General features: G+C 59.5%; 42 protein-coding genes, 5 tRNA genes, 3 rRNA genes and 3 pseudogenes (2 of these 53 running past the window's edge). 27 read left to right on the plus strand and 26 right to left on the minus strand.

Features of this window, described 5'->3' with window-relative positions; translation table 11 throughout:
• Nucleotides 1-69 carry the beginning of a dihydrofolate reductase gene (locus tag V5B59_RS05595; protein WP_034919837.1) on the minus strand. 480 nt of this gene lie to the left of the window's left edge, so only the first 69 of its 549 coding nucleotides appear in the window; it begins with the start codon at nucleotides 67-69; its stop codon lies beyond the left edge, outside the window.
• Nucleotides 70-81: 12 nt separating this feature from the next.
• Complete coding sequence (locus tag V5B59_RS05600) at nucleotides 82-903, minus strand: thymidylate synthase (protein WP_034919835.1); 822 nt, start codon at nucleotides 901-903, stop codon at nucleotides 82-84.
• Nucleotides 904-1,061: 158 nt separating this feature from the next.
• Here V5B59_RS05600 and V5B59_RS05605 point away from each other — a divergent pair, with 158 nt between their 5' ends.
• A complete protein-coding gene (locus tag V5B59_RS05605) occupies nucleotides 1,062-2,585 on the plus strand; it encodes a hypothetical protein (RefSeq protein WP_034919833.1) in 1,524 nt (507 codons plus the stop codon).
• A gap of 46 nt (nucleotides 2,586-2,631) precedes the next feature.
• Nucleotides 2,632-4,737, plus strand: coding sequence for a methionine--tRNA ligase (metG, locus tag V5B59_RS05610; RefSeq protein WP_034919831.1), 2,106 nt, complete (start codon nucleotides 2,632-2,634; stop codon nucleotides 4,735-4,737).
• 265 nt (nucleotides 4,738-5,002) lie between these two features.
• Here the strand turns inward: metG and V5B59_RS05620 are convergent, their stop codons facing one another.
• Together V5B59_RS05620 and V5B59_RS05625 are read right to left on the minus strand one after the other, a co-directional pair.
• Entirely contained in the window at nucleotides 5,003-5,956 is a 954-nt protein-coding gene (locus V5B59_RS05620) for an ISAzo13 family transposase (RefSeq protein WP_332352159.1), read from the minus strand.
• Nucleotides 5,953-6,174 carry a hypothetical protein gene (locus tag V5B59_RS05625; RefSeq protein WP_248594609.1) on the minus strand — a complete coding sequence of 74 codons (222 nt, stop codon included), beginning with the start codon at nucleotides 6,172-6,174 and terminating at the stop codon, nucleotides 5,953-5,955. Before V5B59_RS05625 ends, V5B59_RS05620 begins: the two co-directional genes overlap by 4 nt.
• Nucleotides 6,175-6,300: 126 nt before the next feature.
• Here V5B59_RS05625 and tpx point away from each other — a divergent pair.
• From tpx to V5B59_RS05680, 10 genes and pseudogenes are all read left to right on the plus strand, one after another.
• Nucleotides 6,301-6,687: pseudogene (gene tpx, locus V5B59_RS05630) on the plus strand (thiol peroxidase); the annotation flags it as partial.
• Between the two features lie 16 nt (nucleotides 6,688-6,703).
• Nucleotides 6,704-7,534 (plus strand): IclR family transcriptional regulator, encoded by an 831-nt coding sequence (locus V5B59_RS05635; RefSeq protein WP_288131073.1) that lies wholly within the window; start codon nucleotides 6,704-6,706, stop codon nucleotides 7,532-7,534.
• 264 nt (nucleotides 7,535-7,798) lie between these two features.
• Entirely contained in the window at nucleotides 7,799-9,037 is a 1,239-nt protein-coding gene (locus tag V5B59_RS05645) for a caspase family protein (RefSeq protein WP_288131092.1), read from the plus strand.
• Between the two features lie 67 nt (nucleotides 9,038-9,104).
• A complete protein-coding gene (locus tag V5B59_RS05650; RefSeq protein WP_332351682.1) occupies nucleotides 9,105-9,929 on the plus strand; it encodes an undecaprenyl-diphosphate phosphatase in 825 nt (274 codons plus the stop codon).
• A 1-nt stretch (nucleotide 9,930) separates the two neighbouring features.
• The gene (locus V5B59_RS05655; RefSeq protein ID WP_034919824.1) at nucleotides 9,931-10,503 is read left to right on the plus strand and encodes a YqiA/YcfP family alpha/beta fold hydrolase; all 573 of its coding nucleotides are present in this window, start codon (nucleotides 9,931-9,933) and stop codon (nucleotides 10,501-10,503) included.
• Nucleotides 10,504-10,511: 8 nt separating this feature from the next.
• The gene (locus V5B59_RS05660; protein ID WP_332351683.1) at nucleotides 10,512-12,434 is read left to right on the plus strand and encodes a ribonuclease catalytic domain-containing protein; all 1,923 of its coding nucleotides are present in this window, start codon (nucleotides 10,512-10,514) and stop codon (nucleotides 12,432-12,434) included.
• Nucleotides 12,435-12,456: 22 nt separating this feature from the next.
• Complete coding sequence (locus V5B59_RS05665) at nucleotides 12,457-13,326, plus strand: energy transducer TonB (RefSeq protein WP_332351684.1); 870 nt, start codon at nucleotides 12,457-12,459, stop codon at nucleotides 13,324-13,326.
• Nucleotides 13,323-14,162 (plus strand): shikimate dehydrogenase, encoded by an 840-nt coding sequence (aroE, locus tag V5B59_RS05670; protein WP_034919819.1) that lies wholly within the window; start codon nucleotides 13,323-13,325, stop codon nucleotides 14,160-14,162. Before V5B59_RS05665 ends, aroE begins: the two co-directional genes overlap by 4 nt.
• Nucleotides 14,159-14,851 (plus strand): monofunctional biosynthetic peptidoglycan transglycosylase, encoded by a 693-nt coding sequence (mtgA, locus tag V5B59_RS05675; RefSeq protein ID WP_034919817.1) that lies wholly within the window; start codon nucleotides 14,159-14,161, stop codon nucleotides 14,849-14,851. The genes aroE and mtgA overlap by 4 nt, the downstream gene beginning before the upstream one ends.
• A 132-nt stretch (nucleotides 14,852-14,983) precedes the next feature.
• Entirely contained in the window at nucleotides 14,984-15,496 is a 513-nt protein-coding gene (locus V5B59_RS05680) for a hypothetical protein (protein WP_034919815.1), read from the plus strand.
• A gap of 136 nt (nucleotides 15,497-15,632) precedes the next feature.
• On the opposite strand, the gene rrf is transcribed toward V5B59_RS05680, so the two are convergent.
• From rrf to V5B59_RS05715, 7 genes are all read right to left on the minus strand, one after another.
• A 5S ribosomal RNA gene (rrf, locus tag V5B59_RS05685) occupies nucleotides 15,633-15,746 on the minus strand.
• Nucleotides 15,747-15,836: 90 nt separating this feature from the next.
• Nucleotides 15,837-18,720, minus strand: a 23S ribosomal RNA gene (locus V5B59_RS05690).
• A gap of 226 nt (nucleotides 18,721-18,946) precedes the next feature.
• Nucleotides 18,947-19,022, minus strand: a tRNA-Ala gene (locus tag V5B59_RS05695).
• Nucleotides 19,023-19,109: 87 nt separating this feature from the next.
• A tRNA-Ile gene (locus V5B59_RS05700) sits at nucleotides 19,110-19,186 on the minus strand.
• A gap of 62 nt (nucleotides 19,187-19,248) precedes the next feature.
• Nucleotides 19,249-20,790, minus strand: a 16S ribosomal RNA gene (locus V5B59_RS05705).
• Together the 16S, 23S and 5S rRNA genes with 3 tRNA genes alongside form the textbook arrangement of a ribosomal RNA operon.
• A gap of 163 nt (nucleotides 20,791-20,953) precedes the next feature.
• Nucleotides 20,954-21,030 (minus strand) — tRNA-Met (locus tag V5B59_RS05710).
• A 262-nt stretch (nucleotides 21,031-21,292) separates the two neighbouring features.
• On the minus strand, nucleotides 21,293-21,898 hold the full coding sequence (locus tag V5B59_RS05715; RefSeq protein WP_034910162.1) for a DUF4337 domain-containing protein: 606 nt from the start codon (nucleotides 21,896-21,898) through the stop codon (nucleotides 21,293-21,295).
• A 299-nt stretch (nucleotides 21,899-22,197) separates the two neighbouring features.
• Between V5B59_RS05715 and groES the strand changes: the two genes are divergently transcribed.
• Both groES and groL read left to right on the plus strand, forming a co-directional pair.
• On the plus strand, nucleotides 22,198-22,488 hold the full coding sequence (gene groES, locus V5B59_RS05720) for a co-chaperone GroES (protein WP_169070151.1): 291 nt from the start codon (nucleotides 22,198-22,200) through the stop codon (nucleotides 22,486-22,488).
• Nucleotides 22,489-22,578: 90 nt separating this feature from the next.
• A complete protein-coding gene (gene groL / locus V5B59_RS05725; protein ID WP_169070150.1) occupies nucleotides 22,579-24,231 on the plus strand; it encodes a chaperonin GroEL in 1,653 nt (550 codons plus the stop codon).
• A 70-nt stretch (nucleotides 24,232-24,301) separates the two neighbouring features.
• Here the strand turns inward: groL and V5B59_RS05730 are convergent, their stop codons facing one another.
• From V5B59_RS05730 to tig, 7 genes are all read right to left on the minus strand, one after another.
• Nucleotides 24,302-26,212, minus strand: coding sequence for a SurA N-terminal domain-containing protein (locus tag V5B59_RS05730; RefSeq protein ID WP_034910825.1), 1,911 nt, complete (start codon nucleotides 26,210-26,212; stop codon nucleotides 24,302-24,304).
• A gap of 72 nt (nucleotides 26,213-26,284) precedes the next feature.
• A tRNA-Asp gene (locus V5B59_RS05735) sits at nucleotides 26,285-26,361 on the minus strand.
• Between the two features lie 26 nt (nucleotides 26,362-26,387).
• Nucleotides 26,388-26,463 (minus strand) — tRNA-Val (locus V5B59_RS05740).
• Nucleotides 26,464-26,598: 135 nt separating this feature from the next.
• On the minus strand, nucleotides 26,599-29,013 hold the full coding sequence (gene lon, locus V5B59_RS05745) for an endopeptidase La (RefSeq protein WP_169070149.1): 2,415 nt from the start codon (nucleotides 29,011-29,013) through the stop codon (nucleotides 26,599-26,601).
• Nucleotides 29,014-29,098: 85 nt separating this feature from the next.
• On the minus strand, nucleotides 29,099-30,370 hold the full coding sequence (gene clpX, locus V5B59_RS05750) for an ATP-dependent Clp protease ATP-binding subunit ClpX (protein WP_169070148.1): 1,272 nt from the start codon (nucleotides 30,368-30,370) through the stop codon (nucleotides 29,099-29,101).
• A gap of 49 nt (nucleotides 30,371-30,419) precedes the next feature.
• Nucleotides 30,420-31,052, minus strand: a complete 633-nt coding sequence (clpP, locus tag V5B59_RS05755) for an ATP-dependent Clp endopeptidase proteolytic subunit ClpP (RefSeq protein ID WP_034913801.1) — start codon at nucleotides 31,050-31,052, stop codon at nucleotides 30,420-30,422.
• 46 nt (nucleotides 31,053-31,098) lie between these two features.
• Nucleotides 31,099-32,418, minus strand: coding sequence for a trigger factor (tig, locus tag V5B59_RS05760; RefSeq protein WP_169070147.1), 1,320 nt, complete (start codon nucleotides 32,416-32,418; stop codon nucleotides 31,099-31,101).
• A gap of 388 nt (nucleotides 32,419-32,806) precedes the next feature.
• On the opposite strand from tig, the gene V5B59_RS05765 reads away from it, so the two are divergent.
• From V5B59_RS05765 to V5B59_RS05775, 3 genes are all read left to right on the plus strand, one after another.
• Complete coding sequence (locus tag V5B59_RS05765) at nucleotides 32,807-32,962, plus strand: hypothetical protein (protein WP_169070146.1); 156 nt, start codon at nucleotides 32,807-32,809, stop codon at nucleotides 32,960-32,962.
• Nucleotides 32,963-33,097: 135 nt separating this feature from the next.
• Entirely contained in the window at nucleotides 33,098-34,096 is a 999-nt protein-coding gene (gene arsS, locus V5B59_RS05770; protein ID WP_034913804.1) for an arsenosugar biosynthesis radical SAM (seleno)protein ArsS, read from the plus strand.
• A 73-nt stretch (nucleotides 34,097-34,169) separates the two neighbouring features.
• The gene (locus V5B59_RS05775; protein ID WP_034913807.1) at nucleotides 34,170-34,868 is read left to right on the plus strand and encodes a haloacid dehalogenase type II; all 699 of its coding nucleotides are present in this window, start codon (nucleotides 34,170-34,172) and stop codon (nucleotides 34,866-34,868) included.
• 338 nt (nucleotides 34,869-35,206) lie between these two features.
• Here V5B59_RS05775 and V5B59_RS05780 read toward each other — a convergent pair whose 3' ends face one another.
• A complete protein-coding gene (locus V5B59_RS05780; protein WP_034913813.1) occupies nucleotides 35,207-35,431 on the minus strand; it encodes a hypothetical protein in 225 nt (74 codons plus the stop codon).
• Between the two features lie 1,007 nt (nucleotides 35,432-36,438).
• On the opposite strand from V5B59_RS05780, the gene V5B59_RS05785 reads away from it, so the two are divergent.
• Together V5B59_RS05785 and V5B59_RS05790 are read left to right on the plus strand one after the other, a co-directional pair.
• The gene (locus V5B59_RS05785) at nucleotides 36,439-37,062 is read left to right on the plus strand and encodes a hypothetical protein (RefSeq protein WP_169070145.1); all 624 of its coding nucleotides are present in this window, start codon (nucleotides 36,439-36,441) and stop codon (nucleotides 37,060-37,062) included.
• Entirely contained in the window at nucleotides 37,059-40,184 is a 3,126-nt protein-coding gene (locus tag V5B59_RS05790) for a S8 family serine peptidase (RefSeq protein ID WP_332351685.1), read from the plus strand. Before V5B59_RS05785 ends, V5B59_RS05790 begins: the two co-directional genes overlap by 4 nt.
• On the opposite strand, the pseudogene V5B59_RS05795 reads toward V5B59_RS05790, so the two are convergent.
• The 5 genes and pseudogenes from V5B59_RS05795 to V5B59_RS05815 all read right to left on the minus strand — a co-directional run bounded on the left by V5B59_RS05795 (nucleotide 40,139) and on the right by V5B59_RS05815 (nucleotide 47,260).
• Nucleotides 40,139-41,208, minus strand: a pseudogene (locus V5B59_RS05795) (GDP-L-fucose synthase family protein). The gene V5B59_RS05790 and the pseudogene V5B59_RS05795 overlap by 46 nt on opposite strands.
• Nucleotides 41,209-41,215: 7 nt before the next feature.
• Nucleotides 41,216-42,337: pseudogene (gmd, locus tag V5B59_RS05800) on the minus strand (GDP-mannose 4,6-dehydratase).
• 336 nt (nucleotides 42,338-42,673) lie between these two features.
• Nucleotides 42,674-44,971, minus strand: coding sequence for a nitric oxide reductase activation protein NorD (locus V5B59_RS05805; RefSeq protein WP_332351686.1), 2,298 nt, complete (start codon nucleotides 44,969-44,971; stop codon nucleotides 42,674-42,676).
• Between the two features lie 20 nt (nucleotides 44,972-44,991).
• A complete protein-coding gene (locus V5B59_RS05810) occupies nucleotides 44,992-45,795 on the minus strand; it encodes a CbbQ/NirQ/NorQ/GpvN family protein (RefSeq protein WP_169070141.1) in 804 nt (267 codons plus the stop codon).
• An 85-nt stretch (nucleotides 45,796-45,880) separates the two neighbouring features.
• Nucleotides 45,881-47,260: a ribulose-bisphosphate carboxylase gene (locus V5B59_RS05815; protein WP_169070140.1), complete on the minus strand. Its 1,380-nt coding sequence runs from the start codon at nucleotides 47,258-47,260 to the stop codon at nucleotides 45,881-45,883.
• 369 nt (nucleotides 47,261-47,629) lie between these two features.
• On the opposite strand from V5B59_RS05815, the gene V5B59_RS26110 reads away from it, so the two are divergent.
• The 7 genes from V5B59_RS26110 to V5B59_RS05845 all read left to right on the plus strand — a co-directional run bounded on the left by V5B59_RS26110 (nucleotide 47,630) and on the right by V5B59_RS05845 (nucleotide 55,069).
• A complete protein-coding gene (locus V5B59_RS26110; RefSeq protein ID WP_408612946.1) occupies nucleotides 47,630-47,848 on the plus strand; it encodes a hypothetical protein in 219 nt (72 codons plus the stop codon).
• A gap of 55 nt (nucleotides 47,849-47,903) precedes the next feature.
• The gene (gene gap / locus V5B59_RS05820; RefSeq protein WP_169070138.1) at nucleotides 47,904-48,902 is read left to right on the plus strand and encodes a type I glyceraldehyde-3-phosphate dehydrogenase; all 999 of its coding nucleotides are present in this window, start codon (nucleotides 47,904-47,906) and stop codon (nucleotides 48,900-48,902) included.
• Nucleotides 48,903-49,124: 222 nt separating this feature from the next.
• The gene (gene pyk, locus V5B59_RS05825) at nucleotides 49,125-50,564 is read left to right on the plus strand and encodes a pyruvate kinase (protein ID WP_169070137.1); all 1,440 of its coding nucleotides are present in this window, start codon (nucleotides 49,125-49,127) and stop codon (nucleotides 50,562-50,564) included.
• Between the two features lie 26 nt (nucleotides 50,565-50,590).
• Nucleotides 50,591-51,529 carry a phosphoribosylaminoimidazolesuccinocarboxamide synthase gene (locus V5B59_RS05830; RefSeq protein WP_034910698.1) on the plus strand — a complete coding sequence of 313 codons (939 nt, stop codon included), beginning with the start codon at nucleotides 50,591-50,593 and terminating at the stop codon, nucleotides 51,527-51,529.
• Nucleotides 51,530-51,591: 62 nt separating this feature from the next.
• A complete protein-coding gene (locus V5B59_RS05835; protein WP_169070136.1) occupies nucleotides 51,592-52,365 on the plus strand; it encodes a DUF2189 domain-containing protein in 774 nt (257 codons plus the stop codon).
• Between the two features lie 63 nt (nucleotides 52,366-52,428).
• On the plus strand, nucleotides 52,429-54,522 hold the full coding sequence (locus V5B59_RS05840; protein ID WP_211203369.1) for a M3 family metallopeptidase: 2,094 nt from the start codon (nucleotides 52,429-52,431) through the stop codon (nucleotides 54,520-54,522).
• Nucleotides 54,523-54,544: 22 nt separating this feature from the next.
• Nucleotides 54,545-55,069, plus strand: a complete 525-nt coding sequence (locus V5B59_RS05845; RefSeq protein WP_169070135.1) for a glutaredoxin family protein — start codon at nucleotides 54,545-54,547, stop codon at nucleotides 55,067-55,069.
• A gap of 80 nt (nucleotides 55,070-55,149) precedes the next feature.
• Here V5B59_RS05845 and V5B59_RS05850 read toward each other — a convergent pair whose 3' ends face one another.
• Both V5B59_RS05850 and V5B59_RS05855 read right to left on the minus strand, forming a co-directional pair.
• Nucleotides 55,150-56,877: a cation acetate symporter gene (locus V5B59_RS05850; RefSeq protein ID WP_169070134.1), complete on the minus strand. Its 1,728-nt coding sequence runs from the start codon at nucleotides 56,875-56,877 to the stop codon at nucleotides 55,150-55,152.
• The gene (locus tag V5B59_RS05855) at nucleotides 56,874-57,188 is read right to left on the minus strand and encodes a DUF485 domain-containing protein (protein WP_332351687.1); all 315 of its coding nucleotides are present in this window, start codon (nucleotides 57,186-57,188) and stop codon (nucleotides 56,874-56,876) included. The genes V5B59_RS05850 and V5B59_RS05855 overlap by 4 nt, the downstream gene beginning before the upstream one ends.
• Before the next feature lie 167 nt (nucleotides 57,189-57,355).
• Between V5B59_RS05855 and V5B59_RS05860 the strand changes: the two genes are divergently transcribed.
• Nucleotides 57,356-57,671, plus strand: the 5' end (the start) of a protein-coding gene (locus V5B59_RS05860) for an acyl-CoA ligase (AMP-forming), exosortase A system-associated (RefSeq protein ID WP_169070133.1). The gene runs 1,292 nt beyond the window's last position; the window shows 316 of its 1,608 coding nt (coding positions 1-316); the start codon lies at nucleotides 57,356-57,358; its stop codon lies off the right edge, out of view.

A 57,671-nucleotide genomic window follows, 5' to 3' on the forward strand; every position in this document is an offset into this window, starting at 1 on the left:
GCTGGCAACGACAGCAATCAGCGAGATCCTGGGGAGCAGTCCTGCTACTGCCGGCGCCTGCACACGCATCGGCCTGCAGGCCTAGACAGCAACCGCAGCAGCGATGTGCGGATGAGGATCGTAGCCTTCGAGCACGAAATCCTCGATGCGGAAGCTGAACAGATCGCTTACCGCTGTTTGCAGTCGCATCGTCGGCAAGGCACGCGGAGTACGCGTCAGCTGCAGGCGCGCCTGTTCGAAATGATTGCTGTACAGGTGTGCATCCCCAAGTGTATGCACGAAATCGCCCGGCCGGTAGCCGCAGACCTGCGCCAGCATCAAGGTCAGCAGCGCGTAGGAAGCGATGTTGAAGGGTACGCCGAGAAAAATGTCGGCGCTGCGCTGGTAGAGCTGGCAGGAAAGCTTCGCCCGGTGATCCGCATCGGATGCGGCAGCCGGTGCGACGTACAACTGGAAGAGCGCGTGACACGGTGGCAGCGCCATGCGCTCGATGTCACCCGGATTCCAGGCGGTGACCAGGTGGCGGCGCGAATCAGGGTTGTTCTTCAGGCCGTCAACGAGTTGCGCGATCTGGTCGATTTCGCTTCCCTGCGCAGTCTGCCAGTGACGCCACTGCTGGCCATAGATGGGACCGAGATCACCGTTCCGGTCGGCCCATTCATCCCAGATGCGGACGCCGTTGTCCTGCAGGTAGCGCACGTTGGTGTCGCCCTGCAGGAACCACAATAACTCGTGGATGATCGATCGCAAGTGCAACTTCTTGGTGGTCAACAAGGGAAAACCGGCACCAAGGTCGAAACGCATCTGCCAGCCGAATACCGAGCGCGTGCCGATACCGGTGCGGTCTGCCTTGAGGGTACCCCGTTCGAGGACGTGCCGCATCAGGTCGAGATACTGCTGCATGCTGTGTGCCTGTCGATCTGCCAGAGCGCATTGTAAATCGGTAATCGGTACTGCGGCGTCGCCTTTCGCAGGGCAGCCACTATTGATCGGCAGGGATTGTGCTCCTGGTTTACAATTCCCCGTCTCAACCCGGTAATCCGTTCCAAGTCTGGATCTCAATGCGCATCCATCTGTTCCCGCAACGTCCTGACCATCCCCTCGCTGACGCCAAGGAGTTGAAGCGGATCCTCGCCGAGCTGCACGTCGATAAGGCAGCCAATGCCGTGGATGAACTGACGAGCTGGTTTGATTCCTTGAAGCACGCCAGGAACTTTCGCCTTGACCACTACTTTGACGTGCTTCGCCAGCTCGATGATGCCGGGCAGCCACATCTGCGGCGCCTGGCGCGCGACTACCTGTACTCGTCATACCTGTCGAGGCGCGAACAGCAACGGCTATGGGAGCGGAGTTACGGTTATTGGGCGGCGGTCGCTGCGCTCTACGACCTGTGCACCACACGCGCTCGACTCGAATCCAAGGACAGAGGAACGGATGCCTTCAAAATCTCGCTGCCTCTGGCCGACGCGCGCTTGCAGGCCGCCCTTCGGACATGCATCAAGTGGCTAACGTATCGCTACGAGCCGATTGAGAAAGATCTCTGGAAAGGCCTCGGGAGAACCGTTCTGGCGGCCGAAGCGGCTGGCCACGCACAGAAGCCGGTACCGCTGTATCCCGGCCCCATGAGCTCGAGCAGTGTCGCCCAGCAATATCTGCACGCCCTGGTGTTCTCTACCTCTTCGATGGATAGCTTGGTACCGCAACAGATCGAACTGGCTGATCGACTGATCGCACATTTCCTGCCCGCCTTTGTGTGTTCGCCGGATTGCCGAGCAGGGAGCATATATTGGGTCGACGCGACAAGGGGCTCGGCACCGGCGCGGCTGGCTCGTCAACCCGGCGCGGCAAGACCCGGCCTGCGCTTCTTCTCGCCGGGGCAGGCGCTCGCTGGACTCGAAGAATTGATCCATGTGGTCGAACGCGACGAGGTTCCGGCCAGCCTCAATCTCGGTGGTGAATTTACGCAGAAAGCCTTGCTGCCGGTATTGCGCCATTTGCGCGTTTGCTGGGCACTGCAACCGCCACAGCGACGCCATCAGCGCCATACGGTAGCGACGCGAATGGCCGTGTTGCCGGGTTTCGACCACAGCTATACGGTCTTTTCTGGCGCAGCGGCGAGTCTGCAAGCGGAGGCGCAAAGCTGGGTCGTCGAAAACGTCAGCCTCGGAGGGCTGCGCACCTGCTTCGACGATTCATCGACCGACCGGATCACGCTGGGCTCGCTGCTCTGCATGCAAGTGGAAGGTGGCGATAACTGGCTGCTGGGAATGGCCAGGCGCTTCAACCGACTGGCCGGTGGACGCGCCAACCTGGGTGTGCAACTGCTCGCGCGGCAGGCACAGAGCATTGAGCTGCGACCACGCCGCAGTGGTTTCTCGGCAGCCGTCGCCATTCCCGGCATCTGGTTGCACGATGGCGAAGTGCCTGGCATCGTACGCATCGTGCTGCCCCTGGGGAGCTTCAGTGTGCGCGAGACCCTGGATTTCAGCCAGGATGGCCGTCTCCATCTGCTGACTCCGATGGAGGTAGAGTCAACTGGCAGCGACTACGAGATTGCTCGGTATAACGATCAGTCACCTGCCTGACTCCGCTTTGGTAGAATGCGCCTTTGACCCGGTTGCGCCAAAGCCAATGACCCGCAAGATTCTCGTCACCTCCGCCCTGCCGTATGCGAACGGCGCAATCCACCTTGGTCATCTGGTCGAGTACATTCAGACCGACATCTGGGTACGTTTCCAGAAAATGTGCGGACAGGAATGCTGGTACGTCTGCGCCGACGATACACATGGCACGCCGATCATGCTGCGTGCCGAGAAAGAGGGAATTACTCCGGAGGCGCTGATCGAACGCGTACATGGCGAGCATACGCGCGACTTTGCTGGCTTCCACGTCGGTTTCGACAACTACGATACGACACATTCCGAGGAAACCCGTGCCTGCGCCAACGAAATCTACGCGCGTCTGCAGGCGGCCGGCCTGATCGAGACACGCACCATCGAGCAGTATTACGACCCACTCAAGCAGATGTTTCTGCCAGATCGTTTCATCAAGGGCGAATGCCCGAAATGCGGTGCGCACGACCAGTACGGTGACAACTGCGAGAGCTGTGGCTCGGCGTATACCGCCAACGAGCTGAAAAACCCCTATTCAGCGGTTTCCGGCGCCAGGCCGGAGCTGCGGCAATCGGAACATTTCTTTTTCCGGCTGTCGGATCCACGCTGCCAGGCTTTTCTACGGCGCTGGACGCAGGGCGAGGGTCGACTGCAGAACGAAGCGGCCAACAAGCTGCAGGAATGGCTCGGAAGCGAAGGCGAGAACAGGCTCACCGACTGGGACATCTCGCGCGATTCACCGTACTTCGGCTTCGAAATCCCCGACGCTCCCGGCAAGTACTTCTACGTCTGGCTCGACGCGCCGATCGGCTACATGGGCTCTTTCCGGAATCTCTGCACCAGGGAAGGCCTCGATTTCGACGAGTACTGGCGGCCGGATTCGACCGCCGAACTATATCACTTCATCGGCAAGGACATCCTCTACTTTCATGCGCTGTTCTGGCCGGCGGAACTCGAAAATGCCGGCTACCGTACGCCAAGCAAGGTCTTCGCACATGGTTTCCTGACCGTCGATGGCGCCAAGATGTCCAAGTCGCGAGGCACCTTCATCACCGCCGAAAGCTATCTGGTGCAAGGCCTCGACCCGGAGTGGCTGCGCTACTACTATGCAGCCAAACTTTCGGGTTCGATGGAAGACATCGACCTCAACCTCGACGATTTCATCGCCCGTGTCAATTCCGACCTGGTCGGCAAGTTCGTCAACATCGCCAGCCGCTCGGCCGGCTTCATCGTCAAACACTTCGCCGGCCAGCTGTGCACCTGTGACGAATCGCTGCCGGCGATCCAGGCCATCCGCGAACGTCGGACGGCGATCGCCGACCATTATGAAGCGCGCGAATTCGGCAAGGCGATCCGTGAGATCATGGCCCTGACCGACCTTGCCAATCAGTACATCGACAGCGTCAAGCCCTGGGAACTGGCCCGGCATGCGGGTCGCGAAAGCGATTTGCAGGTCGCTTGCAGCAACGCCCTGAACCTCTTCCGGCTGTTCGCGATTCTATTGAAGCCGGTATTGCCGGCGCTCGGCGCCAAGGCAGAAGCCTTCCTCAATGTCGCCCCCTTGGTCTGGGAGGACAGCAACACGGTCCTCGCTGCCGGGCATGCGATCAACGCTTATCGGCACCTGCTGACACGCGTCGACAAGAGACAGGTCGATGCACTGCTTCTGGCCAACCGTGAATCTCTGGCGTCACCCCCACAAGCCGCCCCGCAGAAGCACGCCGAGCGGCAGGAGAAGGCGGCCACCGTCGCCGTCGCGCAGGCTGCCGTCGGTGCCAGCACCGGGCCGCACATCAGTATCGACGATTTCATGAGCGTCGACCTGCGCATTGCACGCATCAGCGAAGCCACACCAGTGGAAGGCTCCGACAAACTCGTTCGCCTGCTGCTCGACGTAGGCACGCTCGGCACCCGGCAGGTCTTTGCCGGCATCCAGGCCACCTACGATCCGGCCACGCTGGTCGGCCGGCTGACGATGATGGTGGCCAACCTGGCGCCGCGCAAGATGAAGTTCGGCCTGTCTGAGGGCATGCTCCTGGCCGCCTCCGACCCAGACGGTCAGACACCGGGTATCTTTCTGCTCTCACCCGATGCCGGTGCAAAGCCCGGCATGCGCGTCAAGTAAGCCGGCATGGACAGCCGACAGCAGCTGAACTCCGGACGCAAACGAATGCCCAAGCAACGCTGCCAGCATGGTCGACGGCAGTCCCCTTTACACTTCACTCCCGATAAGGAATCCACATGACAAGCACAGTAACGCTAGGCGGCAAACCGTTTCAGGTCCATGGCAGCTTCCCGCAAAAGGGCGAGACAGCACCGGCCTTTACGCTGGTCGGCAAGGATCTGGCCGACGTTTCGCTAAGGAACGCCCACGAAATAACTTCCCGGTTTTATGCTGTTGAATTTGGCAGGATGGTGTAATTCCATGGGGGCAGTAGTGCATCGGCGACGATGCGCAGGGATGCCTTGAGATCAAGCGCCGCTTTCCGTCCGGTTTCGTAGACGCGATCGATAATATCGACGGTGACCTGAAGTCCAGTTCGAGTCTGGGTACGCTCGATCAGTTGTTTGACCAGAGGCACGCTTTCAAATACGACGCCTTCGCAAGCGCGCGTGACATGGGGGAAGACGCGGTGCTCAATCGGATTGTGCTTGGAGCAATACGGCGGGAAGTGGGCGATCCGAATTTCCAGCTTGAGCCGATTGGCAAGCGCTTGCAAGTCCTGCTGAAACAACGGCGAGCGTGAGGGGTTGCTGCCACCGCCATCGCACAGAATCAATATCTTATCGGCATTGGGATGATCGTGACGTCCGTGCAAAGACCACCAACGTTCCACGCTGTCACACGCGAACTGCGTGGTGTCATGACTCGTGCCCAGATTGACATGGGCTTTGTTCAAACCGATGTCGTACAAGCCATGCGGTACGACTTTGCCTTCGCTATAGCTGGGAAAGTCATGATCCAGCACGGCCAGGGTCTCTCGGGTGTAAAGCGTGCCGTTCCGGTAAAAATTGCCGAGCATCTCTTTCTTCTTGGTGTCCATGGAGAGTACGGGCTGACCAGCCGCCAGGTACGCGGCCTTGAGCGCTGTGATGTTTTCAAACTGCGGGTTGCGCTCAGGGTGCTGCTTGAACGACGTCTTCTTCTGCGCCTGACGGCGAACAAAGCCATGCTGCTTCAGCAACTGGCGAACAATCCGGCAACTGACCGGGGTTCCCGTCGCGCTAATGCGCCGGGCAATCTCCGGCTGGCGCAGATGGGTCCAACGAATGGCGTGCTGCGGACAGCCCGCCGTATGCTCTCGAACGACGTCCAGAAACGTCGTCGATAATTCGGGCGTCAGGTCGAGCTTACGCTTCCGCCCACCGCCTTTTTTCGGAGCTTATCCCCCGTCGCCTCTTCCGCTATGTCCAGGTCGGCCAGTCCTTGTCGGATCGTCTTGCTATCGATCTCAAACAACTGCGCGATGTACTGCTGGCCCCCATGCCCCAACTTGTCAGACTCCACCGCCGCGTACCGGCGACGATCCTTTTCCGATAGTCGCCGATAGAATTCCTTCATTCGCCGCTCTACGTCTTCCCGGTAATAGCCCACGCTGCATTCCCTTTGCTGTTTTCAGAACAACCAAGCAAGCAAGTGGCATGCCCGAGCGCACAGTCAAAACGGGAAGTTATTTCGTAGGCGTTCCTAAGCCGTTTTGCCGGCCAGCGCAAGGTTCTCAACATTTTTCCCAGCATCGACACGCCGACCTGCGCCACCTCGGTGCGCAAGTTCAACGAAATGGCAGGGAGGTTGAGCAATACGGTGGTACTCTGCATTTCTGCCGACCTGCCCTTCGCGCAGAGCCGCTTTTGCGGTGCCGAAGGACTGGACCAGGTATTGACTTTGTCCTGCATGCGCGGTCGCGATTTTCTCGAAGCCTACGGCGTGGCCTTGAGCAATGGTCCGCTGGCGGGGCTGGCGGCGCGTGCGGTGCTAGTTCTCGATGCCGACGACCACGTGCTGCACAGCCAGTTGGTTGCCGAAATCAAGGACGAACCCGACTACGCCGCCGCGCTGCAGGCGCTGGCCTGATCCCTGCAACAGGCCAATGTCCGAGACCATCAGCACTGAACCGACCAAACAACGACAAGGTATCCAGTCGATCGAAGTCGGCACGCGCTTGCTGCGGGCGCTGGCGGCCGGCAGGCGGTCGATGATGCTGCGCGACGTCGCCCGTAACGCCGGCATGCCGGCGGCCAAGGCGCACCGCTACCTGGTGAGCTTCATGCGCATGGGGCTGGTCGAACAGGACGCGAATACCGGCCGCTACGATCTCGGAGAGTTTGCGCTCGAACTCGGGCTCGCAAGTCTGGCGCGGCTCGATCCCGTGCGACTGGCAGGGCCAGTGCTCGACGACCTCTGCGAACGTAGTGGTGAAACAGTGGCGCTCGCCATGTGGGGCAATCACGGCGCTACCTGTGTGCGCTGGGTCGAAGCCGGCGGCCCGGTGACGATCACCCTGCGAACCGGCGTCGTGCTGCCGCTGACTTCGTCGGCCACTGGTCTGGCTTTCGCGGCTTTCTATCGTTCGCCGTATCTCAGGAAAATGCTCGACGCCGAAGTGCGGGCGACTGCCGAGGCAAGCAATGCGCAGCCGGCAGCGGTATTCGAAGCGCTCACCGGGCAACTCGACGAAATCCGCAGCCACGGCATCTCGCGCGCTTCGGGCAGCGTCACACCGGGGATCAATGGCTTCAGCGCCCCAGTCTTCGATCACAGCGGACACATGGTCGCCGCGATCACCTCGCTGGGCATCATGGGGAACTTCGACATCGACTGGGACAGCCAGATGGCACGGAATACGCGCGAGGCGGCAGCAACGCTTTCCCGGCGGCTCGGTCACGGCAGCGTCGATGCCATCCATGCAGACGACTCGTGACTGCCGTACGGCCTGCGCCGCCTGCTGTATCGCGCCCTCGATCAGCACGCCGATGCCGGGCCACCCCAGGGGTAAACCGGCCGGCGAGCGCTGCGCAAATCTGAACGAGGCCTGGCGCTGCGGCTTGTGGGGTCGCCCCGAAAGGCCTTCATGCTGCGCCGGGCTACAGCCATCCGGCGAGATGTGCGGAGATGATCGACAACAGGCGATCGCCTGGTTATCGGCACTGGAACGGGCAACCAGACCCTGAGTGCTGGAACGCCGATTGATGTCTCTCCCCTCGAGTCGGTAGATGTCGATGGGGTTCTGGACCAGCTCAGCACCAGCGACCTCAATGTCGTGATCCTCGATGCCTGCCGCAACAACCCGTTCGAACGTCGAGCAAACCGTAGCGTTGGCGCCGCCGGCCTTGCCCAGATGGAGGCACCCAAAGGCAGCCTGATCGCTTATGCTACCGCACCAGGCCGGACAGCGGCCGATGGAGAGGGCCGCAACGGCTTGTATACCCAGGAACTGCTGAAGCAGATCCAGATACCGGGTCTAACCATCGAGCAGGTGTTCAAGAACGTCCGCCGAGAGGTTGCCAAGGCGACTCGCGATACGCAGATCCCCTGGGAAGCGTCATCGCTGACCGGAGACTTCTACTTCCTTCCCGGCACGCGTCAATCCCCGACGGCGACTCCACAGGCCGCGAAGCGCCCGTCGGAAACACCGATTGCCACAAGCACGTCGGCACCAACGCCGACCCCCTCTCTGCCCAGACAAAATGGTGGCGACTCTGCCACAGCCAAGCCGCCCTTGACACCGCCGACCGCTTCACAAACACCAGCAAATACGATCGCCCTGCCCGCCCAACCGAAAGCTGCGGCACCCGAGGTGCAGGCGGAACCCTCGGCGCCACTGCTCAAGCCGGCGAATCAGGAGCCACCATCCGTTGCCGCCACCCAGCCGTCGACGCAAGCGGAAGCGCCCATTGATCTCAAGGAGCAAGTGATCCAAGGGGCGGACTTCAGAGCAAGCGGCAGGCTGTTGCTTGATCGCGCCAGCGGGACGATGAGCGGCGAAGGGGTCATTGAGTGGACGAATGGCGATCGATACGAGGGAACGATGCTTGCCGGCAAGAAACACGGAAAAGGCATCTTCACCTGGAAATCCGGACAGCGCTACGAAGGTGAATGGGTCGATGACAGGATCAATGGCAAGGGAGTGGTGCATTTCACCAATGGTGATCGTTACGAAGGTACGTTCGAGGGCGGTGAGCCGCATGGTACCGGCACCTATACGATGCGCAACGGTGATTACTACACGGGCGCCTGGGTCCATGGCAACAAACACGGTTTCGGTCGCCTGACATGGGCTGCCGGTGACTACTGGGAAGGTGAGTTTCGCGACGGCAAACAGACAGACAACGGCCGGATGCACTCCAGCACAGTGATCGCAGAAAGGATGTCCGAACAAGCGGCAGCATCCGAGAAAGCAGCGCCAAAGAAGAAAGGCAAGTAGCTATCGGCAGCGGAACGGGCAACCCGACCCTGGGTGCTAGAATGCCGCTTTTTGTCGAAAGCCCCCTGTGGACCTGTTGCTCCTGCTGAAAGCGCTGATTCTCGGTTTTGTCGAAGGCTTCACCGAGTTCCTGCCGGTATCATCGACCGGCCACCTGATCCTCGCTGGCGACCTGCTCGATTTCAACGACGAGCGCGGCAAGCTGTTCGAGATCGTCATCCAGTCGGGAGCGATCCTGGCGGTGTGCTGGGAGTATCGAGCGAAGATCTCGCAAGTGCTCCTTGGACTGACCAGGGAACGCGCGGCGCAGCGTTTTGCGCTGAATCTGCTGGTGGCCTTTCTGCCACTGGCGATCATTGGCCTGCTGTTCGGCAAGACGATCAAGGCGCATCTGTTCAACGCGCCGGTGGTGGCCTTGGCTTTCATCGTCGGCGGTTTTTTCATTCTCTGGGCCGAGCGGCGCGAACATCGCATTCGCATCGAATCGGTCGATGATCTGTCGCTGACCGATGCTTTCAAGCTCGGCTGCGCACAGGCATTGGCATTGATCCCCGGCACCTCGCGATCAGGAGCGACGATCATCGGTGGCCTGTTCTTCGGACTGTCGCGCCGTGCAGCAACCGAGTTTTCGTTTTTCCTGGCGATTCCGACGCTGATCATCGCCACCCTCTATCAACTGTACAAGGAACGCGCACTGCTCTCCTTCGACGACCTGGGGATGTGGGTTATCGGTTTTCTGGCCGCCTTTATCTCGGCTTTCTGGGCGGTGCGCGGGCTGTTGCGCTACATCAGCACACACGACTTTTCAATTTTCGCCTGGTACCGCATCGCTTTCGGCCTCATCGTGCTGCTTACCTGGCAGTACAACTGGGTTTCATGGACGAGCGGTTGAAATGGCGAGTGCGAACATTCTCTATCTGCACGGCTTCTGCTCGTCGCCGGCGTCCTGGAAGGCCAGGCTGCTCGGCCAACGTCTGGCTGCCGTCGGTCTCGGCGACCACTTCCTGTGCCCGCAGTTGTCGCCGGTGCCACTGGCGGCGATCGCCAGTGCCGAAGCGCTGTTGGCCGGCAGCGACGGTCCAACGACGCTGGTCGGCAGTTCTCTGGGAGGCTACTACGCGAGCTGGCTGGCTGAAAAGCACGACCTGCGCGCGGTCCTGATCAATCCGGCAGTAATGGCGCCGCTGCTGCTCGACGGGCTGGTCGGCACGCACAGCAACTTCCATACCGGTGAGATCTTCGAGTTCACACCGGCGCACGTCGAACAACTGCGCACACTCGAAACATCGCGTGTTACGGCCGCTCGCTATCTGTTACTGGTCGAAACCGGCGATGAAGTGCTCGACTACCGTCAGGCCGTCGCGCGCTATTCCGGCAGCCGCCAGATCGTTCTGGCAGGAGGCGATCACAGCTTTACGCGCTTCCCTGATCTTGTACCGCAAATCCTTGAATTCTGTGGGTTATAATTGCTGCGATGCATGTTCTATTCGAAGAAGAGGGGGCCTTCAAGGCGGCCACCATTGTGACCGACAACGATACGTCGTTGCAGGTTGAGACTGCCTCCGGCAAGCGCAGCAAAATCAAGTCGGCGAACGTCCTGTTACGTTATGATGAACCGGCTGCGGCGGTTCTGCTCGATCAGGCCGAGGCGCTGGCCGCCGGCATCGAGCCCGATTTTCTCTGGGAGTGTGTCGGTGACGGCGAGTTTTCTTTTTCTGATTTTGCCAACGAGTACTTCGGTCACGCCGCCACGGCACTTGAAGCCACTGCGCTCCTGCTGGCCCTGCATGCAGCGCCGATCTATTTCCATCGCAAGGGCAAAGGTCGTTTCCGCAAGGCTCCGACCGAGATTCTCCAGGCGGCCCTCGCCGGTCTCGAAAGGAAACGCCAGCAAGCCCTGACCATCGAGCGCATGGTTGGAGAACTCAAGGCCCTCTCGCTGCCACCCGAGTTTCTGCCAATTCTCGACCAGTTGCTCTACAAGCCCGACCGCAATCGCGGCGAGACCAAGGCACTCGAAGCGGCGTGCAGTGAAACGGGTCTTTCGGCGGCGCACCTGCTCGAAAAGTGTGGCGGCATCCGCTCGGCACATGACTATCACCTGCAGCATTTCCTGCTCGAACAGTTCCCGCGGGGCACGGCTTTCCCGGCGATGGCCGCGCCGCCACTGCCGGTCGGCCTGCCGCGTGCCGACGTACAGGCATTTTCGATCGACGATGCGACGACGACCGAAATCGACGACGCCTTTTCCTTGCAGACTCTGCCCGGCCTGGGTTGGCGAGTCGGAATTCACATTGCGGCGCCGTCGCTGGGTATCGCGCCGGGGTCGCCACTGGATGACATCGCGCGCAAAAGGCTGTCTACGGTCTACCTGCCCGGTAGCAAGATCACCATGCTGCCGGATACGGTGCTGGACGGCTTCACCCTCTCGAGTGGCCGTGACTGCCCCGCCATTTCCCTATACCTGACGGTGAGCCCCGAGTTCGAGATTACTGCCCACGAGTCGCGCATCGAAATCGTTCCAGTAGTCGCCAACCTCCGCCACCACGACATCGAACCGCTGTTCAACGAGCAGACGATTGCCGATGGTCTGCCCGAGTTCCCTTTCCATGCGGAACTGCTGACCCTCTGGCAGCTCGCCAGTGCCTGCGAAGGCCGGCGCGGCAAGCCTTCGGCGATGCAGGGCAACTTCGACTACCATTTCCGGATCGACGGCGATCTCAGCGATGCCGAGGCGTGCCGGATCGAAATTTCCGCACGCAAACGCGGCAGCCCGCTCGACAAACTGGTCGCCGAGTTGATGATCGTCGCCAACAGCACCTGGGGCGGGCTGCTGGCAGCAAAGAGCGTGCCTGCAATCTATCGCGTGCAGACCGGCGGAAAGGTGCGCATGAGCACCTCGCCGCAGCCGCACGAAGGCCTCGGGGTAAAACAGTACGCGTGGTCTTCGTCGCCGCTGCGCCGCTATGTCGACCTGATCAACCAGTGGCAGTTGATCGCCTGCCTGCGGGAAGAGACGCCGCCTTTCGCTGCTCGTTCGGACACGCTCTTCGCGGCACTGCGCGATTTTGAGCTGACCTACAGCGCCTATGCCGAATTCCAGCGCAACATGGAACGGTACTGGTGTCTGCGCTGGCTTCGCCAACAAGGGATCGACAGTATCGAGGCAACGATCGGCCGCGAGAATCTCGCCAGGCTCGACCATCTGCCTCTGGTATTGCGGGTGCCGTCGGCACCGGAACTCAAATCTGGCCAGCGCATCCGCTTGCGCATCGAGTCGATCGACTATCTGACACTGGCACTCGGCTGCCGCTATCTCGAAACCGTCGCAACGGCCGAGACCAGTGTCGAGAATGCCACCGCAGGGGCACTGGAGACCCTGGAGGCGGTCGATTGAGGTGAGCGCCGGATCGCGTCAAATGTTCGTCCGCTGGTTTGCAGCGCATACTCTGTGGCTGGCGTTCGCGGCATCGCTGCTGCTGCACGGCCTGCTGCTGTCGCTGCACTTCCGCTTCCCGGATGCCTCGCGAGCCTTCAAGGACCGTGCTCTCGACATCATCCTGGTCAATAGCCGTTCAGCCCGCGCGCCTGCCGACGCGCAGGTACAGGCGCAGGCCAATCTCGACAATGGCGGCAATACCGAGCAGAATCGCCGCGCCAGGACGCCCTTGCCGCCGGCCCTCAGACATCAGGAAGGTGACGACCCCGAACACGCGCAAAAGCGCATCCAGGCCATCGAAGCGCATCAGCAGCGGCTGGCGGCACAAAGAGAGAGTCCGACCACGATTGCTCCGAAAGCGGAGAAGGAAGCGCAGCCCGAACCGGTACCCAATGTCAGCGGCCGTGACCTGGCGCAAAGCGCCTTGGCGATGGCACGTCTCGAGGGCGAGATTGCCAAGGAACTCGACGACTACAACAAACGGCCGCGCAAGAGATTCATCGGCACGAGCGCAGTGGAGTACCGCGATGCACAATACCTCGATGAATGGCGGCGCAAGATCGAGCGCGTCGGCACGCTCAATTACCCGGAAGCAGCGCGGGGCAAACTGTACGGCAACTTGGTCATGACGGTGACTCTCAGGAGCGACGGTACGGTCGCCGGAATCGAGATCAACCGTTCGTCCGGGCACCAGATTCTCGACGACGCGGCGCGGCGGATCGTCGCCATGGCCGCACCGTTCGCCGAATTCCCACCCGCCATCCGGCACGATACCGACATTCTGACGTTTACCCGCACCTTCAACTTCACCCAGCGCGACAGCCTGGAGACCAAGGGGGCGAAGCGATGAGCGACCGTTACTGCGTGTTCGGAAACCCGGTTGGTCACAGCAAATCGCCGGCCATCCACGCGGCCTTCGCTGCGCAGTGTCGCCAGGATCTCAGCTACGAGGCGATTCTCGTGCCCAAGAGCGGCTTTGCCGACAGCGTCCAGCATTTTGTCGCCAGCGGCGGTCGTGGCGCCAACGTCACGGTGCCGTTCAAGGAAGAAGCCTGTCGTCTGGCGACGCGCCTCACTGCCCGCGCCGGGATCGCCGGCGCCGTCAATACGCTACTTTTCAATGGTCCCGAGATGCTCGGTGACAACACCGATGGCGCGGGCCTGCTGCGTGATCTCACCGTCAACCTGGCCTGCCGCATCACTGGACAACGGCTACTCGTCCTCGGTGCCGGCGGTGCCGCGCGTGGCGTCGTCGCCCCCCTGCTCGACGCCGCACCGGCGACGCTGGTGATCGCCAACCGCAGCGCCGCCAGGGCGCACGACCTTGCACAGCGCTTTGCCGGCACGACTGTGCTCTGCGCTTGCGCTTACCCGGAACTCGCCGGCCAATCCTTCGACCTGGTGATCAACGCCACTTCGGCAAGCTTGGCAGGCGAACTGCCGCCGCTGCCCACGTGCGTATTCGCGCCCGGCAGCCTCGCTTACGACATGATGTATGGCCAGGACGATACGCCATTCCTCGCCTTTGCCAGGGGTCAGGGTGCGGCGCGCGTCGCCGATGGTCTTGGCATGCTCGTCGAACAGGCGGCGGAAGCTTTCCAGCTCTGGCGAGGGCTGCGCCCAGAGAGTGCTCCGGTGATGCGCATGCTGCGCAGCGTGGCTGCGAAGGTCGTCGCAACCCGATGAGGTTCGTGCTGTGGGCGAAGCGGCTGCTTCTCGGCTGCATCGCACTGCTGCTGCTCTACCAGTTCTGGCTATTTGGCTGGGTTCTGTGGTGGAACTGGGTCAACCCCGACACCACACGCTTCATGAACATTCGCCTCGATGAGTTGCGGGTCAAGGATCCGCAGGCGCAACTGCAGAAGCAATGGATCGGCTACGAGCGCATCTCGACGAACCTCAAGCGTGCGATCATCGCTGCCGAAGACGCCAAGTTCGTCGACCATGAGGGCTTCGACTGGGAAGGCATCCAGCACGCACTCGAAAAGAATCAGCAAAAGGGGCGTGTCATCGCTGGTGGCTCGACGATCTCGCAACAACTCGCCAAGAATCTCTTTCTGACACCCGCCAAGACGCCCTGGCGCAAGGCTGAAGAGGCGGTCATCACGCTGATGCTGGAGACCGTATGGAGCAAGCAGCGGATCCTTGAGGTCTACCTCAACGTCATCGAGTGGGGCAACGGCGTTTTCGGCGCCGAAGCCGCTGCGCGTCATTACTACGGAGTCCCGGCCGCGCAGCTCGCGCCCGAGCAGGCCGCCCGGCTGGCTGGAATGGTTCCCAGTCCGCGCTACTACGACCGCAACCGCAACGCCCCGGGATTGGCAAGAAAAACCGCAATCATCCTGGCACGCATGCGCTCTGCCGATCTCCCATGAGGCGCCGAAGCGTGACGAAACCCGTTCTGCCGGTAAGCTGGCGAGCGATCGGCAAGCCTGCGATACTAGCGGTATTTCTGCATACCGAGCCTGTGACTTTTTCCTGGCGGTCAATCAAGGAGTGATCACCCCATGAAGCTTCGTACCATTTTTCTGCTGCTCATCCTCGGCGCCATCGGGGCATTTTCTCTGCTCAACTGGAATGCATTCATCACCCCGACGACGGTTTCCCTTGGCCTTGCTGAAGTTCAGGCACCGCTGGGAGCGATCATGCTCGGCATGGTGGTGTTTCTCACCGCTTTCTTCCTCGTCTTCGTGGTTTACATGCAAGCCTCGGCGATCTTCGACTCCCGGCGCCACGCCCAGGAGCTGCAGGTCAACCGCGAACTGGCCGACAAGGCCGAGGCCTCACGCTTCACCGAATTGCGTAGCTTCCTCGAGGTCGAGCTGCAGAAACTGGGCAGCCACAGCAGCCCTGGAACGTCGACAAACGATCAGGCCGTTCTGGCCAGACTCGATCGGTTGGAGAAGGAACTGCTGATCGCCGTCGAGCAGTCCGGTAACAGCCTCGCCGCCTGTATCGGCGAACTTGAGGATCGGCTCGAAAGAAGCGCACTGCCGTCCCGTCAGCAGGGTAATTCCTGAGTATTTCAACGAGCACCCGGCACAGTGTCATCGCTGAACGGTCGTAGCGCATCAAGCGAAGGATTCAGTCTATCTGACCCGGGAAAGCCGAAAGCCCTCGCCGCTAAGGAGCGGGAGGGCTTTGGGGGGAAGGGGAGCCTGGCGGTGACCTACTTTCACACATGAAGTATGCACTATCATCGGCGTACCTTCGTTTCACGGTCCTGTTCGGGATGGGAAGGGGTGGGTCCAAAGGGCTATGGCCGCCAAGCATGAGGGGTACGCACGCCGGGGTGAGCGGGTGCGGAGGAAGAAGGGGTGGTGATTGGGGGGACGAATGGGAGTTGCTGCTCAAGGTTATAGGATCAAGCCTCACGGGCAATTAGTACTGGTTAGCTGAACGCATTGCTGCGCTTCCACACCCAGCCTATCAACGTGGTGGTCTACCACGACCCTTCAGGGGGATCAAGTCCCCGGGGAAATCTCATCTTAAGGCGAGTTTCACGCTTAGATGCTTTCAGCGTTTATCTCTTCCGAACATAGCTACCCGGCGATACGACTGGCGTCATAACCGGTACACCAGAGGTTCGTCCACTCCGGTCCTCTCGTACTAGGAGCAGCCCCCTTCAAATTTCCAGCGCCCACGGCAGATAGGGACCAAACTGTCTCACGACGTTTTAAACCCAGCTCACGTACCACTTTAAATGGCGAACAGCCATACCCTTGGGACCGACTACAGCCCCAGGATGTGATGAGCCGACATCGAGGTGCCAAACACCGCCGTCGATATGAACTCTTGGGCGGTATTAGCCTGTTATCCCCAGAGTACCTTTTATCCGTTGAGCGATGGCCCTTCCATACAGAACCACCGGATCACTATGACCTACTTTCGTACCTGCTCGACGTGTGGGTCTCGCAGTCAAGCACGCTTTTGCCATTGCACTATTAGCACGATGTCCGACCGTACCTAGCGTACCTTCGTACTCCTCCGTTACACTTTAGGAGGAGACCGCCCCAGTCAAACTGCCTACCATGCACGGTCCCAGACCCGGATTCACGGGCCGTGGTTAGAACCTCAAACAAACCAGGGTGGTATTTCAAGGTTGGCTCCACCCGGACTAGCGTCCCGGTTTCACAGCCTCCCACCTATCCTACACAAGTCGGTTCAAAGTCCAATGCAAAGCTACAGTAAAGGTTCATGGGGTCTTTCCGTCTAACCGCGGGGAGATTGCATCTTCACAACCATTTCAACTTCGCTGAGTCTCAGGAGGAGACAGTGTGGCCATCGTTACGCCATTCGTGCAGGTCGGAACTTACCCGACAAGGAATTTCGCTACCTTAGGACCGTTATAGTTACGGCCGCCGTTTACCGGGGCTTCGATCAAGAGCTTGCACCCCATCACTTAACCTTCCGGCACCGGGCAGGCGTCACACCCTATACGTCCACTTTCGTGTTTGCAGAGTGCTGTGTTTTTATTAAACAGTCGCAGCCACCAGTTCACTGCAACCCTTTCAGCCTTCACCCGCGAGGGGCTACAACCTATCAGGGCGCACCTTCTCCCGAAGTTACGGTGCAAATTTGCCGAGTTCCTTCTCCTGAGTTCTCTCAAGCGCCTGAGAATTTTCATCCTGCCCACCTGTGTCGGTTTGCGGTACGGTCTCTGGATAACTGAAGCTTAGAGGCTTTTCTTGGAAGCAGGGTATCAATCACTTCGCGGCCGAAGCCACTCGTTATCACGCCTCGACATTGATCTCCCGGATTTGCCTAAGAGACCTGCCTACACGCTTGAACCGGGACGTCCAACACCCGGCTGACCTAACCTTCTCCGTCCCCCCATCGCATTACCAAGAGGTACAGGAATATTGACCTGTTTCCCATCGACTACGCTTTTCAGCCTCGCCTTAGGGGCCGACTCACCCTGCGCCGATGAACGTTGCGCAGGAAACCTGGGGCTTTCGGCGAGGGAGCTTTTCACTCCCTTTATCGCTACTCATGTCAGCATTCGCACTTCTGATACCTCCAGCATCCTTCTCAAGACACCTTCATCGGCTTACAGAACGCTCTCCTACCATATCCTTGCGGATATCCGCGATTTCGGTGCATAGTTTGAGCCCCGTTACATCTTCCGCGCAGGACGACTCGACCAGTGAGCTATTACGCTTTCTTTAAAGGATGGCTGCTTCTAAGCCAACCTCCTGGCTGTCTAAGCCTTCCCACCTCGTTTCCCACTTAACTATGGCTTGGGGACCTTAATCGGCGGTCTGGGTTGTTTCCCTCTTGACACCGGACGTTAGCACCCGATGTCTGTCTCCCAAGCTGCACTCGACGGTATTCTGAGTTTGCAATGGTTTGGTAAGTCGCGATGACCCCCTAGCCATAACAGTGCTTTACCCCCGTCGGTGATACTTGAGGCACTACCTAAATAGTTTTCGGAGAGAACCAGCTATTTCCAAGTTTGTTTAGCCTTTCACCCCTATCCACAGCTCATCCCCTAATTTTTCAACATTAGTGGGTTCGGACCTCCAGTGCGTGTTACCGCACCTTCATCCTGGCCATGGATAGATCACTTGGTTTCGGGTCTACGTCCAGCAACTATCGCCCTTATCAGACTCGGTTTCCCTACGCCTCCCCTATTCGGTTAAGCTCGCTACTGAACGTAAGTCGCTGACCCATTATACAAAAGGTACGCAGTCACCCCACGAAGGGGCTCCCACTGTTTGTATGCATGCGGTTTCAGGATCTATTTCACTCCCCTCCCGGGGTTCTTTTCGCCTTTCCCTCACGGTACTGGTTCACTATCGGTCGATTACGAGTATTTAGCCTTGGAGGATGGGCCCCCCATATTCAGACAGGATTTCTCGTGCCCCGCCCTACTTGTCGCAAGCTTAGTACCACGATCGGGTTTTCGCGTACGGGGCTGTCACCCACTACGGCGCCACTTTCCAGAGGCTTCCGCTAACGCCATCGCTATCACTTGCAGGCTGTTCCCATTTCGCTCGCCACTACTTTGGGAATCTCGGTTGATTTCTTTTCCTCCGGCTACTTAGATGTTTCAGTTCGCCGGGTTCGCTTCCTCACGCCTATGGATTCAGCGTGGGATACTCCTTGCGGAGTGGGTTTCCCCATTCGGACATCTCTGGATCAAAGCTTCATTGCCAGCTCCCCAGAGCTTTTCGCAGGCTTGTACGTCCTTCTTCGCCTGTAATCGCCAAGGCATCCACCACATGCACTTATTCGCTTGATCCTATAACCTTGAGCTCTCTTGCGAGACTCACGTTACAGGCAACTCTTTCGTGCTCCCCCTGCCTGCAGGGGGGTTGATGCAATCACCACCGTATTGCCGACTCCCAATCCCTTGGGAAATCCGCAATACAACCTTCTTCCAGTTTGTTAAAGAGCACATACCCGGTAACGGGTCAGGCCTGCAGGGTCAACCACCCCGCAGGCCTGACACTTCACCTCGGCAGTATTGGTGGAGGATGACGGGATCGAACCGACGACCCCCTGCTTGCAAAGCAGGTGCTCTCCCAGCTGAGCTAATCCCCCGCTGATCGGCTACCCGCACCGCTCCAGCTTCACGCCGCATCGGGTCCATCCCGGCCTGCGCACCTCGCAGGCCTGCCGTCGATCCGCTGGTGGGTCTGGTTGGAATCGAACCAACGACCCTCGCCTTATCAAGACGATGCTCTAACCGACTGAGCTACAGACCCCTGCGCTTGTGCCGCTTGCGACAACCGATAGGTTGTGAGCTCTCGATCCAGTTTTTCTCTAGAAAGGAGGTGATCCAGCCGCAGGTTCCCCTACGGCTACCTTGTTACGACTTCACCCCAGTCACGAACCCTGCCGTGGTAATCGCCCTCCTTGCGGTTAGGCTAACTACTTCTGGCAGAACCCGCTCCCATGGTGTGACGGGCGGTGTGTACAAGACCCGGGAACGTATTCACCGCGACATGCTGATCCGCGATTACTAGCGATTCCGACTTCACGCAGTCGAGTTGCAGACTGCGATCCGGACTACGATCGGCTTTCTGAGATTGGCTCCCCCTCGCGGGTTGGCAACCCTCTGAACCGACCATTGTATGACGTGTGAAGCCCTACCCATAAGGGCCATGAGGACTTGACGTCATCCCCACCTTCCTCCGGTTTGTCACCGGCAGTCTCATTAAAGTGCCCAACTCAATGATGGCAATTAATGACAAGGGTTGCGCTCGTTGCGGGACTTAACCCAACATCTCACGACACGAGCTGACGACAGCCATGCAGCACCTGTGTTCAGGCTCTCTTTCGAGCACTCCCAAATCTCTTCGGGATTCCTGACATGTCAAGGGTAGGTAAGGTTTTTCGCGTTGCATCGAATTAATCCACATCATCCACCGCTTGTGCGGGTCCCCGTCAATTCCTTTGAGTTTTAGCCTTGCGGCCGTACTCCCCAGGCGGTCAACTTCACGCGTTAGCTACGGCACTAAAAGGTTTAACCCTCCCAACACCTAGTTGACATCGTTTAGGGCGTGGACTACCAGGGTATCTAATCCTGTTTGCTCCCCACGCTTTCGTGCATGAGCGTCAGTATTGGCCCAGGGGGCTGCCTTCGCCATCGGTGTTCCTCCACATCTCTACGCATTTCACTGCTACACGTGGAATTCCACCCCCCTCTGCCAAACTCCAGCTGGGCAGTCTCAAATGCAGTTCCCAGGTTGAGCCCGGGGATTTCACATCTGACTTATCCAACCGCCTGCGCACGCTTTACGCCCAGTAATTCCGATTAACGCTCGCACCCTACGTATTACCGCGGCTGCTGGCACGTAGTTAGCCGGTGCTTCTTCTCCAGGTACCGTCATCTACACAGGGTATTATCCCGTGCAATTTCTTCCCCACCGAAAGAGCTTTACAACCCGAAGGCCTTCTTCACTCACGCGGCATGGCTGGATCAGGCTTGCGCCCATTGTCCAAAATTCCCCACTGCTGCCTCCCGTAGGAGTCTGGGCCGTGTCTCAGTCCCAGTGTGGCGGATCATCCTCTCAGACCCGCTACGGATCGTCGCCTTGGTAGGCCTTTACCCCACCAACTAGCTAATCCGACATCGGCCGCTCCTCGAACGCAAGGTCTTGCGATCCCCTGCTTTCCTGCTCACAGAATATGCGGTATTAGCGTAACTTTCGCTACGTTATCCCCCATTCCAGGGCACGTTCCGATGCTTTACTCACCCGTCCGCCACTCGCCACCAGAGTGTTACCACCCCGTGCTGCCGTTCGACTTGCATGTGTAAGGCATGCCGCCAGCGTTTAATCTGAGCCAGGATCAAACTCTTCAGTTCAATTCCTAAAACTCTCGCTTGACGTCTACTCCATCAACCAGGATTCCTCCCAATCAATGGCTTTTCCATCTGTGCGAGTCCTTCTTATCCTTTATCCATCCGCTTGCGCAGATCTTCCCAGATCAAGAACCCACACCTATCGGTTGTCCAATTTTTAAAGAGCTGGTTGCGGGGACAGGATTTGAACCTGTGACCTTCGGGTTATGAGCCCGACGAGCTGCCAGACTGCTCCACCCCGCGACCGTTGGGGTGTTCAATTAAGTGCCCCCATAAATTCTTCACAAGTTAGCAGGAAGGAGCCGGCTGGTGCTTCCTACCGAGTCGAAACTGCCGTGCTGCGAAGAGGAAGCATTCTATCAGCGGTCCATCTGCCAGTCAACACACTCCATCGAAAAATTCGGGATATGACCTGCCACAACTCGCAGGCTGACGGGGCAGCATGAATGCGCATCACCCGCGCACCAACGAGGTCTGCCAGTTGTTCATTGGGCGATCCCGGGTCTCAGCTCAGCATCGAGGCAAGGAAATCGAGATGGAAGTTCCCGCCCACAAAGCCCGCCATTCCTGAGGCCAGGCCTACACCCGCGAACACCAGTGCAAACCAGATCAACCATCTACGGCGCGTCAAAGCGGCGATACCCAGTACTGCCAGCGCGACGGTGATCCCGGCTTCGGCAATGTCGAACTGATCGTCGTGATAATTCAAGCGATCGTATTCTTGTTCGTAGCCCTCCGCCTGCTTCTTGATTTCTTCCTTCTCGCTTTCGTACCGAGCCACCTTCTCGCGGTAGAACGCAATTTTCTTGTCGAGCAGGGTTGCGGCCTCCTGCGTCAACGGGCTTTCAAGCTCGCGCTCGAAGGTGAGCTGATCGAGCATGGTCTCGGCGAGACTCTGTTTGGTACTCTTGGCCTGGAAATAAGCCCAAGCGTTTACGCTCCTCGCCTGCGCCTGCGCCATCGCCTGAACGATGTTCCCGTCCTTGACGTTGAACAGCGCCATCAGCGTCGCCAGAATCGCCACCAGCAAAGCAATGACTTTGTTGAGCCGGTCGGAATCCTGTCCGGACTTGTCCACCACTTCGCCAATCGCGTCCTTGATATCAGCCATTTCACCATCCTCCTCGCAAATTTGAACAATTCAGGAAAAGCCGCCAAACGGCATCCGTCTGCCACAGTCCGCCAGCATCGTCCTGCGAGTTTGCCGGGCCTCGCTTGCCATTGCAAGAAAGCGGGACCATTCTTCTCCGGACAATCACCCCAAGGGCCTTGAAATTCCCGCTGCCTGCCCCTATTATTAGCACTCGTTAGCGGTGAGTGCTAATATTTTTACTCCTGAGTCTTGTATCCATGACTGCAGGATCTGATAGTCGATGTTTGTTTAATTTGCTTAACCCAAGGAGAAGCTGCATGAAGATTCGTCCGTTGCATGATCGCGTGATCGTCAAACGTCTTGAAGAGGAGCGCAGGACCGCCTCCGGTATCGTCATCCCGGATACAGCCGCTGAAAAGCCTGACCAAGGTGAAATTCGCGCCGTTGGCAATGGCAAGATTCTTGATGACGGAAGCGTCCGCGCCCTCGCGGTGAAGGTTGGCGACCGGGTTCTGTTTGGCAAATACGCCGGCCAGACCGTCAAGGTCGAAGGAGAGGAACTGCTGGTCATGCGGGAAGAGGACATCATGGGCGTCATCGAAGCGTAGCCTGGCAATCTGGCAGCGTTGAGCCCACCCTTTGCTACACCACTTTCCTGTTCCGATTCAAATCATTAAAGAATTCTAGGAGTTATCTCTATGGCAGCTAAAGACGTCAAGTTTGGCGATAGCGCACGCGCTCGCATGGTCGAAGGCGTAAACATTCTTGCCGACGCGGTCAAGATCACGCTCGGCCCGAAAGGCCGCAATGTTGTTCTGGAGCGCTCATACGGCTCTCCAACCGTTACCAAGGATGGGGTCTCGGTCGCCAAGGAAATCGAACTGAAGGACAAGTTCGCCAATATGGGCGCCCAGATGCTCAAGGAAGTTGCCTCCAAGACTTCCGACATCGCTGGTGACGGAACCACGACCGCTACCGTTCTGGCCCAGTCAATCGTTCGCGAAGGCATGAAGTACGTTGCTGCGGGCATGAACCCGATGGACCTCAAGCGCGGTATCGACAAGGCTGTCGTGGCCACCGTCGACGAACTGAAAAACCTCTCGAAGCCCTGTTCGACCAGCAAGGAGATTGCTCAGGTCGGCGCGATCTCGGCCAACGCCGATGCGGACATCGGAGACATCATTGCCAGGGCGATGGACAAGGTTGGCAAGGAAGGGGTGATCACCGTCGAAGACGGCAAATCCCTGAACAACGAACTCGACGTCGTCGAGGGCATGCAGTTCGATCGTGGCTACCTGAGCCCCTACTTCATCAACAACAACGAGAAGCAGAATGCGATCCTCGAAAACCCGTATATCCTGATCTTCGACAAGAAAATCTCGAACATCCGTGATTTGCTGCCGATTCTTGAACAGGTCGCCAAGTCCAGCCGCCCGCTGTTGATCGTCGCCGAAGATGTCGATGGAGAAGCGCTCGCCACCCTGGTCGTTAACAATATCCGCGGCATCCTCAAAACTTGCGCCGTCAAGGCGCCAGGCTTTGGTGACCGCCGCAAGGCGATGCTCGAAGACATTGCGATCCTGAGCGGCGGCCAGGTGATTGCAGAAGAAGTCGGCCTGACCCTGGAGAAAGCCACCCTGGCCGACCTCGGCCAGGCCAAGCGCATCGAAATCGGGAAGGAAAACACCACGATCATCGACGGCGCCGGAGTCAGCGGCAACATCGAGGCACGCGTCAAGCAGATTCGTGCGCAGATCGAGACCGCCACCAGCGACTACGACAAGGAGAAGCTGCAGGAGCGGGTCGCCAAACTCGCAGGTGGCGTTGCCTTGATCAAGGTTGGTGCCGCTACCGAAGTCGAGATGAAGGAGAAGAAGGCACGCGTCGAGGACGCGTTACACGCCACTCGTGCCGCGGTCGAAGAAGGAATCGTTCCTGGCGGCGGCGTCGCCCTGCTGCGTGCCCGTGTGGCGCTCGCGTCGCTCAAGGGCGACAACCACGACCAGGACGCCGGTATCAAAATCGTTTTGCGCGCGATGGAGCAGCCGCTGCGCGAGATCGTCGCCAACGCTGGCGACGAACCCTCTGTAGTGGTCAATGCCGTGCTTCAGGGTACTGGCAATTTCGGCTACAACGCCGCCACTGGTGAGTACGGCGACCTGGTTGAAATGGGTGTTCTCGATCCGACCAAGGTCACGCGCACGGCACTGCAAAACGCAGCATCGATCGCCGGCTTGATGCTCACCACGGACTGCCTGGTCGCCGAGCTGGCTGAGGAAAAGCCGCCCATGGGCGGCGCCGGTATGGGCGGTATGGGCGGTATGGGCGGCATGGGTGGTATGGACATGTAATGTCCGCAGGAGCCATGCCCATTCAAAAAGAAACCCCGCTTCGGCGGGGTTTCTTTTGAAGTGGAGACGATTAGCGTTCCTTGCTCTCCAACGCCGATTGGTTGATATCAATCTTGTAGCGCAGGCGCAACCCGGCGAGGTAGGCAGCGAAATCCTCTTGGCCAAGGATCGTGCTGTACTCGCGCTGCAAGGCCTTGCGCCGGTTGTCGTCAACCTTTGCCGGATGACTGACCGTCATGATCTTGTAAAGCATGTAGTTCCCATCGCCCACATCAGCACCCACGTAGGCTGGCAGCTTATGGACGTCGGCTCGAAAAATTGCCTTCAGCGCCGCTGCCGGTAGCTGGCGATCATCCTGTCGGGAAACTTTCCTCACCGACACCCAGGCAAGCTTGTCTTCCGTCGCTCCCTGCTGCAACTCGCGGAGTTTGGACTCGCCCGCTGCACGGGCCAGTGCCGCTTCTTTCTCAACCTTGAGCAATGCTTCAATATCAGTCTTGACGGTCGCCAGGGGCTTCGTGGTCGCTGGCCGGTATTCAATCACCCGTGCCGCCAGGAGGGTGTTTGGAGCAATCTCGACCACTTCGGTATTACGTTTGTTTTTCAGCGATTCTTCCGAAAAAACCGAGGCGAGAACCTTCTGGTTGCCGAGCTGGCCCAGGCCAGTCAATAAATCCGGGGATGGGTTGCGCGGCAACCAGCCGGATTGCTGGATTTTCAGTTTGAATTTCTCCGCGGCCGGCTGCAGGCTGTCCGGCTGCTCATAGACCATGTTGCTGAAGGCCTCGGCGGCTTCAGCAAACTGTCGCGAAGCCGTTTGCCGCCGCAGCTCATCTTCGATCTCCGGGCGCACGTCAGCAAGCAAACGCTGCTTGCCCGGCTTGATCCCTGTCAGCCTGATGATGTGAAAACCGAATTCGGACTGTACCAGACCGGAAAGTTCATTCTCCCGCAGTTTGAACACCGTATCCTCAAACGGCTTGACCATCATACCGCGGCCAAAAAAACCAAGATCGCCCCCTTTTTCGGCAGATCCAGGGTCCTGTGAATATTGTCTGGCCAGCTCGGCAAATCTTGCCGGCGACTTCTGGGCCTCCATCAGCACCTCTTCTGCCCTGGCCCGGGCTTTTTCCTGGTCCACATCACCGCCAGTCAGGATCAGGATATGACTTGCTCGCCTCTCTTCAGCCTGTTGGTAACGATCCTTGTGGCTCTCGTACCAGGCTGCCACTTCGCCATCGCCGGGCTTGAGCTGCGCCAGCAATCCTTCCAGAGACAGGACCAGGTACTCGACCTTGGCCTGTTCCGTCACTTCAAAGCGCTTCAGGTTCTGTTCATAGTATTTCTCGATGTCCGGCGCAGTAATGTTCACCTGACCTGCAAACTGCTCCGGAGCGATTCGCCACTCGGCAATCTGTCGCTCTTCGGCCTGTATGCGCAGCAGTTTGTCGATCACCGTGCTGCTAGCAATGCCGGAATCTCCCAGTGCACCGACCAATTGCTGCAGTGTGAGATCCTGTCGAAGCTGTGCCTCGAACTGCGCTTGCGACATGCCTTGGGCGGCAAGCGCCGTCTGATAGCGGGACATCGAAAATTGACCGTTTTCCTGCAAGGCAGGAATTTTGCTGATGACTTCCCGAAGCAGTTCATCACCGGCACCAAGCCGTCCCTTTGCCGTCTCGAGAAGCAAAAGGCGCTGATCCACCAGCGAATTGAGAACTGCAAGCTTTGCTGCCGGGGTATTCATCAACTCTGGACGAAAACTGGCACCCAACACCTGCCGCATGCGGTCCTGCTGAGCTCGCCAAGCCTGGTCGAACTGCGGCATGGTAATCTTGGAGTCACCAACACTGGCCAGATCGGCACCCGCCCCGGTGTTGCGTACGTAGGAGTCGACGCCCCAGAAGGCAAAGGGCAAAGTGATCAAGGCAAGGAATATCTGGACAACTCTCTTGTTGTTGCGAACAGCGTCAAAGAACATGAGGGTGGCTCGCTAACTCACTGGATTGAAGCGAAAAAGAAAAAAGGCGAACTTGCGTTCGCCTTTCGGCAGTGGCGGAGTGGACGGGGCTCGAACCCGCGACCCCCGGCGTGACAGGCCGGTATTCTAACCAACTGAACTACCACTCCCAAATGCTCTGCAACACCGCTCTCCCTGGTGGGTGCTGACGGGCTCGAACCGCCGACATCCAGCTTGTAAGGCTAGCGCTCTACCAACTGAGCTAAGCACCCGTCGTGTGACCAAAGCATGAGTTTCTCAGTCTACCGTATCCGTCACGACTTGGCCAGACCGAAACCAGCATCTCGCGATGGATCAAGTACGCAAGACAAGCCGGCAAGCGCGCTTCCCGACCTGCCCGACACGGCTCAATGCGTGATGACGGTGGAAACACTCTCCGGAGCAGGCGCTACAACCGGTGGGGTGGCAAGCTCCTCGGTCGACACAGGCTCGGGTTTGTGCTCAAGCGCATGCTCGAGCACCTGATCAATCCACCTGACCGGAATGATTTCCAGTTTGTTCTTGATGTTGTCTGGAATCTCGGCCAGATCCCTGACGTTTTCCTCCGGAATCAACACCCTTGCCAGGCCGCCACGTACGGCTGCCAGAAGTTTCTCCTTGAGTCCGCCAATCGGCAAGACCTCGCCACGCAGAGTTATTTCGCCCGTCATCGCGACATCGCAACAGACCGGGATGCCCGTGAGGACGGAAACCAGCGCCGTGCAAATCCCGACACCCGCTGACGGCCCATCTTTCGGGATAGCTCCTTCCGGAAGGTGGATATGAATATCGCTCTTCTGATAGAAATCATGATCAATACCGAGTGACTGCGCGCGCTTGCGCACCACTGACAGCGCCGCCTGGACCGACTCCTGCATGACCTCGCCGAGCTTGCCGGTAGTGGTGGTCTTGCCCTTGCCCGGCAGGACCACCGACTCGATGGTCAGCAGTTCGCCACCGACTTCGGTCCATGCCAGACCCGTCACCTGGCCCACCTGGTTTTCGCGCTCGGCGACACCGTAGTTGAAACGACGCACACCCAGGAATTTGTCGAGATTGCGCACACTGACGGCAACCTTCCCCTGGCTTTTTCTGAGCAGCAGCGTCTTCACCACCTTGCGACAGATCTTGGAAATGTCGCGTTCAAGCGATCGAACGCCCGCCTCGCGCGTGTAGTAGCGAACGATGTCGCGCAGTGCGCTTTCCGCCACCGTCAATTCGGTGATCTTCAGGCCATTGTTCTTCATCTGTTTCGGCACCAGATAGCGCTGGGCGATGTTGACCTTTTCGTCTTCCGTATAACCGGACAGCCGGATCACTTCCATACGATCGAGCAAAGGCGCCGGGATGTTCAGCGTATTGGCCGTGGCAACGAACATCACTTCCGAGAGATCGTACTCGACTTCAACATAGTGATCGACGAAAGTCGAATTCTGCTCGGGATCAAGGACTTCGAGCAGCGCCGAACTTGGATCGCCCCGGAAGTCCTGGCCCATCTTGTCGACTTCGTCGAGCAGGAAAAGCGGATTCTTGACACCGATCTTGCTCATGTTCTGCAGAATCTTGCCCGGCATCGAGCCAATATAGGTCCGGCGATGACCGCGGATTTCCGCCTCGTCGCGTACGCCGCCGAGACTCATGCGAACGAATTTGCGGCCGGTCGCACGTGCGATCGACTGTCCAAGCGAGGTCTTGCCGACACCAGGTGGACCAACCAGGCAGAGAATCGGCGCCTTCAGGCGTTCGACCCGCTGTTGCACGGCAAGATACTCGATGATACGTTCCTTGACCTTTTCCAGACCCCAGTGATCGGTGTCGAGGATCTTGCCGGCTGCTGCGAGATCCTTACTGATGCGTGTCCGCTTGCGCCACGGCAGACCGATCAGCGTCTCGATGAAATTACGTACCACCGTCGCTTCTGCCGACATCGGCGACATCAACCGGAGTTTCCTGAATTCCGCGAGCGCCTTGGCAAGTCCCTCCTTGCTCATTCCGGCAGTCTTGATCTTCTTGTCCAGTTCCTCCATGTCGGCGCCTTCTTCACCTTCACCGAGTTCCTTCTGGATCGCTTTCACCTGCTCGTTGAGGTAATACTCGCGCTGACTCTTCTCCATTTGGCGCTTGACGCGACCACGGATGCGTTTCTCGACCTGCAGAATGTCGATCTCGGATTCGAGTTGTGCCAGCAGACGCTCGATACGTCCGCGGATATCGAACATTTCGAGAACTTCCTGCTTCTGCTCGAGCTTCAGGGGCAAATGTGCGGCAATGGTATCGGCAAGACGCCCCGCATCCTCGATGCCCGCGATCGAGGTCAGGATCTCCGGCGGGATTTTCTTGTTGAGCTTGACGTACTGATCGAATTGCGCGATCACTGCACGGCGCAAGGCCTCGACCTCATGATTGAGGCCCTCGTCAGCAAGCACCGGGCGAGCGCCCGCGAAAAACATTTCCTCGCGCGCGTCGATGGCCTCCAGACGCGCGCGTTGTGCCCCTTCGACCAGTACCTTCACGGTACCGTCCGGCAGCTTCAACATTTGCAGGATATTGGCCACACAACCAACACCATATAGATCATCGGCTTCCGGATCGTCCTTGACCGCCGATTTCTGGGCCACGAGGAGAATGCTCTTGCCGGTCTCCATGGCCACTTCGAGCGCCTTGATCGACTTCGGGCGCCCGACAAACAGTGGAATCACCATATGCGGAAATACCACAACATCGCGCAGAGGCAGCAGTGGTAGTTCGACTGGCTCGGCAGACAGCTTGGGGGTTGCAGACATCGATTGTGCCCTTTAGGTAAGAGTTCAAGCCCCGAGATGGTGGCAAGAACCTGTATTTCAAGCCGCGCGGGGGGCGGCCAGCACATTAGTTGCCGCCAGACACCTTCGGTTGATCCGCATAGATCAGGATGGGCCGCGCGTCGCCGACGATCACGTTCTCGTCGATAATCACTTCTGAGACATTCTCCATTCCGGGAAGTTCGTACATGGTGTCCAGCAATACCGACTCGAGAATCGAACGCAGGCCGCGTGCCCCGGTCTTGCGCTCCAGTGCTTTCTTGGCAATGGCCAGCATCGCCGCAGGACGGATTTCGAGCGCCACCCCTTCCATCGCGAACAGCTTCTGATACTGCTTCACCAGCGCATTCTTGGGTTCGACCAGGATTTGCACCAGCGCCGTCGTCGACAGCTCCTCTAGCGTGGCAAGCACTGGCAAGCGCCCGATCAGTTCCGGGATCAGGCCGAACTTGATCAGGTCCTCGGGTTCGACGCTGCGCAGCACCTCACCGATCGCTTTCTTGTTGTCCTTGCTCTTCACTTCGGCGCCAAAACCGATACCGCCACGTTCCGAGCGATTGCGAATGACTTTTTCAAGACCGTCGAAGGCACCGCCACAGACGAACAGGATATTGGTGGTATCCACCTGCACGAAGTCCTGATTCGGGTGCTTCCGCCCACCCTGTGGCGGGACAGAAGCCACCGTACCCTCGATCAGCTTGAGCAGCGCCTGTTGCACGCCTTCGCCCGAGACATCACGGGTAATCGACGGATTATCGGACTTGCGTGAAATCTTGTCGATTTCGTCAATGTAGACAATACCGCGCTGTGCCTTCTCGGTATCGTAGTCTGCCTTCTGAAGCAACTTCTGAATGATGTTCTCGACATCCTCACCAACGTAGCCGGCTTCGGTAAGCGTCGTCGCATCAGCCATCACGAAGGGCACGTCGAGCATGCGCGCCAGCGTCTGCGCCAGCAGCGTCTTGCCCGATCCGGTGGGACCGATGAGCAGGATGTTGCTCTTGGCGAGCTCAATCTCGTCCCTGCTCTTGCCGACGTGACGCAGCCTCTTGTAGTGGTTATAAACGGCCACCGACAGGATTCGTTTGGCCGGCTCCTGGCCGATCACATACTGATCGAGGAGCGCCGAGATTTCCCTGGGTGTCGGCAGATCGCTGCCTGCACCCTTGCCACCCGGCTCGCCGGTGACTTCGTCGCGAACGATATCGTTGCAAAGCTCGATGCATTCATCACAGATGAATACCGATGGCCCGGCAATGAGTTTCTTCACCTCATGCTGGCTCTTGCCGCAGAACGAGCAGTACAGGAGTTTTTCAGTGCCACTCTTCTTTTCCGTCATATCGACCTACCTCACTTTCAAGCCTTATGTAGGCTGCCCGGATGCGAAATCAAATCGCTTCCCGATTGGTCAGCACCTTGTCGATCAGACCGTATTCTGCCGCTTCCTGCGCTGAAAGGAAATTGTCGCGATCGGTATCGCGTTCAATTCTCTCAATCGCCTGGCCCGTGTGATGAGCCATCAGGTCATTGAGTTTGGCGCGCAGGGAAAGGATTTCCTTGGCGTGAATCGCGATGTCCGACGCCTGCCCCTGAAACCCCCCCATGGGCTGATGGATCATCACGCGCGAATTGGGCAGGGCAAAACGCTTGCCGTGGGCACCCGCCGCGAGCAGAAAAGCCCCCATCGAACAGGCCTGCCCCATACACAGGGTCGACACGTCGGGCTTGATGAACTGCATGGTGTCGTAGACAGAGAGGCCAGCCGACACCGCGCCACCCGGCGAATTGATATAGAAATGGATATCCTTGTCCGGATTCTCGGCTTCCAGAAAGAGAAGCTGCGCCACCACCAGATTCGCGGTCACGTCATTGACCGGGCCAACCAGGAAAATCACCCTTTCCTTGAGCAGTCGCGAGTAGATGTCATATGCCCGTTCGCCACGACCGCTCTGCTCAATCACCATCGGGACCAGGCCCAGCGCTTGCGGATTCCAGTTGCTTGAGTCAAAGTCAATGCCCATTTCGCTTCCTCTACTTGGAGAATCGTGCGTATTCAGGATCATCGGATCAGGATTTCTGCTCCATCAATTCAGCAAAAGCAAGCGGCTTGTCGACCACCTTCACCCTTGCCAGCACCCAGTCAACCACGTTGGCCTCGATTGCCGCACTCTCGAAAACACTGAGGCGATCCGGCTGGGCATAGTGCCAACGAATCACCTCTTGCGGATGGTCGTAACTTTGCGCAGCTTCCTCGACCATCGCTTTCACCTGCTGCGGCTGCGCCGCCAGTCCGTGCTGTTTCACGATCTCGGAAAGAATCAGGCCGAGGCTGACTCGTCGCCTGGCCTGATCGGCAAACCACTCGGGCTGTATCTGCAGATCCTTGGTCTGCAGGCCGCGCTGCTCCATATCCTGGCGAGTCGACTGCATCAAGCGGTCGATCTCTCGGTGGATCAGTTCCCTCGGCACCTCGATGGGGTTGGCCTGCAGCAGCGCATCCATCACCTGACCGCGAATCTTTGCTTGCAGACGCTTCTTCACCTCGCGTTTGAGGTTGTCCTCGATCTCGGCGCGCATCTTGACGAGATCGCCATCCTCGATGCCAAGGGTTCTGGCGAAGTCAGCATCAACCTCCGGGAGTACCGGTTCGCCCACTTCCTTGACGGAGATGTCGAAGGTCACCGACTGGCCCGCCAGTTCCTGGGAGAAATACTCTGCCGGAAAGGTCATGTCGAAAGTCTTGGCTTCGCCCGGACACATACCGATGACGGCGCTCTCGAAGTCAGACAGCATCGACCCTGCGCCCAGCACAAAACGGTAATCCTTGCCCTGGCCACCGGCGAATGGCTGACCATCCCGCTTGCCAAGGAAGTCGATGCTCACCCGATCCGCCTTTGCTGCAGCACGATCGACCAGTTCGTAACGCACACGCTGCTTGCGCAGGATGTCAATCGTCCCGTCGATCTCGGTTGAGCCGACTTCTTCGAGTATCGGGCGTTCGATTTCCACGCCCGCCAGATCATTCAGCACAATCTCCGGAAAGACTTCGAAGATTGCCGAGAACTCGAGATGCGTAGGATTTTCGCTGCTCTTCGCCTCGATCTTCGGAGTCCCCGCGACGCGCAGATTCTGCGCCATCGCCGCCGTTTTGAACAGTTGCCCCAGCGCCTCGCTCAAGGCATCATGGCGAGCCTGCTCGCCATACTGCAGCCTGGCAATGCTTGCCGGCACCTTGCCGGGCCGGAAACCCGGCATCTTCATGTTCTTGCTAAGGCGTTTGAGACGCTGGTCAACATCCTTTTCGAAGTCGGCGATGTTTAACGACAGGTCAAGACGGCGCTCAAGGGCGCTCACCACTGGTGCACCAGGGGCTGATACCTCATTCATAGCAGCGTTCATTTATTAAGAATCCTTGTGATTCAGGCTGAAAGGTGACCGGAACCTGGCTCGGTCGGAAAAACCCGCGCCAGCAGATAATGCAGTGCTGGCCGCCAGAGCGAAGTCGCCAGAGATCATCCTTTGCTGTTCGAGCAATCGTCCGGAGTCAGGAGACTTCACGATGCAAAGGGTTTTCAGGAGCATTCGCCAACCATCCGCAACATCCGCGAGTTGCGCACCATCCAGCACGCCCCCCCGCATCGCTTCCGCGTCCATGTCCGCGCGCAAATACCGCCTCCGCGCACGGAAAGCGAACGATTCTACAGCAATATTTCACAGCTCGAAACACCCGTGGCGCTGCGGCCAAGCCCTGAATCACCCGCTCAGCACGGCAATCATGCTCGGCATCGCCAGCCAGCCCGCACTGCGACAGCCAGGCACAGCGCTGCAGAAGTGCCTGAAATATCGTATCGTGACTGCCTTAGGAACGTTTCAAAAACAATTTGCGAAAGCTGATCAATGGAATCCCACCGTTTTTCCAGTCCAGCAATGAATTTCCGCAGGTTGTTTTTTGAACGTTCCTTAGCCAGGATTCGCCGGCCGTTTGCCCGCAGATGCCGACATGCGTGCGTAAGGAAACCCAGAGCCTTTCCGACCAATGTCGACAAACCATCGGAGAATGAAAGTCATGCACGCCACCCTGCCGCTTCTCGCGACCACCACTTTCCCGGCTTTGACCCGGCGCTCGGTGGAGACGCTCCAGGTCAATCTCGGCTATCGCTGCAATCAGAGCTGTCTGCATTGCCATGTCAATGCCGGTCCGCAGCGCAAGGAGGAAATGACCGCCGAAACGATCGATGCGCTGCTCGCCTTCATCACCGCCAGCCCCGAAGTCAAGACGCTGGACCTGACCGGCGGCGCGCCCGAGTTGAACCCGCATTTCCGCCGCCTGGTCATCTCCGGCCGCGAACGCGGCCTGCGGGTGATTGACCGCTGCAACCTGACGATCCTGGAGGAAGCCGGTCATGCGGATCTGGCCGACTTCCTTGCCAGGCATCGCGTCGAGGTGGTCGCCTCGCTGCCCTGCTATCTCGAGGAAAACGTCGATCGACAGCGCGGCAAAGGCACCTTCGAAGCCAGCATCCAGGGCTTGCGACGCCTCAATGCGCTGGGCTATGGCGTGCCGGACAGCGGCCTGATCCTGAATCTGGTCTTCAATCCGCAGGGGCCAACGCTGCCGCCACCGCAAGAATCACTGGCCCTAGCCTATCGGGAGCACCTCGGACGCGAATTCGGCATCGTCTTCAGCCAATTGTTCACGCTGACCAATATGCCGATCCAGCGCTTCGGATCGATGCTGGTCTCGAAGGGCCAGTTCAACAGCTACATGCAGCTATTGCGCAACGCGCACCACGACGCAAACATCGAGCAAGTGATGTGTCGCAAGCTGCTTTCTGTCGACTGGCAGGGTTATCTTTACGACTGCGACTTCAACCAGCAACTCGGTTTGCCGATAGCTGGCAGCGGGCGCTCGCGCCTGCACATCACCGAGGTGAACGCGGCCGTACTCGACGGCTATCCGATCCAGGTGGCCAACCATTGCTACGGCTGCACCGCAGGACAGGGATCAAGCTGCGCTGGCGCCCTCGGTGACGAGATGGCCGCGGCACCGACCTGCGGCGCCTGATTGCACCAGCCTGACGGCTGCAGCCAGGCGCCGTTGCCCGCCCTTGTCGATACCACGAAAGGAAACAAGAACCATGAACATCAAGCACATCGACGGCATCGAGGCCTGTGTTTTCGACGCCTACGGCACGCTCTTCGATTTCAACAGTGCAGCGCTCGCGGCCAGCGACGAACTCGGTGGCAACTGGCAGAGCCTTTCGGAACTCTGGCGTCAGAAGCAACTGCAATACACCTGGCTGCGCGGACTCGCCGGCCGACATGCGGACTTCTGGCAGGTCACCGGCGATGCGCTCGATTTTGCCCTGAACACCCTCGGAATCGACCACCCCGACCTGCGGGCACGGCTAATGGACCTTTACCTACATCTCGGATGTTATCCCGAGGTTCCCGAAACGCTGCGCCGGCTGCAGGCGGCAGGAATGAAGCTGGCGATTCTCTCGAACGGCACGCCGGCGATGCTCGCCGCGGTGGTCCGCCACAGCGCTCTGGAGAACATCTTCGATGCCGTATTGTCAGTGGAGGAAGTGGGCGTCTTCAAGCCACACCCGGCAGTCTACGCGCTGGCCTGCGAACGCCTGCAACTCGCCCCGGCAGCGATCTGCTTCCTCTCGTCGAACGCGTGGGATGCCTATTCGGCCAAGGCCTCCGGCCTGCGGGTCCTGTGGTGCAACCGCTTCGGACAGGCACCGGAACGGATTCCCGAAACACCGGATGGCGAGATCAAGGATCTCTCTGCTCTACTGACGACGCTGTTTCCTGCCGCTTCCCGCTAGCCAGCCGACGCAGACTGTAATTCGGCATTCGCAGTGCGCGTGCCGACTTCGACTTCGACTTCGCCGAGGTCATCGCGCGTGTGCAGCGTGTGATCCGGAGCTTCGAACGCACGACTCGCGCGAACGCCACTCCGAACTCGGTGTCGAGGTCATCGAAGGCACGGCGAAGATTGTCTCACCCTGGGAGGTCGAGATGGTCCGCCATAGCGGCGAGACCGAGCGGATCAGCGCGCGCAGCATCGTCATCGCTGCCGGCGCACGCCCCGCAGAATCTCCTCAGTTGGGTCGCGCGTTTCCACGCCTGGCGTCTCTGTTAATGTGAAAGTATCGTCAGCAACTCACTCGCGGGGGAACGACCGCCCGGCTTTCCCTTGCGCTGTCAGCGCCAACAGCAGGAAAAAACAGCCCAGGACGGTTGCAGCCATGCCACCCTGCAGGAGGGTCGCAAGTTGAAACGTGCCCAGGTAGTACTTGCCTGCCAGACGCAGTACCACGGCGGTGATGCACAGCAGCAAGCCACCGATGCCGGCGACACGTCCCAACAGGAGCAGAAGGGCGTCCATTTCCCACCTCATTACGTAGACGACAAAATGTGATTTTCGGCTGTTCCCCTGGCGATGATCTGGCAAGAACTCGTCAGGCGAAGCATTGATACGGCACAACCTGCCGGGATTGTAAGCGAGAGTGGACCGGAGTCAAGCACCCACGGAGTGAAATTCAAAGTGATGCGCTAGTAGTTCGTTCCATTAAATGGGCTACAGATCAGGCAGCTTTCCTGTCGAATTTCTTCCAACGAAACACCACGGGTGCCTGATTCATTTCCTTGAAGCCCTTGAGGATGCGCGTCTTGGTAGTGGTCCAGACGTGGATATGAGTCCAATATAGTATTTTATAATCAATATGTTATAGATTAGCATATCCACTTGAGGAACACCACCCACCTTGACATTCACCGACAGGCAGCCCACGGACTACGGGTCCACCGAATAGTTACTGCTGGCTGGAGGAAGATCCGCCAGAGCGTGGTACCACAATCCGATTCAGGCGACATTCGTCTGATGCAAGCGGCCGCGGCCGAATACATCTTGGCAAGCCCTGCTGCGGGAGATGACTCGCTCTGGATTGCCCGGAAAAGAAAGTTTCCACTTTGCACGCCAGACGCAAAGACAGATTCCATCCCGCGTATCACCATAGCAAGTATTTATTCATTAAATCAATGATATTATTTCTGGCACGTTTCTTGTTTGCATCGTCATCACTTGCTGCATGCATACGTTCGGGGCGTACCGATCTTAAGCTCCGGACAATTCGTCGTGCAACGAGATAGGGGGCGGGAAGATGGCAAACACTGGTCTGTTGAAGCTGGAGGCTGATGCGAGCACCGGGCCGATTTCGATGCTGATTGTTTCGCCATGGAGTTGAGCGAAGAAGGCCACCGGAAGGTTACTGCCTTTACAAACTCGGCTCCAAGAGTCCCCGAGAAGCCGACACCATTGCCCAACGATCCTGTTCGACGGCGCTGGCGGCGGCATCTGGTTCCTTGGGTTGGGGTCTTTTTGAGGGGAAGCACATGAAGAAAATAAAGCTGATCGCACCGATAGCGGCCCTGTTATTGGGCATCTCTGGTCCGGCATCGGGAAAGTTGGTCTTCAATCTGGACTTTGGCCAGGACGGAAACTACGAGACAAGCTGGAATCTCGCTCTGAATGACACCATTCGGGCGGATCTTTACGTCTCTAACGTCCCGAATCCCGGTCTGATCTCCATGGGGTTTGATCTGGTTTATAACCTTTCCCACCTGCAGGTAGCGAGCGCCAGTGTGGCGTCGATCTGGGAGTTAGGGTGGGTGAACAGCACGGCTCCGGAGGTAGAAGCCGGGGGAGGACAAGTGTCATTCCCACCGTTAGCAGGGGATCGCATTCTGCTCGCAAGCGTGGAGTTCACGAGTAGCGCCTATGGGATGAGCACGCTGTCGCTCTATGACAGCGACCGTGGAGGGTTCTTCGACGACTTTGTTCTCGAGAACGGCACCGTCCTGGATGACGATCTCGCGAGCGGTATCGTCCTGGCCCAAGTCAACACTCCCAACTTGATACCTCTCCCAGGCACCCTCGCATTATTGGCGCCCGGTCTGGTCGCGCTGCTGGCGTCGAGGAGCAGAATGAAGCTGATCGATGAGGAGAAGAGATCATGAAGCGGATCAAGAGTATCAAGCGCATGCAGTCCTGCGGCAACGCCTTGGCCGTCGGGGCTGTACTGGGTATGCTGCCGGTCGTTGGCCTGCAAGCCGCTCCACCGGCCGGAGCCATTCCATTGCAGAAACGGGCGCAGGTTCCCGTCAAGAAGCCGCTACCCATACCGGCAACGCGCAGTGTGTTGCCACGCATCGATGTAGCGCCCAACGCGCAAGGGGAGCGTATCCTGACCGTCCCGGGACCGATCCTGCCCTCTGCCAAGGGGGCTCCAGCGGCGGGAAAATCCTCTCTCCTCCCCAAGGGCCAGGCGGCGCCGCGCAAGGCTCATTACAAGGAGGGCGAAATCCTGCTTCTCTTCAAGAAGGGGGTTAACGCAGCCACGGCCAGCCAAGCGATGAGCACCAACGGCTTGACCCTGGCCAAAAGCTTCGACAGCCTTTCCAGCATGACCGGCCAGGTTTTCGCCCTGGCGCGGGGGCCCAAAGGGATGACAACTGCAGCGCTTCTGACCCGGATGAAAGCCGATTCGCGCGTGCAGGCGGCTTCCTTTAACTATGGCAAGCGGCCCACCGCGGGATGCCCGGGCACCCCCCCGAATGACCCCTACTTCGATGGTAGTCAGTGGTCGCTGTGCAACTACGGGCAAACCGGCGGGGTGGTCGATGCAGACATCGACGCCACCGAGGCCTGGGCTCACCACACCGGCTCCAGCGGTGTCGTCATGGCCGTGCTGGACACCGGCGTAGATTATACCCACCCGGACCTGCAAGCCAACATGTGGGTTAATCCGGGGGAGATACCCGGCAACGGTATCGATGACGACGGCAACGGCTATGTGGACGACATCCATGGCATCGATACCGGTATGGGCGACAGTGACCCCTACCCGGTTGGCCACGGCCACGGCACCCATGTGGCCGGCATCATGGCGGCGGCGGGAAACAACGGCCAGGGAGTAGCCGGAGTCAACTGGACGGGCCAGATCATGGCGATCCAAGGCTTCTCGCCTGACGGTTATCTGTACGATGATGCTGAATTGGAGGCCTTGCAATACATCCTGATGATGAAGCAGCGCGGCGTGAACGTGGTGGCGGTCAATGCTTCCTATGGCTGCACTGGCTGCTATAACGAGGTCGAGAAGACAGCCATTGGCGCTCTGGGCGATGCTGGGATCATTTTCGTCGCGGCGGCGGGGAACGACGCTGTAAACAACGACATTGATCCCCACTACCCGTCAAGCCACGACCTGCCCAACATCATCAGCGTGGCCGCCACCAATCACAATGACGCGCTGGCCGGGTTCTCCAACTACGGCCGGAACTCGGTGGACCTGGGCGCGCCTGGGGACTCGATCCTCAACACCTTCTGGTGGACTCAGTATTGGCCCAGACCGGGCGACTCCTTCTTCGACGGCATGGAAGCAGGATCCGGTGGCTGGACGGCGGCATCACCGTGGTCCATCACCGGGGAGCAGTCCCAGAGTCCGACCCACGCCTGGTCCGACAGCCCCGGCGGCAACTACAGCGACAACCAGTCCGTTGCGCTCACCAGTCCGCCGATTAACCTGAGCGGCGTGTCGGGGCCGCTGTCCCTGGGCTTCTATGCCCGACACGACCTGGAATATGGCTCCGACTGGCTGGATGTCTATTACGTCATGGGTGGATCATCACCACAGTGGACGCTGACGGAGGAACAGTCCCAGAGCCCCACCCACGCCTGGTCCGACAGCCCCAATGGGAACTATGTCAACAACGCTTACGTCGCCCTGGAAAGCCCGACGATGAATCTGTCCGTGGCGCCGTCAGGGAATACCTGGATGACCTTCTCTCTGAGGGGCGAAATCGAAAGCGGTTTTGACGAACTGCGCGTATTCTGTTATGGGAGTGGTGTATGGACCTACCTTGGTTACCTGGACGGCTTAGTCGCTAACTGGACCCTGTTTTCCGCACCGGTCCCCGATGCCTGCCGGACCGCGGACGCCAAGTTTGCCTTCGATCTGGTGACGGACTCCAGCATCACCTACGACGGTTACTACATCGACGACGTGGCCGTAACGGATGGTAGTTTCACCACGACCTACTTCTCCGACAACATGGAGAACGGCCAGAACGGTTGGATGGTGTACAACTATGGAGGTATTTATTATGTAGGCGGCCTCACCGGCAGCAGCGAAGGCCAGTGGCGGCTGTACACCGCGCCGATCGACCCGGCGTTCTACACCAACCCGTTCCAGGTGATGTTCGTCTTGAACACTGACTCTTCCGTTACTGCCGACGGCGTATACCTGGACGACATCGGGATCGGTGTACCCGAGGGCACGAATGGCTATTCCTTCCTGAGTGGTACCTCCATGGCCGCGCCTCATGTAACCGGCGCGGTAGGCTTCCTGGCCGGTCTTCATGACGAGCCAATGCCGGACCGCATCAATCGCATCCTGCGCAGCGCGGATCGTATACCGGCACTGGCAGGGATCACGGTCACCGGAGGGCGGCTCAACCTGGCCAACGCCATCGACCGGGCTGACCTCAGTCTGGCCATGACGGTGAACAACCCAACTCCCACCCTGGGCAGCAACGTCAGCTTCACCATCACGGTGAGCAACGCGGGTCCTCAAGCCGCCACCGGCGTGCAAGTCCTGGATCTGCTGCCCGCCAGCCTGAGCTTCGTCTCTGCCACGCCTTCCTCTGGGAGCTACAACTCAGGCAGCGGTCTGTGGCAACTGGGGACTATCACCAATGGCAGCAGCGCCACCTTGCAGATCACCGCTATGGTGACCGCCACCGGATCGATTGAGAATATCGCTCAGGTAGCGGCCGCGAATCAACCCGATCCAGATTCGACCCCGGGCAATGGCGTAGTCAGCGAAGATGATCAGAGCAGCGCCTTCCTGATCATTCAGCCGGTCCCACCGTGCAAGGGCGACTTCGACGGTGATGGCGATGTGGACGCGACGGATTTGGGCATCTTTAATGCGGCCTACGGCTCGCGGAGGGGTCAAGTCCGGTACAACGACGCCGCTGACTTCGACCAGGATGGTGATGTGGACGGTACCGACCTGCGCACCTTCCGCGCGCATTACGGGCGGACGGACTGCCCGCCGCTTTTGCCCCAGTCGGTATAAGCCCTGGCCAGCCCTTCTGTCAGGCTCACCTTGGCTCGACAGCCCAGGGCGTGCAGGCGGGAGATATCCATCAGCTTTCTTGGCGTGCCGTCCGGTTTGCTGGGGTCGAATTCGATACGGCCGGGGTAGCCGATCGACATGGGCAACAGTTTCGGCCAGTTGGCGGATGGTGAGTGTCTTCGCCGGTGCCGACGTTGATGTGCGAGAGCATCGGCCTGGGTGTGGGCCTGGTAGGTGGCCGGTCGAGGTTCATCACGTGCATGCTGGCCTCGGCCATGTCGTCGACGTAGAGGAATTCGCGCATCGGGGTGCCGGTGCCCCATAGCGTGAGGCAAGGCTCCAGTTGCAAGGTGCAGGTGTCGTGCAACTGGCGCTTGAGTTCCTGGGGAATGGGCCGTTTCTGGTTTCGTCCTGTTCGATCGCCGGCCAGTTGCGGGCGGCGGCGAGTTTGGCAAGGTGCAGCTTGCGGATCATCGCCGGAATGACGTGGCTGTTCTGCAGATCGTAGTGGTCACCGGGCCGTAGAGGTTGGTGGGCATGACGCTGCGGTAGTCGGTGCCGTATTGGCGGTTGTAGCTTTCGCAGAGCTTGATGCCGGCGATCTTGGCGATGGCGTAGGGTTCGTTGGTCGCTTCCAGGGTGCCGGTGAGCAGTGCCTCTTCCGGCATCGGCTGCGGGGCGAGTTTGGGGTAGATGCAACTGCTGCCGAGAAAGAGGAGTTTCTGCACGCCGACGCGCCAGGATTCATGGATGATGTTGAGCCTCGATCATCAGGTTCTGGTAGATGAATTCGGCCGGGTAGGTCTTGTTGGCGTGAATGCCGCCGACTTTTGGCGGCGGCGAGATACACCTGTTCGGGTCTTTCCGCTTCGAAGAAGGCGCGCACGGCGGCCTGCTGGGTGAGGTCGAGTTCGGCGTGCGTGCGGGTGATCAGAGTCGCTCCGCCGCGCTGCTGCAGGCTGCGGACGATGGCGGAGCCGACCATGCCGCGGTGGCCGGCGACGTAGATTCGGGTTGGCGTCATGATCTGCTCATTCGTTGTGGTCGAAGGTCTTGAAGCCGGCGAGCTTGACCAGTGCGTCGCGCCTGGCCGAATTGTAGTCGGCCAGCACCATTTCCTGGACCAGTTCGTGCAGGCTGGTGGTCGGCGTCCAGCCGAGTTTTTCGCGGGCCTTGCTGGGGTCGCCGAGCAGGGTCTCGACTTCGGTCGGGCGGAAAGTAGCGCGGGTCTACCCGGACGATGACCGCCCGGTTTGACTTTGGCCTGGTCGCCTTCGACTCGGGTCACGATCCCGATTTCATCGACGCCCTCGCCTTCGAAGCGCACGCGATGCCCAGTTCCAGCGCGGCGAATTCGACAAACTGGCGGACGCTGTATTGCACGCCGGTGGCGATGACGAAGTCTTCGGGGTGGTCCTGCTGCAGCATCAACCACTGCATTTCGACGTAATCGCGGGCGTGGCCCCAGTCGCGCAGGGCACTGAGGTTGCCGAGATAGAGGCAGTCCTGCAGGCCGAGGGCGATACGGGCGATGGCGCGGGTGATCTTGCGGGTGACGAAGGTTTCGCCGCGAACCGGGCTTTCGTGGTTGAAGAGGATGCCGTTGCAGGCATAGATGCCGTAGGCCTCGCGGTAATTGACGGTGATCCAGTAGGCGTAGAGCTTGGCGACGGCGTAGGGGCTGCGCGGATAGAAGGGGGTCGTTTCCTTCTGCGGGATTTCCTGGACCAGTCCGTAGAGTTCCGAGGTGCTGGCCTGGTAGAAGCGGCTTTTCTTTTCCAGGCCGAGGATGCGGATCGCTTCGAGCATGCGCAGGGCGCCGATGCCGTCTGCGTTGGCGGTGTACTCGGGTTCTTCGAAGCTGACGGCGACGTGGCTTTGCGCGGCCAGGTTGTAGATCTCGTCGGCTGCACCTGCTGGATGATGCGGATCAGGCTGGTCGAGTCGGTGAGGTCGCCGTGGTGGAGAATGAAGCGCCGCCCGGGCTCGTGCGGATCCTGATAGAGGTGATCGATGCGGTCGGTATTGAACAGCGAGGAACGGCGCTTGATGCCGTGCACTTCGTAACCCTTGTGGAGCAGGGATTCAGCCAGGTAGGCGCCGTCCTGGCCGGTCACGCCGGTAATCAGGGCAACCTTTTGATGGGAGGTCATAGGGGGGTCATCCGTCAGGGAATCTACGATGCTTGGGAAGGTTGAAGGGGTAGAGCGATCTGCGCTGGGCTTGCGCCCATGCTAGCGCCGTGCCCGAATGTATCGACATTCAACAGGTTTGTATTGCGGGCAGAAGTCGCTCAACCCGCAGCAGGGGCTGGGGTGGCGACAGGCTTTCAGCGGCCGAACGGGCCAGGCAGCACGATTCTCCACCTTGCGGTGAAGCCTGGAACGATACCAGACGAGTCCTTGAACGGACAAGCGCATCTTTTCCGGTCTGTTGTGAAACCAGGCGCGGGCCCCCGGCACCAAAGGGATCAGCAGGCAAATTCCCCGCTACCGGGTCAGCGCCATGAACAGTTCGGGCAGCCGCTCCGGCAAGCGAGCGACGCGGTCGATCACCGAAAACCTCCGCCCGAAGATGTCGCTGACGTAGTCGTCGGCCTTGCGGTCGAGGCTGATGCAGTAGGTGAAGATGCCTTTCTGGTCGAGTTCACCGACCGATTTGCGGGCGTCTTCGATCAGCAGGCGCGGATCATGGACGTCGACGTCGGCAGGCTGGCCGTCGGTCAGGACCAGCAGCAATTTCTTCTCGGTTTTTTGTGCGCCGAGGTAGTGCGCGGCGTGACGCATCGCCGCACCCATGCGTGTCGAATAGCCGGCCTGCATCGCCGCGAGGCGGCTCTTGACGGTATCACCCCAGCTTTCACTGAAGCCCTTGAGGTGCAGGTAGCGGACGTCGTGACGGGTGTCGGAGTGGAAACCGGCAATGGCGAAGGGGTCGCCAAGCTGCTCGATCGACCAGCCGAGCAGCGATACAGCTTCCTGACTCAGTTCGAGAATGCTCTGTTCGCCACCGTTGGTGCCGACCTTGACCCGGTCGGCCAGCGACTTCGAGAGGTCGAGCAGGAGCAGCACCGCCAGATTGCGGCCGCTGCTGCGGTGGCTCATGTTGATGCGCGGATCGGGATGGGCGCCGCCCTTGAAATCGATCAGCGAACGAATGGCAATGTCGAGATCGAGTTCACTGCCGTCTTCCTGATAGCGGATGCGGACTCGCTCCTGTGGTCTCAGCAGATCCAGCAGACGCTTCAGGCGCCGAGCCAGCGCTGCGTGTTTTTCCAGCAGGCGATCGATGTCACGGGCGTCAGCACTCGGGTGCAGCGATTCGTAGAGGCTCACCCAGTCCGGCCGGTAGCTCTGGCTCTGGTAGTCCCACTCCGGGTAGTGGCGCGGCGGCAGGCGTTCGACCTCGGCGGCGGTGGTCGTTGAACGCTGCTCGTTGAACATTTCCTCGTCGTCGCTCAACTCGTGGAAGCGCCAGAGATGGCGATTGTCGTCGCGATAGCCGACCTCGCTATCGGTAAAAAAGACACTGGCCAGTTGGTCGCTCTGACGTCGGGTGCGTGCGACGTAGGAGAGTGCGAGCTGGGCGATTTCTTCGCTGCTCGAATCGCCTTGCTGCAGCGTTTCCTGGAAGCGCCGCACGAACTCCAGCAGGATCACGTCCTGGTAGCCGTGCTCGGGGTCGAGCACGGCGCGTGACAGCATCGCCAGACGATGGCGAAGGCAGGAATGAGTCTCCGGGTTGCAGGCACCTTCCACCGGCTTCGGATGCAGCGCCAGGAAACTGCGACGCAGGCCGGGATACGCGCGCAGGATCAGCGTCTCGATGCGACTGTCTTCGAAGAACTCGATCGCCATGCGCTGCATGGGGCTGAAGTTGTCGGCAAACATCGCCTGGCTCCAGCGCCGATGCGCTGCGATATGGGCCAGTGTGACGCGGTAGCGGTCGATGCCGGAAACACCGCTGGCGTCATCGAGGACGTCGGGCAGGCGGATTCCCGACGGGTCGTAGTAGGGAAGCGGCGGCAGTGCCTGATCGATGTCGCTGGCGTAGGGGACCAGTTGCGCGCTGTCTTGCCACAGGGCACGCAGGTAGAGATCGAGCCGGCGTTCGTTGTCGAGCAGGAGCGTGCCGTGCCGCTCGCGCTGCAGCACGGCGCGGCTGTCGGCCGACTGCAGGCTGAAGTAGGCACGCTGTCGTTCGGGATGGTTGTGGTAATTGCGGATGCCGTAGTCAAGCCAGTTTCTCAGTCCGGCGATGGTCAGCGCATTGAGCAGCCGTGGCGCCTGCGCGAAAAACTCCGGTAGCCCTGGGCTGGCGAAGGTCTGGTGGATACCATGGATTGAACCGGTGGTGCGCTCCATGAAGTCCAGCGCCAGGTCCAGGTAATGTTGCATCTGCTCGCGTGCCCCCAGCCGTCGGGCGACCGCCGCCAGGCTCTGCAGGAAAGGGGTGATGGCCTTGCCATTCGGTGATTTCCAGAGCCTGTGCACGGTCCGGGTGAGCGGCGGCAAGGCGTCTTCACCGAGGATTGCGGCAATCGCTGGCCACTTCTCGAGGAATGCCAGCACCGGTTCGACGCCACGCCCCATGCGGCTCAGAAAACGTGCGTAGTCGAGGTAGGCAGCGACACCATCGGCGGTGAGCACGCGCAACGCCTCGACCAGACAGCCCTCGAAGACCTCATTGACCTGCGGAAAGCGGCAGTCGAGTTGCTCGCGGTACAGGCGCAGGCGTTCGCTCCAGGCGGCGCCCGTCTGCTCGTCTGTGCTCGAGTCCGCTGGCATGCTTTTACGTTCCATCGCGATCAGGCAAAGGTCGCGTCGATCGCGTGATCCAGGGTATCGCGGATATCATCGTCGTCAGTGATCGGCCGCACGAGAGCCATTCGACAGGCGTCACGGGGCGCGACGCCACCCTTGATCAGGGTTGCAGCGTAGACCAGCAGACGCGTCGAGATCCCCTCATCGAGACCATGACCTTTGAGCCGGCGGGCGGCGGCGCCGATGTTCACCAGTTGCACGGCAATGCGGCTATCGATGCCGCTTTCACTGCAGAGGATGGCGGTCTCCAGATCGGCATCGGGATAGTCGAACTCGAAAGCCGTAAAACGCTGCTTGGTCGACTGCTTGAGATCTTTCATCAGGCTCTGATAGCCAGGGTTGTACGAGATGACCAGTTGAAAATCGGGATGCGCGTGGATCAACTCGCCCTTCTTGTCTAGCGGCAGAGTACGCCGGTGGTCGGTCAAGGGGTGGATCACCACCGTCGTGTCCTGACGCGCCTCGACAATTTCGTCGAGGTAACAGATCGCCCCGATGCGCGCGGCGGTGGTCAGCGGCCCATCGAGCCAGCGTGTGCCGTTGGCTTCGAGCAGGTAACGCCCGACCAGGTCGGAAGCGGTCATGTCTTCGTTGCAGGCGACGGTGAGCAGGGGCTTGCCAAGCTTCCAGGCCATGTATTCGATGAAGCGGGACTTGCCGCAGCCGGTCGGTCCCTTGACCATCACCGGCAGGCGCGCCGCGTAAGCGGCTTCGTACAGTGCTACCTCGTTTCCTTGCGGCTGGTAGAAAGGTTCGGCGATTACCCTGAATTGCTCCTTGTCGGTCATTTCCCATCCCTCATGTGCACTCATCCGACCGGTGTCAGGCAACAGCCCAGCATCGGCCCGCGCCTTCTGACCACAGACCACCGACTCAGCGATGAACGCCGAGCTTCTCGCGCCAACCCGGATAGAGCTTGTCGGCGTCCCCCGGGAAGGACTCGAAGGCGCGTGCGAATTCATGGTGCTCCCTCGCCCACTCGATCGGATCGGCGCCAGCCTTCCAGCACTCGTAAGCCTGCCGCAGCGAAAGCGCACCGGCCGCCGGACTGTCGATATGGCCATAGGAACCGCCACCGGAGGTGTTGATGACGTTGCCGTGGCCGAGATTCTCGAAAAATCCCGGCAAACGCAATGCATTCATGCCGCCGGAGATGATCGAGGTGGTCGGCTTCATGCCGTACCACTTCTGGTAATAGACCGGGCCCTGACACTCGTCACGCTCCAGCATGTAACAGATGTTCTTGTCCGAGCTCTCGCCTTCCATCTTGCCGAAACCCATGGTACCGACATGGATGCCGGATGCCCCTTGCAGACGCGCAATCTTGCCCAGCACGAATGCCGTGTAGCCGCGCTTGGCGGATGGCGAGGTGATCATGCCGTGACCGGCACGGTGATAGTGCAGATATTGGTTGGGGTACTGCCGGCGGGCGGTGGTGATCATGCCTGGACCGCCCACGAAACCATCGACCAGGAAGGCGACTTTGTCGGCATCGGGGCCGAAGGTTTCCAGGATGAAGTCGGCGCGATGGAGCATTTCGTAATGGTCATCGGCAGTGATATTGGCGGAAAAAATCTTGGCCTGCCCGGTTTCATCCATGGCACGCTTCATGGCGTCATAGACCAGGGGGTACACTTTCCTCGCCGGGCAGAACACCTGATTGCCCTGCGGCTCATCATTCTTGATGAAGTCGCCGCCCAACCAGAACTGGTAGGCGGCCTTGGCGAACGGCTCCGGACGCAGCCCCAACTTGGGCTTGATGATCGTGCCGGCGATGTAGCCGCCATCCTTGAGCGGGCGTCCGAGGATCCGCCACAGATCCGAGATGTCCTTGGCCGGGCCGTCGAAGAGCTGAATGGCGCGCTCGGGAACGAAGATGTCATGGATCTTGCCGTGTTCGATGTCGCCCATGCCCTGGTTGTTGCCGATGATCAGCGTCAGAATCGATACCATCATCATGCGACCGTCGATCATGTTGCGGTCGAACAGATCCAGTGGATAGGCGATGCGCATGTCTTCGGTGGCTTCGTCGATGGAATAGACCAGGGCATCGACGCCCTTGGTGAAGTCATCGGTGGTACTGGTCTCGACATTCGTACCCGTGGAAGATTCTGCGGCAAAGTGAGCGGCCGACTCAAGATAGCCATAGCCGGCTTTCGGCTTCATTTTGTACGCCACCAGAATGTGCTTGCCCCCCCTGATCAGGTCTTCTTCCTTCAGGCTGAGGTCGGCGTAACGATTCGATTGGTCCATGCTTGTCTCCGTATCGATGAGGGTAAATACCGTGTTGGATCATGTGCGACAAGTGTAGGCGGCCAAATTGATTATTAAAAGTTAAACTTTTTTCTATTTATGGTTAGTTTTTGCTTTCCTATTGAACGCCCGCCGAAGAACTGAACCAGTCCCTGCCCGATGCCCGCCCAGCAGTACGCACCCTGCCCGCCAACGCTTCGTAACGGACAGTGGCAAAGCCTGCCATTTTGGCGGATAATTTGTCCATGCGACTGAACCCACCGTCCCGAGCCAGCGAAATATCGTGCCTACTGCGTTCCCCCCCTGACCAGCGTCGTCCACGCCCTTGCCATGGACGCGCTCCAGCATGCCAGTTCCGGCCATCCTGGCATGCCTATGGGATGGCCGATGTCACAACAGTCCTCTGGCGTCGCCCCCTGCGCCACAATCCGGCCGATCCCCTGGCCGGATCGCGATCGTTTCGCTCTCTCGAACGCTCACGGATCAATGCTGAATATGTTGGACGCGACGGTGCCGTGGTCGGCATCGATCGCTTTGGAGAGCCGGCAGCTGCCGGCCAGTGGTTTGACTTTTTCGGTTTCACGGTGACCCACCTAGTTAGCACCGTGAGATCACTGTTGTCATTTCTCAAGGAGACCGTTTCATGACAATCAAAGTAGGGATCAATGGGTTTGGCCGTATCGGCCGGATGGTGTTTCGCGCCGCAATTCAGAATTTCGAGGACATCGAAGTGGTCGGCATCAACGACCTGCTCGAACCCGACTATCTGGCGTACATGCTCAAGTATGACTCGGTGCATCGTCGCTTCCAGGGTAGCGTTGCGGTCGAAGGCAACACCCTGGTCGTCAATGGCAAGAAGATCCGTCTGACCGCCGTCAAGGACCCGGCCGAGCTGAAGTGGGACGAGGTTGGTGCAGACATCGTCGTCGACTCGACCGGCCTCTTCCTGACCACCGAATCGTGCCAGAAGCATATCGCCGCCGGCGCCAGGAAGGTCATTCAGAGCGCACCCAGCAAGGACGACACACCGATGTTCGTGTTCGGCGTCAATGACCAGACCTATGCCGGTCAGACGATCATCTCGAATGCTTCGTGCACCACCAACTGCCTGGCACCTGTTGCCAAGGTATTGAATGACAACTGGGGGATCAAGCGCGGTCTGATGACCACCGTGCACGCCGCCACGGCTACCCAGAAAACCGTCGATGGCCCGTCCAACAAGGACTGGCGCGGTGGCCGTGGCATCCTCGAGAACATCATTCCGTCCTCGACCGGTGCTGCCAAGGCCGTCGGCAAGGTCATTCCCGAGCTGAACAAGAAGCTCACCGGCATGGCCTTCCGCGTTCCGACCTCCGACGTCTCGGTCGTCGACCTGACCGTCGAGCTGAACAAGGACGCCACCTACGAAGAAATCTGTGCAGCCATGAAGGCAGCCTCCGAAGGTCCGATGAAGGGCATTCTCGGCTATACGAACGAGAAGGTGGTGGCCACCGATTTCCGTGGCGAGAGCTGCACTTCGGTGTTTGATGCCGAAGCCGGGATGGCCCTCGACAGTACCTTCGTCAAGGTTGTCTCGTGGTACGACAACGAATGGGGCTATTCCTGCAAGGTGCTGGAAATGGTCCGCGTAATGGCCCGCTAAACGACCATCGAGGGGCGCTTCCGGGCGCCCCTCTTGCCTCTCCGATTCTCCTGTGAGAGTGTGCGGTACCCTCACATTGCTGCGAAGCAGGGCAGGGAGTTTCCTCCGTTGAAGGATACTTCCCGTGCTTTCGGTCCCGTTTCGGGCCCATTGACCCCGCAGCCCTCTAATCGTCGCAGGGCAATAAGACCGTGCGCTCCGTGACAAGAAAAAAGGAAACCCATGTCACGCGATACCAAGATCGTTGCCACCCTCGGTCCGGCCTCATCTGATGCCACAGTACTGGAACGTATGATCCGCGCTGGCGTCGATGTCGTGCGCCTGAACTTTTCCCATGGCAAACCGGAGGATCACATCGCGCGGGCACAAATGGTTCGTGAGGTGGCAGCCCATGTCGGGCGCCCGGTCGGGATTCTCGCCGATCTTCAGGGACCCAAGATCCGCGTCGGCAAATTCGCCGACGGCAAGGTCCGGCTCGAGAACGGCGAACGCTTCATCCTCGACGCCAATTGCGAACTGGGCAATGCCGAGCGCGTTGGCCTCGACTACAAGGCTCTGACCCGTGACGTTTCTGCCGGAAGCGTATTGCTGCTCGACGACGGTCGCATCGTCCTTGACGTGAAACGCGTCGTCGGTTCGGAGATCTTCACCATCGTCCGCCACGGAGGCGAGCTTTCCGACAACAAGGGGATCAACCGCCAGGGCGGCGGTCTCTCGGCGCCTGCACTGACCGCCAAGGACATGGAAGACATCCGCACAGCGGCAGGCATCGAAGTCGACTTCCTGGCCGTCTCCTTTCCCAAGAGTGCGGCCGACATGTACATGGCCAAACAACTGATTCACGCGGCGGGTGGGCAGGCGCAGACCATTGCCAAGATCGAACGGGTCGAGGCCGTTGCCGCTCTCGAAGAGATCATCGCCGCCTCTGACGGCATCATGGTCGCGCGCGGGGATCTTGCTGTCGAAGTCGGAGATGCCGCCGTTCCGGCACTGCAGAAGCGCATGATTCGCCTGGCACGCGAGAAGAACAAGCTGGCCATCACGGCAACGCAGATGATGGAATCGATGATTTCCTCGCCGGCGCCGACGCGTGCCGAAGTCTCCGACGTCGCCAATGCGGTACTCGACGGTACCGACGCGGTGATGCTTTCGGCCGAAACCGCATCCGGCCGGTATCCGGTCGAAACCGTCGAGGCGATGGCGCGCATCTGCCTGGAAGCCGAAAAGTCTGCCGCAGTAACTCTCGACCACGAGTTCCTCAATCAGGTCTTCACGCGTATCGATCAGACCATTTCCCTGGCTGCCATCTGGACGGCGCACCACCTCAAGGTCAAGGCCATCGCCGCACTCACCGAGACAGGCGCGACGGCCCTGTGGATGAGCCGCCTGAACTGCGGTGTCCCGGTCTATGCATTGACCCCGCAAGCCGATGCAGTGACCCGGATGAGTCTCTACCGAGCGGTATTTCCCTTGTTCATGAAACAGCGGCCAGCGACTCGCGAAGAACTGCTCTATGATGCCGAGCAATTGCTGATGAATGAGGGGATTGTGGAAAATGGAGACCTGATCGTGCTCAGCGCCGGCGATCCGATGGGAACCAGCGGCGGCACCAATACGCTGAAGATCGTCCGGGTTGGCGATCCACAGCCATACAAGATCTAACCCCGAATTGCTACCGGATCAAGCACGTGACCGAAGCCCTCTTTGAATCGACGATCACCAGCCTGCCGCTGCTCGGCCGCGGCAAAGTGCGCGACATTTACGCCATCGACACCGAGAAGCTGCTGATCGTGACCAGCGATCGCCTTTCGGCCTTCGACGTCATCCTGCCGGACCCGGTGCCCGACAAGGGAAAGGTACTGACACGGCTGGCCAGTTTCTGGTTCGCCAAACTCGCCGGCATCATCCCCAACCAGATGACCGGCATCGACCCTGAAACGGTGGTGAATGCCGACGAGCGTGCGCAGGTCCGTGGCCGTTCGCTGGTCGTGAAACGCTTGCGACCGCTGCCGATTGAAGCGGTGGTGCGCGGCTATCTGAGCGGATCGGGATGGCAGGACTACCAGGCCAGCGGCAGGGTTTGCGGAATCCGACTAGCGGCCGGTCTGCGGCTCGCGAGCAGGCTGCCGCAGCCGATCTTTACTCCGGCAACCAAAGCGGCCATCGGCAATCACGACGAGAATGTATCTTTCGAACGCGCCCAGGCCGACTGTGCGCTGGCACTCGCCGATCTGCTGGCTGCGACCGGCCAGAGCGCCGAGGCAATCGTCACGCAGGCGCGCGACGCGGCCATTGCGCTGTATCGCAGCGCCGCCGAGCACGCGGCGGCACGCGGAATCATCATTGCCGATACCAAATTCGAATTCGGCGTCGATGCTGTCGGCACGCTGCATCTGATCGATGAAGCACTGACTCCTGACTCGTCACGCTTCTGGCCGGCCGACGCCTACCACAACGGCAGCAACCCGCCGTCCTACGACAAGCAGTACGTCCGCGACTATCTTGAGACACTGGACTGGAACAAGCGAGCGCCGGGCCCCCGATTACCGCCAACGGTGCTCGCCGCAACCCGCGCAAAATATATCGAGGCCTGCGAGCGCCTGACCGGCGAAGCGTTTGTCGATTGACCGGCGCACGGATATCAGCATCACGACACGCCCGTCTACGTCCACCTCAGCAAGGAGAACGCATGCCTCTGGAGCCAAGCCCCCCTGATCGCAGCAACATCCCGCCGAAAGTCCGCAGCGCCTCCATCGACCGACCTTTCGCCTGGCTGGCGACGGGCTGGGCTGACCTCTGCGCCAACCCGATCGCCAGCCTTGCCTATGGTCTGTTGTTTGCGATTGCCGGCGACGTGATCACGATTTTTGCGTGGCACAAAGGACAACTGTTCATCATCGCGACTTCCGGCTTCTTTCTGGTCGGCCCGTTTCTTGCCGGAGGGCTGTACGAGATCAGCCGCCGCCGCGCGGCAGGCCAGACTTCGACTTTCTTCAGTTCGTTCGCCGGTGGCCGGCGCAACGCGCCGGAACTCACCATGATGGGCCTGCTTCTGGCAATGATCGGGCTGACCTGGGAACGCATCACGACCTGGCTGTTCGCCTTGCTGGCACCGATGATTACACCGGACCTGCTCGAGCTGCTGGCAGAGATCCACCTGTCGACCGACCATCGTGATCTGCTGCTGATCTGGATCATGATCGGCGGAGCGCTGGCCTTGTTCGTCTTTTCCATCACCGTCGTCTCGGTGCCGATGCTGCTCGATCGCCGGGTACCCTGCGGCATTGCCATCCGAACCAGTCTGCGCACCGTCGATGCCAATCTGCTGCTGATGATCCTCTGGGGTGCAATTGTGGTCATACTGACCGGGATCGGTTTTCTCACCCTGTTCTTCGGACTGATCGTTCTCATGCCGCTGCTTGGCCACGCTTCGTGGCACGCGTATCGCGACCTTGTAGAATAGGGGAACTGCCGAGCGTCGCGTCGTAATCCGCGCTCGCCCCCTTCTGGAACCACGGAATCCCTGATGACTGAACACACCCTGCAAGACAACCCGCTGCTCGATTTTTCCGGCCTGCCTCGCTTCGATGTGCTGACGCCGGCCGATGTGCAACCCGCGATCAGTGCGCTGCTCGAACGCGGCCGCGCACTGATCGAGCGGCTGACCGCCGACGACCTTGCTGCGACCTGGGCTGATTTCGCGGCACCGCTCGCCGATGGTTTTGAACAACTGTCACGGGCCTGGGGAATGGTCTCGCATGTCCACTCGGTCAATGACATTCCCGACTGGCGGGACGCCTACAATGGCATGCTGCCCGAGGTCTCCTGTTTCTACGCCGAGGTGGGGCAGAACCTCAAGCTGTTCGACAAGTACAAGGCGATCGCCGCAAGCCCCGAATACGCACTTCTGTCGGTGGCGCAGCAGCGAATCGTCGAGCACGAGATTCGCGATTTTCGCCTCAGCGGTGCGGAGCTGCCCGCAGAGGACAAGCCTCGCTTCCAGGCGATTGCCGAGGAACTCGCACAGCTCTCGGCAAAGTTTTCGGAGAATCTTCTCGACGCCACCAACGCATTTGCCGAAGTGCTGAGCGACGAGAGCGAACTTGCCGGACTGCCTGAGGATGCTCGACAAGCTGCCCGCGAAGCTGCTGAACGAGACGGCAAGAGTGGCTGGAAGTTCACCCTGCACATGCCCTCCTACCTGCCGGTGATGCAGTACGCCGACAGCCGCCGTCTGCGCGCCGTGATGTACCGCGCCTACGCCACACGCGCCGCCGAATTCGGTGCCGCCGAACTCGACAACACGCCACTGATTCGACGCATCCTCGAACTCCGCCGCGAGCAAGCGCAACTGCTCGGCTACCAGAACTACGCCGAGGTTTCGCTGGTGCCGAAAATGGCCGCATCGGTGCCCCAGGTGCTCGACTTCCTGCACGATCTGGCGGTCAAGGCCAGGCCTTTTGCCGAGCAGGACATCGCCGACCTGCGCGCCTTTGCCCGCAGCGAACTCGCTCTCGATCGCATGGAAGCCTGGGACGTCGCCTACGTTTCCGAAAAGCTGCTGCAAGCACGTTATGCCTTCTCGGAACAGGAAGTGAAACAGTATTTTACCGAGGACAAGGTTCTCGTCGGTCTGATCACGGTCATCGAAAAGCTGTTCGGCGTTCGTATCCAGCCCGACCGCGCGCCGCTATGGCATGCTGACGTTCGCTTCTACCGGATCGAGACACCTGCCGGCGAACTGATCGGTCAGTTCTACCTCGACCTCTACGCTCGCGAAACCAAACGCGGCGGCGCCTGGATGGACGAGGCGATCAGCCGTCGCAAACTGCCACAGCGGTTGCCAACGCTGACCAGCGACGATATACAGAAACCGGTCGCCTATCTCAACTGCAACTTTTCCCGGCCAGTCAGCGACCAGGATGGAAGGCTGCGGCCGGCAACCTTCACGCACGACGAGGTGATCACCCTCTTCCACGAGACCGGTCATGGCCTGCATCACCTGCTGACACGTGTTGACGAGATCGGTGTCGCCGGCATCCATGGCGTCGAATGGGATGCGGTCGAATTACCATCGCAGTTCATGGAGAACTATTGCTGGGAATGGAACGTGCTGCAGGAAATGAGCGCTCATATCGACACCGGCGAGCCCTTGCCGCGCACCCTGTTCGACAAGATGCTGGCAGCGAAGAACTTCCTGAGCGGCATGCAGACCCTGCGGCAGGTCGAGTTTTCGCTGTTCGACCTGTTGCTGCACAGCGAATTCGACCCCGCCGGTGATCTCAGCGTGCTCGAACTGCTGTCCGAGGTACGGCGCCAGGTAGCGGTCCTCGTTCCACCTGAATGGCATCGTTTCCCGAACAGCTTTGCGCACATCTTCGCCGGCGGTTACGGCGCTGGCTACTACAGCTACAAGTGGGCCGAGGTACTCTCGGCTGATTGCTACGGCGCTTTCGAAGAGACCGGCAACCCCTTTGACCCGGCGACAGGACAGCGCTTCCTCAACGAAATCCTGTCGATCGGCGGCAGCCGTTCGGCGATCGACAACTTCCGCGCCTTCCGTGGCCGCGAGCCGCAGGTCGACGCCCTGCTGCTGCACAGTGGCATGATCAAGGCGTAAGACATCGAGGACCAGACCAAGCATGCTCCCTACGGCCGCACGGCGCTTTGGCAGCGCCACCGCCATCCTGCTGCTGATCACCGGTACGGTCAGCGCCCAGACCACCTACCGCTGGATCGACCCGAAAAGTGGCGGCACCATTATCTCCGACCTGCCGCCGCCACCGGGAGCCCGACAGGTCATGAAATATACGAACACGACCGGCGTGGATGAACAGCAGTTACCGTATGCGGTTCGCCAGGCAAGCGAAAAATTCCCGGTCGTCCTGTACACCAGCGCCGGCTGCGTCACCTGCAAGCAGGCGCGCACTCTGCTCAATGGTCGCGGCGTTCCGTTCTCCGAGAAGGTGCTCAACAGCGAAGAAGAACTCGCCGAACTCGGCCGGCAACTCGGTGGTGGTGAAGCGTTGTTACCCAGTATTAGCGTCGGTCGGCAAAACATGCGGGGCTTTGCCCCAGCCGCCTGGAACGAACTTCTCGACGCCGCCGGTTATCCGGCCAATGCACCCTATCGCGCCAAGCCCTCCGGAAGAACTGCTATGGAATGAAGCGAACCGTGCTACAAGCAAAAACGGCCCGGGAGTTGCATGACTCCCGGGCCGTTTGCCGAACAGGCGACTACTGGTGCTTAGTGACCCGAGGCCGAGGAAGAGCCGAATCCGGTCTCCGAACGAACCTTCTGCGCTGGATAAAGCGAACGCTCAAGCTGAGCCTGCTTGCTATTGTCCAGCTTGGAAACCACATAGATCACCACGAACGCCGCGGTCATCGAGAAGATGGCCGGTGAAGAGTACGGGAACCATGCGCTGCCTTTGGGATTCTTCAGGACGGCTTCCCACACCGATGCCGACATGATGGTCAGGGCAACCGAGCTGATCAGGCCGACAATGCCACCGGCCACGGCGCCCTTGGTCGTGCAGTCCTTCCAGAGCACGGACATGAAGAGGATCGGGAAGTTCGCCGAACACGCGATGACGAAGGCCAGCATCACCATATAGGCAACATTTTCCTTCTCGAACGCGATCCCGAGACCGACCGCAACGACACCGAGGCAGACCGTGGTCATCTTGGAAACCCGCAGTTCGTGCGCCGAGTCGGCCTTGCCCTTCTTGAACACCGTCGCGTAGAGGTCGTGCGATACCGCCGAGGCGCCCGACAGCGTCAGACCGGAGACCACCGCCAGGATGGTCGCGAAAGCCACTGCCGAGATGAAGCCGAGGAAGACATTGCCACCGACGGCGTTCGACAGGTGGATGGCCGCCATGTTGCCGCCGCCCCGCAAGCCATCCCAGACCAGCTTGCCGTCCGCTCCGACGGCTTGCACACCATCGACCATCTTCGGCACGTAGTAGGGTGCCGGATCCTGCGTCAGCATGACGATGGCGCCGAAACCGATGATGAAGGTCAGGATGTAGAAGTAACCGATCCAGGTGGTCGCCCAACCGACCGACTTGCGTGCTTCCTTGGCACTCGGAACGGTGAAGAAGCGCATCAGGATGTGCGGCAGGCCCGCCGTCCCGAACATCAACGCCATGCCGACCGAAATTGCGGAGATCGGATCCTTGATCAGCACCCCCGGAGACATGATCGCATCGTGCTTGGCGTGTATTTCGACGGCCTTGGAAAACAGTGCCTCGGGGTTGAAATTGAACTGCCAGAGCACGGCCAGCGCCATGAAGGTGGCACCGGAGAGCAGCAGGATGGCCTTGATGATCTGCACCCAGGTGGTGGCAGTCATGCCACCAAAGAGCACATAACACATCATCAGCACACCGACGATCATCACCGCGTAGATGTACTCGAGGCCGAACAGCACCTTGATCAGCTGACCGGCACCGACCATCTGGGCGATCATGTAGAAAGCCACGACGACCAGCGTGCCGACCGCGGCAAAGGTCCGCGTCGGCGTTTGTGCGAAGCGATAGGAAGCCACATCGGCAAAGGTGAACTTGCCCAGGTTGCGCAGCCGCTCGGCCATCAGGAAGGTGATCACCGGCCAGCCGACCAGCCAGCCGATCGAGAAGATCAGCCCGTCAAAGCCGTTGGCGAAGACCAGACCGGAGATGCCGAGGAAGGACGCAGCGGACATGTAGTCGCCGGCGATCGCCAGACCGTTCTGAAAGCCGGTAATGCCGCCGCCGGCAGTATAGAAGTCGGCCGCCGTCTTGGTTTTCATCGCGGCCCAGCGGGTGATCCCCAGGGTAACCAGGACGAAGGCGACGAACATCGCAATCGCCACCCAGTTGGTGGCCTGCTTGGTGGTATTGCCGAGGTCGGCACCAGCCGCCAGAACGCCGCCGCTGGCAAGCAGGCCCAAGGTCAGGCCGAGAATGTTGCGTGTGGATTGGCTGATCATCTCTTGTTGGCCTCCCTGAGGATCTCGGCATTCATATCGTCGAACTCGGTGTTGGCACGACGGACATAGATGTTGGTGACGACGATCGTGAAGATGATCACCCCCACCCCCAGCGGGATCCCGATCGACGTGACCATGCCGGCACCCAGCTTGCCAGCCAGCCATTCCTTGTTGAAAGCAATCAACAGGATATAGCCGTAGTAGACAATGATCATCAGGGCCGACAGGATATAGCCGAATGAATTGCGCTTATGCACCAGCTCGTGATACTTCGGATTGGCCTCAATCCGTGCAACGACGTCTTCGCTCACTATTGTCTCCTCCTCAAAAAATTCCCAGTGTCGAGTCACTTATCATGACTTCGATCTAATCATAAAGACCAATACTTACTTCCTGCTTACGCCAGCATGGGAACTCCCGAATCCACCAGAACTTGCTAGAATTCGCCTCCATCCATTTGACCCGGCATGCCATAAAAATGACTGATGCAAGCCTGCTCCATGAGTTGATCCAGAGATCTGCCAATCGTCAGACGGACGCTGTCGCGCTGACTTACGGCAAACAGTCGATGAGCTACGGAAAACTCCAGCAGGCCATTGCCGGTTTCGTCAGCGGTCTCGTTGGCCTCGGCCTGCAACGCGGCGAGCGGGTGGCCATCTACCTCGAGAAGCGGCTGGAAACCGTCGTTGCAAGTTTTGGCACCACTGCCGCTGGCTGCGTCTTCGTGCCGCTGAACCCCTTGCTCAAGGCCGAACAGGTGGCCTACATCATGCGCGACTGCAATGTGCGGGCGC

The organism is Candidatus Accumulibacter contiguus (assembly GCF_036625285.1).
GTDB lineage: Bacteria > Pseudomonadota > Gammaproteobacteria > Burkholderiales > Rhodocyclaceae > Accumulibacter > Accumulibacter contiguus.

Bases quoted from the DNA above. Each gene is read 5' to 3' on its own strand.
- V5B59_RS05600 (WP_034919835.1), bottom strand. From the start codon at position 903: ATGCAGCAGTATCTCGACCTGATGCGGCACGTCCTCGAACGGGGTACC.
- V5B59_RS05605 (WP_034919833.1), top strand. From the start codon at position 1,062: ATGCGCATCCATCTGTTCCCGCAACGTCCTGACCATCCCCTCGCTGAC.
- metG (WP_034919831.1), top strand. From the start codon at position 2,632: ATGACCCGCAAGATTCTCGTCACCTCCGCCCTGCCGTATGCGAACGGC.
- V5B59_RS05625 (WP_248594609.1), bottom strand. From the start codon at position 6,174: ATGAAGGAATTCTATCGGCGACTATCGGAAAAGGATCGTCGCCGGTAC.
- V5B59_RS05635 (WP_288131073.1), top strand. From the start codon at position 6,704: ATGTCCGAGACCATCAGCACTGAACCGACCAAACAACGACAAGGTATC.
- V5B59_RS05655 (WP_034919824.1), top strand. From the start codon at position 9,931: ATGGCGAGTGCGAACATTCTCTATCTGCACGGCTTCTGCTCGTCGCCG.
- V5B59_RS05660 (WP_332351683.1), top strand. From the start codon at position 10,512: ATGCATGTTCTATTCGAAGAAGAGGGGGCCTTCAAGGCGGCCACCATT.
- V5B59_RS05665 (WP_332351684.1), top strand. From the start codon at position 12,457: ATGTTCGTCCGCTGGTTTGCAGCGCATACTCTGTGGCTGGCGTTCGCG.
- aroE (WP_034919819.1), top strand. From the start codon at position 13,323: ATGAGCGACCGTTACTGCGTGTTCGGAAACCCGGTTGGTCACAGCAAA.
- mtgA (WP_034919817.1), top strand. From the start codon at position 14,159: ATGAGGTTCGTGCTGTGGGCGAAGCGGCTGCTTCTCGGCTGCATCGCA.
- V5B59_RS05680 (WP_034919815.1), top strand. From the start codon at position 14,984: ATGAAGCTTCGTACCATTTTTCTGCTGCTCATCCTCGGCGCCATCGGG.
- V5B59_RS05715 (WP_034910162.1), bottom strand. From the start codon at position 21,898: ATGGCTGATATCAAGGACGCGATTGGCGAAGTGGTGGACAAGTCCGGA.
- groES (WP_169070151.1), top strand. From the start codon at position 22,198: ATGAAGATTCGTCCGTTGCATGATCGCGTGATCGTCAAACGTCTTGAA.
- groL (WP_169070150.1), top strand. From the start codon at position 22,579: ATGGCAGCTAAAGACGTCAAGTTTGGCGATAGCGCACGCGCTCGCATG.
- V5B59_RS05730 (WP_034910825.1), bottom strand. From the start codon at position 26,212: ATGTTCTTTGACGCTGTTCGCAACAACAAGAGAGTTGTCCAGATATTC.
- lon (WP_169070149.1), bottom strand. From the start codon at position 29,013: ATGTCTGCAACCCCCAAGCTGTCTGCCGAGCCAGTCGAACTACCACTG.
- clpX (WP_169070148.1), bottom strand. From the start codon at position 30,370: ATGACGGAAAAGAAGAGTGGCACTGAAAAACTCCTGTACTGCTCGTTC.
- clpP (WP_034913801.1), bottom strand. From the start codon at position 31,052: ATGGGCATTGACTTTGACTCAAGCAACTGGAATCCGCAAGCGCTGGGC.
- tig (WP_169070147.1), bottom strand. From the start codon at position 32,418: ATGAATGAGGTATCAGCCCCTGGTGCACCAGTGGTGAGCGCCCTTGAG.
- V5B59_RS05765 (WP_169070146.1), top strand. From the start codon at position 32,807: ATGCTCGGCATCGCCAGCCAGCCCGCACTGCGACAGCCAGGCACAGCG.
- arsS (WP_034913804.1), top strand. From the start codon at position 33,098: ATGCACGCCACCCTGCCGCTTCTCGCGACCACCACTTTCCCGGCTTTG.
- V5B59_RS05775 (WP_034913807.1), top strand. From the start codon at position 34,170: ATGAACATCAAGCACATCGACGGCATCGAGGCCTGTGTTTTCGACGCC.
- V5B59_RS05780 (WP_034913813.1), bottom strand. From the start codon at position 35,431: ATGGACGCCCTTCTGCTCCTGTTGGGACGTGTCGCCGGCATCGGTGGC.
- V5B59_RS05785 (WP_169070145.1), top strand. From the start codon at position 36,439: ATGAAGAAAATAAAGCTGATCGCACCGATAGCGGCCCTGTTATTGGGC.
- V5B59_RS05790 (WP_332351685.1), top strand. From the start codon at position 37,059: ATGAAGCGGATCAAGAGTATCAAGCGCATGCAGTCCTGCGGCAACGCC.
- V5B59_RS05805 (WP_332351686.1), bottom strand. From the start codon at position 44,971: ATGCCAGCGGACTCGAGCACAGACGAGCAGACGGGCGCCGCCTGGAGC.
- V5B59_RS05810 (WP_169070141.1), bottom strand. From the start codon at position 45,795: ATGACCGACAAGGAGCAATTCAGGGTAATCGCCGAACCTTTCTACCAG.
- V5B59_RS05815 (WP_169070140.1), bottom strand. From the start codon at position 47,260: ATGGACCAATCGAATCGTTACGCCGACCTCAGCCTGAAGGAAGAAGAC.
- V5B59_RS26110 (WP_408612946.1), top strand. From the start codon at position 47,630: ATGCCTATGGGATGGCCGATGTCACAACAGTCCTCTGGCGTCGCCCCC.
- gap (WP_169070138.1), top strand. From the start codon at position 47,904: ATGACAATCAAAGTAGGGATCAATGGGTTTGGCCGTATCGGCCGGATG.
- pyk (WP_169070137.1), top strand. From the start codon at position 49,125: ATGTCACGCGATACCAAGATCGTTGCCACCCTCGGTCCGGCCTCATCT.
- V5B59_RS05835 (WP_169070136.1), top strand. From the start codon at position 51,592: ATGCCTCTGGAGCCAAGCCCCCCTGATCGCAGCAACATCCCGCCGAAA.
- V5B59_RS05840 (WP_211203369.1), top strand. From the start codon at position 52,429: ATGACTGAACACACCCTGCAAGACAACCCGCTGCTCGATTTTTCCGGC.
- V5B59_RS05845 (WP_169070135.1), top strand. From the start codon at position 54,545: ATGCTCCCTACGGCCGCACGGCGCTTTGGCAGCGCCACCGCCATCCTG.
- V5B59_RS05850 (WP_169070134.1), bottom strand. From the start codon at position 56,877: ATGATCAGCCAATCCACACGCAACATTCTCGGCCTGACCTTGGGCCTG.